We start from the raw sequence: 54,986 nt of genomic DNA, 5'->3' as shown, positions 1-54,986 counted from the left end.
ATGAAGAGGCTCATATTCATATCGATACGACAAATAAGTCTGTAAAGCAAATTATGAATGAATTAAAGGAAAAGATTAATGTATAAAAAAGTGGACATACTAATCAAGTAGAGGTGATGATAATATGTCTACTAATGATTATGTTCGCTTTGTGACGCAGCAGTTTGTGTCGTATATGGATGCTCCAAAAGAAGATCGAAAACAAAAGAAAGAACAACGCCGTGCTGAAAAAGAGCCATTTATGAATAAGTGGTTTGGTGTTATGCCGCTGAGTGCTGCTTTGTTTTATCGAAATGTAAAAAGTAAAAGAAAAAAATCAAGTTAAATTTTAGTCATATGTCTAGCAAAATAAAGATCCCCTAGTGTCGTAATACACTAGGGGATTTTTATTTACTGCACGGATTCTTGTTCTTCCGTAACGGCATGTATTTTATTGTTCACCCATACGAACCCTATTCCGATACAAATAGAAATGCCCCAGCCGACAGCGGTCATAATCGCTCTCATTTCACCGTAGCCATCTACACCAAAAACAGAGATGAAATAAATTTTTAAGAAGCTTTTTAATATGAATTGTAGGCCGAAAAATAACGTTAAGTATTGTAGTGCTGGATAGATACGACTATCACGATACAGTTCACGACTTTTATCGCGGTCATGTCCTTGCAGCGCTGCAATATCCGCAGCGAAATATAACATGAGTGGTTTTTTTATGAAAATTGTACAGATGACGATAATACCGAGTACGATGTGATAATATGCATCATTCCACAACATTCGTTCAGCTGACCCAGATAATAGATCTACCGTTGTATTAGAAATGAGTGTAATTAAAATAAAGAACCCTGTCACGTTAAACTGTTTTTCTTTTTTAAAGGTATACAGTGTATAAATAATCCCCGGAACAGAGGAAAGTAACATCGCGTAATAAGGATCGATATAAGGTTTTGCAAATTTCCAAATGAGGAATGGGATTACGAGATAAAAGACAAGATCTAATATAGCTTTTTTATTTTGATTCATACAAAGCCTCCTTAAGTCATACATATATTTTATAATATAATTTCTGAAAATTGTATAAGGTTTAATGGGAAAAGAAAAAATATATCAATTTTTGAGGGATTAGTAGATTGAAAAAAATTGCCCCTAGCGTAGTAAGTTTTTTTAGTATATAATAAAGGAAACGCTTTCATTTTTAGTTTGTTCACAAAATGGACGGAAAATCACATATTTACTATCGATATGTTGCTTTATAATGAAACTAATTAAATATACATGCATACAATATTGTGAAATAAATAACATAAATAATCTATATAAATGTAAACGTTATCAAAAGAGAGAGGTGGAGACAATGAGTAAATTTTTCTTCAATCATAATCCAGCAACAGTAGAGGATGGAAGGCTTGTTAAATATGCTGAAATTATTTATGGAGAAGGTGGCCGTTCTGTATTAGAAAATTTAATGGTGAAGGCATCTATCAGATTGCGTGATCGTTATCCGAATAAATCTGACGAGCAGATCTCGAACCTAGTAAATAAAGGCATCCATGATATGTTTCAAAAATATGTGAGCGAGTAAGAGTAGCCAATGGCTGCTCTTATTTTTTGTATAAGGATTGTAACTCTAGCTGAAAATAAACATGTATTTTGAAAAACGTAAAAAGGAGTGGGAAAGATGAGCAATGGAATTGGACGTTCGAAAGAAAATCTTCCAACTGATGCAAATCATGTGAGTGCAAAGGCTCGTGCACACCAGAAACGTATGGCACAGAAAAAGCAGCAAGAGCGTAGTGGCGATAGCGAGTAGGGTAGAAAATAGCTCAAAAGAGGCTCCTTCTAAAGCAGAAGGAGCTTCTTCAAGATAGAAAATGATTCGCGGTAACATAAAAAAGGCCACCGTTAATAATTTGCACTGTAATACGTGGTTCATACTGTTCTTGCAGAGCTTGTTTTTCAATTTCATAGCTCTCAGGAAGTTCGTCACTTTCTTCATAAAAACGGTTTAAAAGGTCTAGATCATGATTCCAACGCACTCTTGCTTCTTTTGCCCACGTATGGTCATCTTCTGCAATTATATTTTTTAAAGCGTCTTCTATGCGTTGTAAACCACTTTGAGGTTTAATGATGGGCGAGAGCGTAAAACAAAAATCAGGTATTTTTGGTGTAAGTTTAATGTTTGTTAATGTTTCATGAAAGTTTGCCATCATTGTTCCAGAAATGAGATGAATGCCAATCGAGTGAAGGATGTCTTTTTTTCGATCACATTGATAGGAAACTTTTATATTAATACCGAGCCAAGGGTGGAGCGGTGTATGTGTTGCCCCATTATGTCTTACATCCTCATATAAACGTATGTAAGAGCCTAATTCTTTTGTCGTTTGGAAAATTTGATGTAGACGTGGTGAACCGTAGTGAATAAGCTCACCATCATTTTCTTCATTTTCTGGATTTGTAATAAGAGTAAGGCGCATCGGATTCGGTACGCCTCCTGTTTTCTCAAGATAGTGCCAATAAAAAGGGCGATTCATTAATAATTTATCCATCTCAATTGTTAACTGTACATCTAATAAATGAGGAGAACGTTCTAAAATTTCACAGTTATTCGCCTCAAAGAAATTGTATAAGTAATTATGAATTTCATGTTGCTGCATAGCCTTGCACCTCAGCTTCATTTCGTTTCGCAAAGTCGATTATAGATGTTAAGTTTTCCATCTTAATTCTAATTTCACCTTCGCTTTTTGATTGCGCGAAAATTTCTTGAATGTGCGCGTCGATGTTTTTCATATTAATTCTCGTTAAAATTTCATCGAGTTCACCGATAACACGCTCGAATAAGTTGATTTTTTCATATAACAGTTTCAGAATATGTTCTTCAACAGTATGCTTTGTAGCTAAGTTATAAATATGAACATCATTCTTTTGACCGAGACGGTGAATACGTCCGATTCTTTGCTCAAGACGCATTGGATTCCATGGCAAATCATAATTGATCATATGGCTACAAAACTGTAAGTTAATGCCTTCTCCGCCAGCTTCCGTTGCAATTAACACTTGGGCACGATTTTGGAAAAGTTCCTTCATCCAATCTTTCTTCCCGCGTTTAAATCCGCCGCGGAATGGGACAGAAGAAATACCGTGTTGTTGTAAAAACCATTGTAAGTACATCTGTGATGCTCGGTATTCCGTGAAAATGACGACTTTATCGTCAATTTCTTTTATAAGCTCTAGAGCTTTAGTTGCTTTCGAGTTGAAAGGAATATGATTAATTTTGTCCATTAGCACATCGATATGTGGATCTTTTATATAATGTTCATTTTCTTTCTGTCTTTTTTCTACATGCTTTTTCAATGAATAGTAAACAGCCTCACGACTACTGCACGCTTCCCGTTTTAAAGTTAACGATGAGAAAGCAGATGTGAAGGCGTCTTGCCCTCGCCAATTTTCGATATCATTATATAGAGCTTGTTCTTGTTCATTAAACTCAACAAAAATTGTACGTACATGTCTCTTCGGCCAATCGATACCGGTATTATGTCGTCTATTTCGCACCATTACTTTGTTAATGAGAGCTTTTAAGTCTTCATCTGATTCGGCTGAACGATTTTTGGAAGCGTAATATTCTTCAAAGTTGGATTGATTGCCTAAATGTCCTGGCTTTAATAAAGAAACAAGGTTAAAAATTTCATCAATCTTATTTTGAACAGGAGTAGCGGTTAGTAATAAACAAAACTTCTTTTTTAATCGTTGTGCAAATTCATAGTTTTTTGTTTTATTATTTTTCAGTTTATGTGCTTCATCGATAATAATAAGGTCATATTCTAAGTTCAACACGATATCGCGATGTGGTGAACGTTTCGCAGTATCAATTGATGATACGATTACGTCAGCTTGTTCCCACGAGTAGCTTTTCTTTTGTGCTACAGCGGGAATGAAAAACTTTGTATTCAGCTCGTATGCCCATTGTGATACGAGAGAGGCTGGGACAAGTATAAGTACCTTTTTCACAAGCCCGCGGACCATGTATTCTTTCAAAATAAGTCCAGCTTCGATTGTTTTTCCAAGACCTACTTCATCTGCTAGAATCGCTTTACCATTCATTTGTTCAATCACATTTTGAGCGACTTCTAATTGATGCGGAAGCGGCGTGAAATGGGATAAATGTTTCGGTGCTTGTAGTCCATCAAAAGTAGGAACAAGTAACGATTTTTCTGTTTCATAAGCTAAGTGATATAAATCCCAGTTTGTCCAAGGACCATCTTCATCAATTCTATTTAAAAAATTGTTTTGCCACGTCCGATCTACGGAAATATCGACATTCATTACGACTCTCCCACCTTTTATAAACTAAAGTAATTATTTTTTAATGTATGATGATTTGCCTCAAAAGAAGGCATAATTATCGTTATTAAAGGCTATATGATAGACAATAATAAAGTATTAAATCTCAAAAGCTGTATTTATTGTGTTTTAAAATAAAAAATTCTAAATTATTTTTTATGCTAGAATATTGATGAAATATAGCGAATGATGTTAGGATAATGGTGTGAAATGTGTGGAATCTTTCGTATTTTATCCAAGAAAGTGATTTTTTATTTACGCTTTCATAAAAAAATATAATGAGATTCCGTATATCCTATCTTTTCAGAATGAAAATGTTTAGAAAAAGGAAGCAACTTTTATTGATTTGTCAAAGCATAAGGGGGAGAGAGCATGATTACATTACAACGTACACCGTTATTTGATGTATACGCGAAGTATGGTGGGAAAACAATCGACTTCGGTGGTTGGGAATTACCAGTTCAATTTTCAAGCATTAAAGAAGAACACGAAGCTGTACGTACAGCTGCAGGTTTGTTCGATGTGTCTCATATGGGAGAAGTTGAAGTAAAAGGTGTAGATAGTTTAGCATTTTTACAACGTGTTGTTACAAATGACGTATCTACCTTAAAGGTAGGGGGCGCACAATATACAGCTATGTGCTACGAAAATGGTGGTACAGTAGATGATTTATTAATCTACAAACGTGGTGAAGAAGACTATTTATTAGTAATCAATGCATCAAATATCGAGAAAGATTACGAATGGTTAGCAAGTCATGTAATTGGCGATGCGACAGTAGTCAATGTTTCTAGTGAAGTTGCACAGCTTGCAATTCAAGGACCAAAAGCAGAAGGCATTTTACAAAAAGTTGTGTCAGAAGATTTGAAAGAAATTAAGTTCTTTAAATTTAAAAACGATATTCTTGTAGATGGAATTCCAGCACTTGTATCTCGTACAGGTTATACAGGTGAAGATGGATTCGAAATTTACTGTAAGAGTGAAGATGCTGCAAAACTTTGGGAGAAACTTCTTGAAGTTGGAGCAGAAGAGGGCTTAAAAGCATGTGGTTTAGGTGCTCGTGATACACTTCGATTCGAAGCAACATTACCACTTTATGGACAAGAATTATCAAAAGATATTACACCGATTGAGGCTGGAATTGGCTTTGCGGTAAAAACAAATAAAGAAGCAGACTTCTTTGGAAAAGCAACGTTAAAAGAGCAAAAAGAAAACGGTGCGCCTCGTAAATTAGTCGGCATCGAAGTAATCGAACGTGGAATTCCTCGTACGCATTACCCTGTATTTATTGGTGAAGAAAAAATTGGGGAAGTAACGAGTGGTACACAATCTCCAACGTTAAAGAAAAGCATTGGTTTAGCACTAATTGATGTAAAATACGCAGCAGTTGATACAGAAGTAGAAATTGAAATTCGTAATAAACGCGTCAAAGCAGTAGTTGTTCCAACACCATTTTACAAACGTTCAAAGTAACGGGGAGAGGGGTAGATTTCATGTTGCATCGTTATCTTCCAATGACAGAAGAAGACAAAAAAGAAATGTTACAAACGATCGGCGTTCAAACGATCGATGAATTATTCTCTGATATTCCAGAGAGTGTTCGTTTTAAAGGGGATTTAAAAATTAAAGAAGCAAAATCAGAGCCAGAGCTTTTAAAAGAGCTATCTCAAATGGCTAGTAAAAATGCTAACTTAAAAGAATACGCTTCTTTCTTAGGAGCAGGCGTATACGATCATTATGCTCCAGTAATTGTAGATCATGTTATTTCTCGCTCAGAATTTTATACAGCTTACACACCATACCAACCGGAAATTTCACAAGGGGAATTACAAGCAATCTTTGAATTCCAAACAATGATTTGTGAATTAACAGGAATGGATGTAGCAAACTCTTCTATGTATGACGGGGGTACAGCTTTAGCTGAAGCGGCAATGTTAGCAGCTGGCCATACTCGCAAAAAGAAAATTCTTGTATCTAGCGCGGTTCATCCAGAATCAAGAGCAGTACTTGAAACGTATGCAAAAGGTCAAAATCTTGAAGTTGTTGAAATTAATCATAAAGATGGTGTAACAGATTTAGACGTATTACAAAGTGAAGTAGATGATACAGTTGCTTGTGTAATCGTTCAATATCCAAACTTCTTCGGACAAGTTGAAAAATTAGCTGATATTGAAAAAATCGTTCATCAACAAAGATCATTATTTATCGTTTCTTCAAATCCATTATCATTAGGCGCATTAACACCACCAGGGAAGTTTGGTGCTGATATTGTAATCGGTGATGCACAACCATTCGGTATTCCAACGCAGTTTGGTGGACCGCACTGTGGTTACTTTGCAACAACGAAAGCATTTATGCGTAAAATTCCAGGACGTCTTGTTGGACAAACTGTAGATTCAGATGGTAAACGTGGATTTGTATTAACGTTACAAGCACGTGAACAGCATATTCGCCGTGATAAAGCGACGTCTAATATTTGTTCAAACCAAGCGTTAAATGCATTAGCAGCTTCTGTTGCAATGACGGCACTTGGCAAACAAGGTGTGAAAGAAATGGCACGTCAAAACATTTCTAAAGCACAGTATGCAAAACGTCAATTTGAGGCGAAAGGCTTCACAGTAACATTTGCTGGGCCATTCTTCAATGAGTTTGTTGTAGATTGCAAACGTCCAGTGAAAGAAGTAAACGATGCATTATTACAAAAGAATATTATCGGTGGTTACGATCTAGGCCGTGATTATAAAGAGCATGAAAACCATATGCTTGTAGCAGTAACTGAGCTTCGTACAAAAGAGGAAATTGACACACTTGTAAACGAAATGGGGGCTATCCAATGAAGAACCAAGACCAAGCACTTATCTTTGAAGTGAGTAAAGAAGGACGCATAGGATATAGCTTACCCAAATTAGATGTAGAAGAAGTGAAACTAGAAGATGTGTTTGAGAGCGATTATATTCGAGTAGAAGATGCAGAGCTACCAGAAGTATCTGAACTTGATATTATGCGCCACTATACAGCACTTTCAAACCGTAACCACGGTGTTGATTCTGGATTCTATCCACTTGGATCTTGTACGATGAAATATAATCCGAAAATTAATGAGAGTGTAGCTCGTTTCGCAGGATTTGCAAATATTCATCCACTGCAAGATGAAAAGACAGTACAAGGTGCAATGGAATTAATGTATGACTTACAAGAGCATTTAATTGAAATTACAGGTATGGATACTGTTACTTTACAACCAGCAGCTGGTGCACACGGAGAATGGACAGGTTTAATGTTAATTCGTGCATACCATGAAGCGAATGGTGACTTTAACCGTACGAAAGTAATTGTACCTGACTCTGCTCACGGAACGAACCCGGCATCTGCAACTGTAGCTGGTTTTGAAACAATTACAGTAAAATCAAATGAAAATGGCCTTGTTGACTTAGAAGACTTAAAACGTGTTGTAAACGAAGAAACAGCAGCACTTATGTTAACAAATCCTAATACATTAGGTCTATTCGAAGAAAATATTTTAGAAATGGCAGAAATCGTCCATAATGCAGGCGGTAAGTTATACTATGATGGTGCAAACTTAAATGCGGTATTAAGCCAAGCACGCCCAGGAGATATGGGATTTGACGTTGTGCATTTAAACCTTCATAAAACATTTACAGGTCCTCACGGCGGTGGTGGCCCAGGTTCTGGTCCAGTAGGTGTGAAAGCTGATTTAATTCCGTACTTACCAAAACCGATTTTAGAAAAAACGGAAAATGGTTATCACTTCAACTACGACCGTCCAGAAGCAATTGGTCGTGTGAAGCCATTCTATGGTAACTTCGGAATTAACGTTCGTGCATACACGTATATTCGCTCTATGGGTCCAGATGGCTTGCGTGCAGTAACTGAGTATGCTGTATTAAATGCGAACTATATGATGAGAAGATTAGCGCCATTCTACGATCTTCCATTCGATAGACATTGTAAGCATGAATTTGTATTATCAGGTCGTCGTCAAAAGAAACTTGGCGTACGTACATTAGATATTGCAAAACGTCTGCTTGATTTCGGTTACCATCCACCAACAATTTACTTCCCATTAAATGTGGAAGAATGTATTATGATTGAGCCGACAGAAACAGAATCAAAAGAAACATTAGATGGTTTCATTGATAAGATGATTCAAATCGCTAAAGAAGTAGAAGAAAATCCAGAAGTTGTACAAGAAGCACCGCATACGACAGTCATTAAACGTTTAGACGAAACGATGGCTGCACGTAAACCAGTTTTACGTTATGCAAAGCCAGCTCCTGTACAAGTTTGATTAGAATAACAAAAGGAGAACTCGCTGCGGCGGGTTCTTTTTTTGTATGGAGAATTTGTGCAGAAATAGTGAAGAAAATGTTAAAAAATTATATTTTTTGTTTCCTAATGGTGTAAAGGTGTAGTTTTATAGGTAGTTTTGTTGAAAAAGTCGGTTTGATAAAAGTATTTATTTTTGTTAGAATTTTATTGAAATTAAGAAGATGTGATGAGGCAAAAATTACTCATTTTTATGTATATGTGAAAAAACGAGCAAGACGGGGGTGAAAGTGTGGGATATCGATGTTATAGAATGGTATACCATTTAGAAAATGGAGAAACAATTAAAGATGTAAAAGAATTTTGCTATCGAGACCAAGGGAAAGTGTTAGAAAGAGTAGCAAATCGTGTAATGGATAATAGAGAAGTGACGGCGATTGATAAACAAGGAACAATCATTTCAATAGCATGTGAGGACATTGTAAAGGTGGAACTTGATTACATAACAGAAAGTTAACCTTGAGTCATATCGAATTATTCGATAAAATAAACTGTTGAATGGTGAAGTGAGAAGAGAGGAGTTTATCATGGGTAGTACAAGACACTTTTATATGTTTATCTTAGCGTTTGTTCTTGTTGTGGCATTAACGATTTACTTAATCGTTGACAGCAGCTGGTACAACACGGTTCATCCGGCATTCCTTCTGTTTATGTATATAGGAATTGCAGTAGTAAGTTTCGGAATGAGAGACGAGATGTTAGATCGCTTTGAAAAGTGATACATATACGAAAGACCAACAGGAAAATGTTGGTCTTTTTTTTTTTTGCCAAAAATAGGATGCTGTGTATATACTGTATATATAAGGTATATACAGTATATACACACACTGGAGGAAAACATGAATATTATTATTTCGAATTCTTCCCAAGACCCTATTTATGTGCAAATAAGAAAACAATTAAGCCAGCTTATTTTAAATGGTGGTTTAAAGGGTGGAGACCAATTACCGTCTATTCGTAGCTTAGCGAAGGAATTGCAAATTAGTGTAATTACAACGAAGCGTGCGTACGAGGAGCTTGAAAAAGAAGGATATATAGAAACTGTTGCTGGGAAGGGGACTTATGTTTCACGTAAAAATAATGAACTATTAAAAGAACAGCGGCTACGTCTATTGGAAAGTAAGGCTGAAGAAATCGTAAAAGAAAGTAAAGTGTTGCAGCTTTCACTTGAAGAATTGCAGCAGATGATTGCGTTTTTATATAAGGGGGAATGAGAGAGATGTTAGAGTTAAAAAACGTTTGTAAAAGTTATGAAGATTTTGCAGTGAAAAATATAAGTTTTGCATTACCACGAGGATATATTATGGGGTTTGTCGGACCAAATGGTGCTGGGAAAAGTACAACGATCAAAATGATTATGAATTTAATTAGAAAAGATAGCGGCGATATAAAAATTTTTGGCAAAGACAATAAGAAAGCTGAAAAGGACATAAAACAAAATATTGGTTTTGTATATGATGAAAATCATTATTACGAAGATTTAACGTGTGAACAAATGAAACGTATTGTTGCACCGTTATATAAAAAGTGGGACGAAAATCAATACCAATCGTATATGCACAGATTGCAAGTTCCAAAGTATAAAAAAATTAAAGAGCTATCTAAAGGGATGAAAATGAAGTTTGCGATTGCCATCGCACTTTCACATCATGCAGAGTTTATCATTATGGATGAGCCGACAGCAGGATTAGATCCAGTTGTCCGAAGTGAATTACTTGATATGTTGCAAGAAATTGTAATGGAAGATGAAGTATCTGTATTATTCTCAACCCACATTACAACGGATTTAGAACGTATTGCAGATTATATTACGTTTATCAACGATGGAGAAATTATATTTACTGGTGAAAAAGATGAATTAATGGAGAACTACGTAATCGTTAAGGGAAGCAATGATTTATTAGATCGAGAAGGAAAAGAACTATTTGTTGGATTACGAAAAAATAAATTCGGTTTCGAAGGTTTAGCGAAGGATAAACAAGGAATTATCGATTGGTTTGGAAATGAGGTTGTACTAGAAAAGCCTACATTAGATGACATTATCGTTTACACTGCGAAAGGGAGAGGTGCCTATGCGTCAGCTAATCTATAAAGATTTGTTCTTTTTTCGGGTTATGTGGTTAGTGTATTTTATTATGCCTCTTGTTTTCTTTGGATTAGATCCAGATGGTGAATTGTTATTTCCAATGAGTTGCTTACTCATAACGATATCATCTTCTATGATACTAATAGCGATGGATGAAAAAAATAAAAGTGATGTTATTATAAATAGTTTACCTGTTGGACGAAAGGATATCATTATTGCTAGATATATTTCGGGTGTAATATTTATTGTAGGTGGCATGATTTCTACTACGCTAGTTGTTTTTCTTATAAGAGGTATCGCTGTCATTGGTGATATTGGAGCTTATCATCCCAATTTGTATATTGAAATTCCTTGGTATGTAGTAGTCAGAGGTGCTGTATATTCTTTAGTTTATATTACAGCATTATTCCCGAGTTATTATGGGACAAAATCAAAAGTAGTACGTGGAATATTTACAGGTGGAGCCGCTGGAATAGGTGTTATTGTTGGAATGTTTATTGGTGACGGAGAAAGTGCTACGGCATCATTCATTGATTGGATTATGAATCCATTACATTTTGGCATATTTATAGTTGGATTAATCACACTAGCTAGTGCCTATATCGCTTCTATGTTTCTTACAATTAAAATTTATGAAACGCGTGATTTATAGAGAGGAGAATTCATATGCAACAGTTGATTTTGAAGGAGTTTTTTTTACAGAAGAAGATGTTTCCTTCCTATTTTTTAATACCCATTTTATCTATTTTTAAGGATTCCGTCGAACCAATGGGGATTGCAATAGGAGTATTTATAACATGTAGTACGATTATATATATTTCTTTTTATTATGACGAGAAAAGTAAAGCAGAAAAAGTGTTAGTGAGTTTGCCTATAACGAGAAAAGAGATAATTATAGCTAAATATATTTCAAGCACATTATTTATTATGGCTGGTTTGAGTGTAACTTTTATAGTCGTAATATTAGGAAATATTTTATTGAACAGAGATATAGTTATGCCTGGGTATGCAATATTTTCAGCAATAGTAGCAACTTTGATTTATTGTGCAGTAACGATACCGACTAATTACATTGGGGGATATAAAGTTATTACTGTCTTGAATTTGATTATGCTTTTTCCTTTAATGGGTATGATTGGTCTTATGTGCAATATTTTTGGTGATAAAACAATTATGTTAAAAGTACTTCACTCTCAAGAGGCTACACTAGCAATGGGTGTTCTTAGTATTGGAGTGTTAGTAAGTATAGTCATATCAATGTTTCTCTCAATGAAAATGTTTCAGGAGGCAGAGTTATAGAAGGAGCATTTTCATATTAGGAGGGGTAATACATGATCAAGCAACTAATTTTAAAAGATTTCATTATTCAATGGAAATTTTTAATTTGGTACATACTGTATCCTGTTTTCTTTTATATGGCCTTAACAGATACGGAAAATTTATTCATCATTATGTCAGTAATTATTACAATTGGGGCAACAGTAAAAACGTTTGAAGCAGATAGTAAAAATGAGAGTGAAGTTATAGTAAATAGTTTACCAATATTGAGAAAACAAATTGTGTATGCGAAATATATAGTAGCAATTATTATTCTTTTTATAAGTGTAACGGTCGGTTGTTTCACGATGGGAATGAAGAGCGGGGTTAACTTATTTGAATTTATTGAAACGACAATAGTTGCTAGTATTAGCTTTATTTTAGTGTATTTAAGTTTGGTTTTACCGCTATCCTTTTGGCTAGGGTATAAGAAAACTATTTTTATTGCGATAGTAATATTCATGGCACCGATAATTGTTTTAGAAGCTTTGTTTCAAATCAACTTAGAACAAATTCAGCTATATAACAGCTTGTTATTCATTGGTTTAATATGCATGTTCATAGCATCTATCTTCGTTTCAGTAAAAATATATGAAAAAAGAGAATTTTAAAAGGTGCCTTAAAAAAGGCACCTTCTTCAATAACGACAATACGAGAGCAGTAGTTTATAAAAAGAAACGCTATTTGGTACATCTGTCGGAGTATGTAATATAAAGCTGAAAACGATGATGAGAATAAGAAATAGGAAAAATAAAAATAGGATTTGCTTATGTATAGAATTTTGCATATTATTCACTCCTTTTTTAGGTAGTATGTCCAAAAGAAAGGAGTGTATGAAAAATTTTAGGAGGGGAGAATGATGAACAAAAGAAAATGGTTATATAGAATAGGGGTACTTTTCGTTTCAATCGGTCTCATATTAGCAAATTTTTATTCAGACATACCATCACCGTTTCCTAATTTGCATAAAGGAATTGGTATAAGTATTGTCATAGTTGGTCTTCTTTGTCTTATTGCATCTAACTTTTATAGAAAATCTGAATGAATACAAAAAAGGACAGTTACTCTTTTTCAGAAGTACTGTCCTTTTTAAATAACTTATTCCATAGCTTGGCGATACTCCATATAATGACGATTGCAATGGAGGCAATAATTGACCAAGCAATAGATGCAATTTCAAGTGCCATGCTAGGAAGGAAGGTAAGAATGGATACTACTTTATGAAACAACCATTCTATTATATGAAAACTTATTTGTAATAGAATGACGATACCAAGTGTGATCCATGCTAATATTTTCTTTCCTTTTTCTTTCCACATGACATTCACCTCACGTTAGCTTAATAGTTTTAAGCCAACAGCGCCGCATAAAATGCAGCTTAAGAAAGCAAGACGACGCCAATCCGCTGATTCTCGGAAAATGAGAATGCCTAGAAGTGCACTTCCAGCAGTTCCGATTCCAGTCCAAATTGCGTAAGCAGTTCCCATCGGTAATGTGTTCATCGCAAGAGATAAGAAGAAGAAGCTTACGCCGAAGTTAGCGATTAAAATAACTTTTGGTGCCCAGCCTTTCTTTTCAGTGGCTACTTTCATAAAGAGTACACCAATAATTTCACAAATACCAGCTAGAATTAAAAATACCCAAGCCATTTTATGCGGCCTCCTTCGCTTCTTTTTCTTCTGTTACTCGTTTTAAACCAATTACTCCGAAGAAGATTAAACCGATTAATAAGACTTTTACGATAGAGAAAGGTTCTCCGAAGATGAAAATCTCTGTAAGAACGATTCCACCAGCTCCGATTCCAGTAAAGACTGCGTATACAGTGCCGACAGGTAAATCTTTATAAGCTCTAAATAATAAGACGAAACTAATTGTAATTAATAGAGCGACACCAGCCCATTCAAGTGGTGCCTCTGCTTTTTTTAGTCCAATCACCCAAAAGATTTCAATAATACCAGCGATGATTACATAAATCCATGCCATATGTCATTTCTCCTTCCTACCAGTCGTTAGGTAAAGGGCTTAAAAACGACGCATTGCAAAGGAGCAATCCGTCAGTTTGAAAGTCCGCGCCAAAATACTTTCCAAGAAGCTTCTAAACGTGTCTCAAAACGATTTAAACCTGCGTATAGTAGTTCAACCATAAGACCGTCGAGTAAGCATAGAAAAGCCTCTAAGGCGTCTTTTACTTCAATGTTATGCAGCTCATCTTGTTCGCTTGCTCTTTTAAATACAGGGAATAAAAGTTTTCCAACGTTTTCAATGTGTACATTTGCTTTATTAATAATTTGTTCGCGAAATGCATCAGGCGGAAAATAAGAAGTTCGTAACCAAAACATTGATTCTTCACTTTCACCAAAGCGTTTTGCATAGCCTTTTAATAATTTTAAAAGCAATTCTTCAGTAGACGAATTGGAAAAGCTTTCGATATCGCCTGTGAAGCTCTGCAAATCTTTTTGAAGAGCAGATTCTAAGCATATGAAATATAGCTCTTCTTTTCCTTTAAAGTGTGCGTAAATCGATGGTTTTTTAATCCCAACTTCTTGAGCAATATTTGCCAATGAAGTTCCTTCATAGCCGTAGCGTGCGAAATGAGAAAGTGCTACAGCTTTAATTCGGTTTGCTGTCATTTTCATCCCCTACCTACCGTTCGTTAGGTTCATTATATGAGATAAAAAATATAATGTCAATAGGTGAAGAGCTGAAAAAGAGCGTTATAGGTAACGCTCTTTTTAGACAGTCTCTCGCTCAATTAAATGGAATGAAAGTTCTTTTGCACTGCCGCCAATTTGCTCGCTTTGGATCTGCTTATAGAATAAAGAAAAAGCATGTGAGCCCATTGCGAGACCGGGATGTTCAATTGTGGAAATTTCTAATGCCTTTGAAATTTCATGATTATCAAATCCAAGGATAGCAAGGTCTTCAGGTACTCGAATACCATGTTTTCGAGCCTCTGTTAATAAACCAGCTGCAACTTGATCGTTCGCTGTAAAAATAGCAGTTGGACGATTTTTCATATTTAAAATACGATGGAGTATTTGTGCTCCGTCCTGCATTGTATAGCATTGGTGGAAAATCCATTCAGGATGCAACGTTTTCCCTTCGTTACGAAGGGTATCGGCGAACGCTTTTTCGCGCTCCATGGAATTTACACTTGTTTTTCTTGCTAAACAAATTCCGATTTTTTCATGGCCTTTACTTAGTAAATAGGCAGTACCGAGACGGAAACCTTCATAATGATCTACGTAGATGGATGAAATGAGGGGGTGCTTCATTTTTTCACATGAAATAATAGGGGCAAATTTTGCGAAAGGTTCGATTTGTTCCCAAGAGCTCGTTCGGGAGCAAATAATCATCCCATCAAATTGTTTCATTTTCATCATTTCAAGAACACGAATTTCTTCAAGGCTATCGTAATTTGTTTGGCATAAATTAATGTGATATCCAGCTAATAATGCTTCGTTACCGATTCCTTCAATAATGGTACTGAAGTAGGGGAGGTTAATGAAAGGAAGCATAACGCCAATAGTATATGTTTTCCCTCTTATTAAATGGACAGCATTTATATTTTTTGCGTAGTTTAATTCTTCAACAGCGTCTAGAACACGCTTACGCTTTTCTTCTTTTACGTAAGGGTGATTATTCAGAACACGAGAAACAGTTGATATCGATACACCAGCAGTTTTAGCAATTTGTTTTATATTGGCCATATGTATCACCTCTTTCCCTTATTATAAAGGGAAAATAATAAGAAAGAAAAAATCTTGACCTGAAAAGCTTTTCACAAACTATGGTATTAATAAGACTTCTTTTTATTCGCGTAACCTTTTCACTTGGGCGTAAGAATGATAGGGGTCTTTTTTGTTTGCAAAAAGTGTTGTCAAAATGTGTGAGAATAACGTGGAAAGTTTTCAAAGGTGGAGTTTGATGACAAAGCGAATATGAAGAGCATATCAACGCTTCGTTCGTTAAGAGAGCGGTATGAAAGGGCGGAAACAAATTGAAAAAAAGAATCATTTGTTTCGTGTTTTCTAGTTTTGTACTTAGTTCGTGTTCGTTTCAGCAAACGATGCAAGAAGAAAAACACTTTGTGGGAACAACAGGAGGAGCTATGGATCGTGTTACGGATCCTATTCCGCTAAAGGAACTTCCAAAATATTTTCCGGTGAAGTTTAAAGTTCCAACGTTTTTACCGTACGACATTACAAGTGATGTGAAGGGTGAAGTAAGAACGCTTGGGAAAAAGAACGCTGTCTTAACGATTAAATATAAACAGAAGGAGCCAGGTAGAAATGAGTATATTGAGTTAAATGTCGCGAACTTTCCTTATAGTTTTCCGGATCTTATGGAAGAGAGGCGATTTCAAGAACAAATGAAACTGAATAATGGAACGTCTGCTTATTTTAAAAATAAAGATGATTATGAACGTGGTGACGAATTTGCTACGCTTATATGGAAAGAGAAAGGAATTGAATATCAGCTGCTGTATCGGAATGTAGAAGAGAACGATGAAAAGGTAATCAAGCAGAATTTATTATACATTGCGAATAAGATGAAATGAAAAAACTAGCTGATTTATTCAGCTAGTTTTTTGTATGTTATTATTTCTTTTTAATTTTGCCTGTCCAAGATTTAAATCCACCTTGTAATTGGTAGAAATCTTTGTAGCCTTGTTTTTTTAAGTATTGCGCTGCACGACCTGTACGGAATCCGCTTTGGCAATATAAGTAAACAGGTTGATCTTGACGAAGTTCTTTATGGCGAAGGCGAATTTGTGATAACGGAATGTTACGTGCACCTAAAATATGCCCTGCGTTATATTCGTCTGCTTCACGAATATCGATAAGCTGTGCTTTACGGTAGCCAGCGCGAAATTCTTCTTCTGTAAGAGTTTTAATTAATTTTTTCTGATAGAAGTACATCCATACAGTGTAGCCGATAAATGCTACGATTACGGCTAATAAAATAATCCAAGTTGTTGACACGATTCTATCGCTCCCTTTTTTCTTATCCTACTTTCAATATTATAATGCCCATATGTATTTATGCAACAGATTCATTTGCATATAAGAAGAAATTTCGTATTCTTTCACAAATTTTGTCGAATTTGGTAGACTAGAGAATGTGAAAAATAATTGGTTATATGAGGTGCAGGATGGGAAAAGAAAAATGGTGTTATATTAACTCTGGTCAATGTTCACCGGCATTTAATATGGCGTTAGATGAATGTTTGTTAAATTGGCAAAGTGAAAAGAAAATGCCACCAACAATTCGTTTTTATGAATGGGAAGTACCAACATTAACAGTTGGATATTTTCAACGTGTTGAGAAAGATATTAATATGGATGTAGTTAACGAAAAAAAATATGGATTCGTTCGTCGTCAAACAGGCGGCAGGGGTGTACTACATGACAAAGAGTTAACGTATAGTGTTATTGTGTCTGAAGATCATCCGAATATGCCGAAAACAGTTACAGAAGCATATCGTGTTATTTCGCAAGGCTTATTAGATGGTTTTAAGGCATTAGGGTTAGAAGCATATTATGCAGTTCCAAAAACAGAAGCAGATCGTGAAAATTTGAAAAATCCACGTTCAGGTGTATGTTTTGATGCACCATCTTGGTATGAAATTGTAGTGGAAGGAAGAAAAATTGCTGGTAGTGCTCAAACACGTCAAAAAGGTGTTATTTTACAGCATGGATCGATTCCATTAGAAATTGATTTAGATGAACTATATGATCTATTTTTATTCCCAAATGAACGTGTGAAGGAACGTATGAAGAGTATGTTCTCTTCTAAAGCAGTAGCAATTAATGAATTAACAGACCGTACATTTACGATAGAACAGTTAATTAAAGCGTTTGAAGTTGGCTTTGAAAAAGGATTGGATGTAGAACTTGTTCCATATGAATTAACAGAAGAACAGTTACATGAAGTTCAAACGTTAGCGAAAGAAAAGTATGAAAGTAATGAGTGGAATTATAAAAAATAAGAGATGGCAATTGCCACCTCTTATTTTTTTATAGTAAATTAAGTACTTTTTCTACTTTGATTCCTTTATCTTGTAAAGAACGAAGGCGACTTACAACGTCCATAATTTCTTTGTCAAATGTAACGCTAATACCTTGGCTTTGTAGTTCTTCTTTTAAGCTTTCAATAGAATCATCTATGTCGATGCCAAGCTCGTAATCTTGACAAACTTCAATTGTCTTTTTCACGAGTTTCACATAATTTTCTTGTAGTTTTGAATTTGTTTCAGTCAAAGCAGGCTGCTTCGGTTTCGCAGGAGCAACCGGTGCTGTCTCTTGCTTTGTAACTGGAGTAGGGACTGCTTTTTTCACAGGCGCTGGAGTAGCTAGTTCTACAGCTGCTTCTACGCTTACTGGCTTAGGTGTCGGTACCGGAGTAGGCTTAGGTGCCATAGCAGGTGTTTCCACACGCGTAACAGGCTTAGGAGCAGGTGTAATTGCTTTTGGAGCTTCTACAACTACTTCTTTTTTTGGTGCTGCTTCTACCTGTGTTTCTTCTTGCTCGGCAGCTTCTTTATTTTCTTTACTCCACATAACGCGTTCAATTTCTAGAGAAACATTGTTTTTGTTCATCGCTGTTAATGTAACTTTACCAACTTCAGCGTTTCCAGTGAAATCAACAATTTTATAAATAACACTCTTGTTCCAATCCACGTTTCCGCTCAAAAATAATTCTTCGTTACATTTCGGCGTTAAGCCCTCGATTTTAATTTCTGCGTTTACACCGTTTTCACTATATACCATAATTAGCGAAGCATTTACATCTTCGTCTGCTAACATTAGTTCACGTACCATTTTGCCGGTGCGTACTTGCGTTTTCTTCTTAACTGACATCTAATTTCTCCTCTCAAAAATTCAGTAATAATAAAAAAATCGTATAACGAAAAATAATTGCTCACGAAGATTTATGATACCGATAATAAAAGCATCACGTCAACAATTAACTTTAATTATTTTGCATTTTTCTTATTTTCTTTATGAAATTTTTCAATTTGTAAAATTAGACAGAAGAAAAAACAGCCTTTTGAAGGGCTGTTAAAAATTTGATTTTCTATATAGTAATTTATATAAAATAAAAAATAAGATAGCAATTAAAGCATTTTGCCAAAAGTTTAGATGATAAATGAGATAAGGTTGCTTTTGGAAATAAATATTTAAGAATACAGCGGAACAAAATGGAGTAGCAAATGCGAATCCAAATAGAATTCTTCTTTTCCAATTCATTTTCTGATCAAAGGAGTAACGCTTTAATAAATATAAAATAAATAGTATACCTAGTATAATTATTGAAACAGACAAAGTAGTTCCAAGGATGCTAAAAGGCGGACTTGATAATATATTGTTTTTTTCAAAGAGAAACATAAAAAATGAAACAATTGCATTGATTCCAAACTGTATAGCAAGAAGTAAGCTAATAGAAAATCCAATTAAAGAAGTTTTTTCTAACTTTGTTTGGGTTGGTAAAGCTGATATAAGTTCATCGCAATAAGATTGTAAATCATTACCGAAAATGTCGTAAGCACTTTTATTTTCTGCTTGTGCTTCGATAAGATGATCTAATATTTCTAGTAAAAGCTCCTCCATTTGTTGCTGAGGTACGTTTGATATTCGAAGATATACTAACATATCACCATAAGCAGCTTCGTTTTCGGAAGTTAGAAGCTCACGTTTTGTATTATTCAATTCAACCATGTCTTGGGCATTCATCCCTATCACTCCCCCTGTAATAAGTTATTTACCGTAGTTGAAACCATTCCCCAGCTTTGTTTAAATTCTTCAAGCTGCTCTAATCCTTTATCGGTTACGTGATAATATTTTCGTTTTGGACCGAGTGAGGAGGCTTTTAATGTTCCTTCAATCAATTTTTCTTTTTGCATACGTAACAATAACGGATATATGCTTCCTTCGCTTACGAATGTAAATCCGTGTTTATTTAATTTTGTGCTCAGTTCATATCCGTACACTTCTTCTTGTGAAATGATGTATAGGATGCAACCTTCGAGCACACCTTTTAACATTTGGCTGTGCATGATTTCACCACCTTTTACTCAGGTAACTTGCGTTGCAAGGTAGCTGTTATCCAAATTATAACATTCAGTAACTTGCAACGCAAGTTACTGAAGTGGAAAACTTTAATGAGTGTTAACTTTTCAACGTTTCCCATACTAACGAGAGGGAAGCACATGAAACCATTTATGCCAAAACTCGTTTACTTTGAACCAAAGGCACTTGAATATCCGCTTGGAAAAGAGCTTTATGAGAAGTTTACGAAGATGGGATTAGAGATTCGTGAAACGACATCACATAATCAAATTAGAAATTTACCAGGAGAAAATGATTTGCAAAAGTATCGTAATGCAAAGGCTACACTTGTCGTTGGAGTGAGGAAGACGCTAAAGTTTGATACGTCAAAACCGTCAGTTGAATATGCAATTCCGCTCGCCACAGGGTGTATGGGACATTGTCATTATTGCTATTTGCAAACGACACTTGGGAGTAAGCCTTACGTTCGTGTGTATGTCAATCTTGATGAAATATTTGAGAAGGCAAAGCAATATATGGATGAAAGGGCACCTGAAATAACAAGATTTGAAGCGGCGTGTACATCAGACATTGTTGGGATTGATCATTTAACACATGCATTAAAGCGGGCGATTGAATTCATTGGAGAAAGTGAATATGGGCGTTTACGTTTCGTTACGAAATATTCGCATGTTGATCATTTATTAGATGCAAAGCATAATGGGAAAACTCGTTTCAGGTTTAGTATAAATTCACGATATGTAATTAAAAATTTTGAACCAGGGACATCGCCGTTTGAAGAGCGAATTGAGGCGGCTCGTAAAGTAGCAGGTGCAGGTTATCCACTTGGTTTTATAGTTGCACCACTTTATATGCATGAGGGATGGGAAGAAGGATACCGCGAATTATTTGAACGACTGTACAATGCGCTGAAAGATATGTCGATACCAAATTTAACGTTTGAATTGATTCAGCATCGTTTTACGAAACCAGCGAAAAAGGTTATTCAAGAGCGTTATCCAAATACGAAGCTTGAAATGGATGAAGAGAAGCGAAAGTATAAATGGGGACGATATGGAATTGGGAAATATGTATATAAAAAAGATGATGCAGAAGTATTGGAGGAAACGATTCGAGGATATATTCATCACTTTTTTCCTGACGCAGAAATTCAATATTTTACATGAAAGGAACTTGTATTTGAATACAGGTTCTTTTCACTTTTGTAGATTTAGGCTCGTTTCCACCTTGTCACGTTATTCTTTCTGGTGTATCATTTTATTGATTGCTTCGTACGGAATAAGCAAAATGAAATTGGATGGAGGAAACCGATGCCTACCCCTAGTATGGAAGATTATATTGAACAAATTTATTTGTTGATTGATGAAAAGGGTTATGCCCGTGTATCTGATATTGCTGAAGCGCTTAGTGTACATCCATCCTCTGTAACAAAAATGGTACAAAAATTAGACAAAGACGAATATCTAATTTATGAAAAATATAGAGGGCTTGTATTAACATCAAAAGGTAAAAAAATCGGAGAACGTCTCGTATATCGACATGAATTGTTAGAACAGTTTATGCGCATTATCGGTGTGGATGAAAGTAAAATTTATAATGATGTAGAAGGAATTGAACATCATTTAAGTTGGGAATCAATTGACCGTATCGGTGATTTAGTACAATACTTTGAACAAGATGAGGTTCGAGTGGAAACACTTCGTGGTGTTCAAAAAGCAAATGAAGAGAAAAGTAATTAAGGGGAACGGATGGCGTTTCCTTTTTTATTTCAATTCGAAAAGGATGGGAGAATTATGAAAGCAATTATTTTTGATTTTGATGGATTAATTGTGGACACAGAAACGATATGGTTTCACTCTTTCAGAGATGCTGTTCGTGAATACGGCGGAGAGCTACCTTTAGAGGAATTTGCGAAATGCATTGGAACAACAGATGAGGTGCTTTTTGCATATTTAAATGATCAATTAAAAGAGAAGTTTAACAAAAGTGTATTAAAAGAAAAAGTGGCAACTTTACATAAAGAGAAAATGAAAATACCAGAAGCTCGTGACGGGGTAAAAGAATATTTAGAAGAAGCGAAAGAAATGGGATTAAAAATCGCACTAGCTTCTAGTTCGTCTAGAGAATGGGTTATTCATTTTTTAGAAGAGCTACAGATTCGAGAATATTTTGAAGTAATTAAAACGAGAGAAGATGTTGAGAAGGTAAAACCAAATCCAGCTCTTTATCGAGTTGCAATAGAAGAATTAGGAATTAAGCCATCTGAAGCTGTTGTATTTGAAGATTCATTAAATGGATTGAGAGCAGCAGTTGCAGCGGGATTAACGTGCGTTGTTGTACCTAATGATGTGACACGGAATTTACCATTTAAAAATCATCATCTTCGAATTGAAAGTATGAGAGAGAAAAGTTTAAAAGAAGTGCTTCAAAGTATAAAAAAAGACCGTATTTCCTAAAAGGAAGCACGGTCTTTCTTTTTACTTTTTTTGCCTTCAATGACAGTTAAATGAGACTGTTTTCTTTTTCGTTTCAAAGTGGAAGAATTCCCTTTTTTACTTTTGTCATTAGAAGTATTTGACTTAAAGAAAGAATTGCCTAGGGGTGCTACATTTTGTTTCCCATGTTTGCGGTTCGATTGTTTTGCCGCACGCTTATATGAGCTTTGCGAATTTGCGGAACCACTGGAATTTGTAAACATCTTGTATAGCAAGTAAAAGATACCGACAACAAGTAACATGTACCCGATATTTCTTAATACACCCATGGGATTTGTAATAACAGATGAAACAAGGCCGAATATTGCCAATCCAATAATAAGCACAAATATAGCGAAAGTAAACGAACGACCGTTCATAAGGGACACCTCCTAAAAACGTATATTAAAATTAGTATATTAACGATGAGGAAAGGAGTTGAACACCATTTTTAAATAATTATTGTTTGTTCTCTAAACGTAATAATTCTTCAAACGATGCAATTGCTACTTCCACTTGGTCATCTGTTGGTTCTTTCGTTGTTAATAGTTGTAGCCATAACCCAGGATATCCAAGTACGCGTAATACGGGAATATCTCTTAATCGATTTGTAAATTGCAATACTTCAAAAGAAATACCAAGTACAACTGGAATTAATAAAATTCGGTTTATAACTCGTGCCCAAAGAGGATCTGTAGGGACTAGGAAATAAACGAACATTCCAATAATGACTGTAAATATAATAAAGCTACTGCCGCATCTATAATGGAGGCGAGTTTGCTTTTGAACGTTTTCTACAGTCAGAGGAAGGTTATTCTCATAAGCATTGATTACCTTATGCTCTGCACCGTGATACTGAAATACCCGCTTAATAAGTGGGGTTAAAGAAATAAAGTATATATAGCTCAATAATAGCATGAGCTTAATGACACTTTCGACAATGATTTGCCCAGTATGAGATGGGAAAATCGGTCTCGTTAATTCAGCTAATAGTGCAGGAACTGCTGTGAAGATGACTTTACCGAATATGAAAGATAAAACGCCAACAGTTGCAACTCCTAATACCATCGTTAATTTTGATTGTTCTTCTTTTTTATTTGCAATTTGTTCATCATCTTCTGGGTGGACGTCAAATCGTTCTGAAGCGAAGTTTAAATGCTTTGCTCCATTCGCACTTGCATCCACAATAGCGGCAATACCTCGTAAAAATGGAATTTTTTTTAGGATAGATAATACTTTATTACGAACGCGTGGTAATCGATAAAATTCAATCGATTTATCTTTACGACGAACCGCTGTAACAGTATATTCTCTACCGCCAAACATAACTCCTTCAATGACCGCTTGCCCGCCATATATTTGTTTTGACTCTTCTGCCATGTTAACACCAACCTGTATTTGTTTCTCTCTTATGTAGAAAAAGAGGCAATTGTCATACTGGGTTCTGTCGTTTTGAAATAAGACAATCACCGAGTTTCCTTTATTTTATCGGCAAATACAAGTAGATGACAAGGGAAAATGTTATGAGAGTCGGACATTTCTTATTCTTTTTATAGACAAATTTCGCAGGATTTAAACATGCTTCAAAATAGTTTCGGGCATACTATTGAGTGGAGGTGTCGATGTGAGTCAAGAACAATTAGGAACAAGGAATTTTGTACAAATCGGTTTGTTTGGTGGAATCTTTTGGGGCGGGATATGGTATTTCCTTCATATATTTTCATTCACGGAGGCGGGACCGAATTATTTCCTTTTACCATTTGCGTTTGGAAGTTGGAAAGAAGGTGTATGGGGGAATGTGTCAGGAATAGTTTGTATGGGACTTCTTTCAATTTTGATTGCCTTTTTGTATAAAGCATTTTTTGCGAAGTTTGAGGGGATTATTGCGGGAATTATTTATGGATTATTTTGGTGGGCATTACTGTTTTTGGGGATGGGTTTAATGGCTCCTGTTATTAAAAGTGCGCTCCATTTACCAAAAGAGACAATTGTAACGACAATATGTATTTTTATATTGTATGGTGTGTTTATAGCATATTCTGTTTCTTACGCAGTAAATAGCAATAAAGTAGAACAAGAAGGGCGAGAGAAGACGAACTATTCAAATAAGTAACTCCTATGTTAAAATATTGTATAGATATTTAATATTAAGGAGTTTTAAGAATATGAAAAAGTTACTCCTCGTAAACGGGCCTAACCTAAATCGCCTCGGTGTTCGTGAGGTAAATGTATATGGAAAGGGCACGCTAGCGACACTTGAAGCAGATATGAAGCAAGAAGCGGAAACAATGGGAGTGGAGTTAGAATGTTTCCAATCGAATCATGAAGGTGCCATTATCGACATTATTCATGAAGCGGAAGATATATATGAAGGGATCATTTTAAATCCGGGAGCATTTACGCATTATAGCTATGCGATTCGTGATGCCATTGCGAGCATTTCGATTCCTGTTATTGAAGTACATATTTCTAACATTCATCAGCGTGAATCGTTTCGTCACGAATCTGTGACGGCAGCTGTTTGTGCAGGACAAATTGTTGGATTTGGTTTTTATGGCTATAAGTTAGCGTTATTTGCATTAATGGAGAAATTGAGGGAGGCATAAAGTAATGGAGAAAATTGAAAGATTACGAAGTGCATTTGGTGAGGCTGGCATTGACGGTATTTTGTTAACAAATGAACATAGTCGTAGATATATGGCTAACTTCACAGGAACAGCAGGTGTAGTTCTTATTTCAAAAGATCGTGCTCAATTTATTACAGATTTCCGTTACGTCGAGCAGGCAAGTAAACAAGCGGTTGGATATGAGATTGTACAGCACGCAGGATTAATCATTGATGAAGTGGCAAAGCAAGTGAAAGAGCTTGGAATTCAAAAGCTTGGTTTTGAGCAAGATACTCTTACATATAGTTCTTATTCAGCGCATAAGGAAGCGATTGATGCTGAATTTATCCCAACTTCTGGACTTGTAGAAAAGTTACGCTTGATAAAGACTGATTCAGAGATTAAGATATTAAAGGAAGCTGCACAGATTGCAGATGCTGCCTTTGAGCATATTCTATCATTCATTCGCCCGGGAGTATCTGAAATTGAAGTGTCAAATGAACTTGAATTTTTCATGAGAAAACAAGGAGCAACATCTTCTTCGTTTGATATTATCGTTGCTTCAGGTCTTCGTTCGGCATTACCGCACGGCGTGGCATCTGAAAAAGTGATAGAAACAGGAGATTTCGTTACATTAGACTTCGGCGCTTATTACAAAGGGTATTGCTCTGATATTACTCGTACGATTGCAGTCGGTGAACCATCTGATAAATTAAAAGAAATTTATAATATCGTTTTAGAAGCACAACTACGTGGTGTGAACGGTATTAAAGCTGGTTTAACAGGTCGCGAGGCTGATGCGCTAACGCGTGATTACATAACGGAAAAAGGATATGGTGAATACTTTGGACACTCTACTGGTCATGGAATAGGTCTTGAAATCCATGAAGCGCCAGGTTTAGCGTTCCGTTCTGATACAGTACTTGAACCCGGTATGGCTGTAACAGTAGAACCAGGTATTTATATTCCAGGTATTGGCGGCGTACGTATTGAAGATGATATCATTGTGACAAGTGAAGGTAATGAAGTAATTACGAAATCACCAAAAGAACTTATTATTTTGTAATACACAGGAGGATTTTTTTACATGATTTCAGTAAACGATTTTCGTACAGGTTTAACAATTTCAGTGGACAATGCCCTTTGGCAAGTACTTGATTTCCAACACGTAAAGCCAGGTAAAGGTGCTGCATTCGTTCGTTCTAAACTACGTAACATTCGCACAGGATCTGTTCAGGAGAAAACATTCCGTGCAGGTGAGAAAGTAGAAAAAGCACACATCGAAAACCGTCGTATGCAATATTTATACGCAAGTGGTGAGGCTCACGTATTTATGGATAACGGAACTTATGAGCAAATCGAGCTTGGTGAAAAACAAATCGAGCGCGAGCTTAAATTCCTAAAAGAAAACATGGAAGTAGCAATCATGACTTACCAAGGCGAAGTACTTGGTGTTGAACTTCCAAACACAGTTGAATTACAAGTTACAGAAACAGAGCCTGGTATTAAAGGTGATACTGCTTCTAACGTAACAAAACCAGCTACATTAGAAACTGGTCTTGTTGTACAAGTACCAATCTTCATTAACGAAGGCGAAATGCTTATCATCAACACTGGTGAAGGTAAATACGTTTCTCGTGCATAGTAGAAAAGCACTCGTGATAATTCACGAGTGCTTTTTTTATAGGAAATAGGGTAGATAGTAAATAGCTGTTACAATAAAACTGAAAGCTGTAAGACTAGCAGCACCTACTGTGTAAGGGCTCCATGTCATACGAAAAGGTTTTACTTCACCTGTTTTATATATAGTGTGATCAATGTTGGCATTTTGGTTTATATTTAAAGCAATGAGCCAAATTGTACCAAATATCCCTAAACTACCAAGGAAAAAGGTCTCTATAAATGACCAACCGACCAACAATGAAAAAAGATAAATAAGAGCTAATTCTACTACAACGGTTAAACTAATTTTCAATGCCTTCATATTTTTCCTCCTCACTCTGTAATTCCAACCAGTTTAAAAAATTTTCACGTGACACGACATGCAGAGAGCAAGGTGACTTTACTTCTTTCTCTAGTGCAGCGTGTTCGTCTGGAAACTTGTTTTCCACATGCAATGAAATATAAGGTAGTTTTTCTTGTGCTTTTAACGAGCGGATATTATTCATTTTAGCACCAGCAAATACGTAGGAAAGTTGTAAGTCTAAAAAAGCGATTTTAAAGATTTCTTTTTTAGCAGCCTCGTTATAGCCTTTTCCCCAGTACGGATAGCCGAGCCAACTACCAATGTGAGATTGCTTCTTCTCATTATTAATATGTTTAAGTGTGGTGAGGCCAATTATTTCATTCTCTTCATTTACAATCATTCTCGATAATGATTTCTTTTGATGTTCTTCTTCTATTGCGAAAAGAAGAAATGTTTTCGTGTCTTTGATGTTTTCTACCGTTAGCCCTAATGCATTTTTTATATGTGGATCACTTGATAGCTCGAAAATCACATTTGTATAGCATAAATCGAGTGGTAATAAAGTGACGTGCTGCATGGCTTATACCCCTTTTAAACTAAATATACCATAATATACCACGTAAAAATATGAATATTCAGATTAGAATGCGGGCTTTAGAGAAAAGTTATGTTTTTGCTTCTGAAATAGACAACCTCTGCATATGGTTGTACAAATATATTTTTTTTTAGAATATGAAGTTAGTAACTGTTACGGGAGAAGGTGGAAGAATGAAACAGTGGCTAGCGGCAATGGAAACATCCGTGCTTGTTATGGGAGCACTTCGATTATTTTCAGGTAGTGCGGAGATATTTGCTGCTTTGCTTATGCTTTATGTGAATGATGCGAAGAAAGCGTTGTTTATAAATGGTATGTTAGCGTTTGTTGGACCTACCGTATTAATTTTAACAATGACAATTGGGATAGCGAGTGTAGCAAGTGAAATTTCTTTCTTGAAGCTCTTTTTTCTAGCGCTTGGAATTTGCTGTATTTTTATCGCATTACTGAAATAGTAAGTCGAGTATAGTGGGGAGAAGCCGATGAAAGAGGTATTAGAAGTTTTACCAAAAACGATGAAGTATTTAATTGAAGAATGTAAGCAATACGATGCTTTAGAGGAAATTCGTGTTCGAATTGGAAGACCGCTAGAGTGTATTGCACACGGAAAGGTGTTTTTTTATGACTATATCACTACTGCAGAGGATGCTATTTACTTACTGAATAAGTTAAGTCAATTCTCAATTTATACGATGGAAGAGGAATTAAAACGTGGGTATGTGACACTTCGCGGGGGGCATAGAATCGGATTAGCGGGAAAAGTCATTACAGAAAAAAGCGCAGTGAAAATGATTCGTGATGTCTCTTCCTTTAATATTCGTATTGCTCGTCAAAAAATAGGGATTGCTGAACCGCTTTTGCCATATTTGTATGAAAAAAGATGGTTAAACACGATGGTAATTGGCCCTCCGCAAACGGGAAAAACGACACTTTTAAGAGATGTAGCTCGTTGCATGAGTCAAGGAGTAAGTGCTTCGGAAATTCCTTCTTGTAAAGTGGGGATCGTTGATGAACGGTCAGAAATTGCTGGCTGTGTGAAAGGGATCCCGCAATATGATTTTGGTACCCGAGTCGATGTGTTAGACGCGTGTCCAAAGGCGGAAGGAATGATGATGATGATTCGTTCTATGAGTCCTGATATTTTGATCGTAGATGAAATTGGCCGTAAAGAAGATAGTGAAGCAATTATGGAGGCAGTGCATGCAGGTGTTCAGCTTTTTATAAGTGCACACGGATTTTCCTATGAGGATGTTGTGAGACGTCCATCGCTAAAGGCAGTGCTAGAGCTTGGTATATTTGATAGGTTTGTGGAGTTGTCAAAAGCGAGGGGTCCAGGAACGGTTATGCAGGTGAAAGATAAATATGGAAAACCAGTGCTATCAAGTAGAAAGGCTGAGGGCGTATGGTGAAAATATTCGGTGCAGTGTTAATCGTTGCGGTCAGCACCTTTTTCGGGTTTTCATACGCTAAAAGATATAGTGAGAGGCCGAGGCAACTTAGATTATTAAAATCAGCACTTCAATCATTAGAAGCAGAAATTATGTATGGACACACACCTTTATCTGAGGCTGCCGAGCGATTAGTTAAACAAATGCCAAAGCCATTAAATTGGATATTTCAAAGTTTCGCCAGAAGACTACAAAGCGGGGAACATACAGTAAGAGAAGCGTGGATAGATAGTTTGAAAGAGAACTGGAAGTTAACCGCATTTCAACAAACTGAGTATGAAATACTGCAGCAATTTGGTGAAACGCTCGGGCAACATGATCGTGAATCACAACAAAAACATATTCGCTTATGTATTACACATTTGGAGAGAGAAGAAGGAGAAGCGAAAGCGCTACAACTGCAATACGAAAAAATGATTAAGAGCTTAGGGGTACTAGCAGGGCTACTTATTGTAATTTTACTGCTATAGGGGGGAGAAAGGCGATGTCCATTGATGTTGGATTAATATTTCAAATCGCCGGAATCGGCATTGTTTTAGCTTTCATTCATACTGTACTAAAAGAATTAAAGCGGGAGGATATTGCAAATTGGGTTATCCTTGTCGGTTTTGTCGTCATTTTATTTCATGTTGCATTTTTAATTAACACGCTATTTGACAAGATTAAAAGTGTCTTTCTCTTCCAGTAAAGGAGGCGGTTCGAATCGAAATTATACAAATTGTCGGATTAGGCCTCGTTGCTACGTTTTTAGCTGCTGTTTTGAATCAGCATAAATCTAGTATTACATCTTTATTTATTGTGTTCGTAGGTAGCGTGATGTTTCTTATTTTAATCGATCAAATTCATTCTATTTTACAAATGATTGAGAGAGTAGCAAGTGAAGCGAAAGTTAGTAACGTCTACGTGGAAACGTTACTAAAGATTATTGGAATTGCTTATATTGCTGAGTTTGGAGCCCAAATTACAAAAGATGCTGGTCAAGGTGCCATCGCTTCGAAAATTGAACTTGCTGGGAAAATCTTAATTCTCGTTATGGCGATTCCTATTTTGACGGTTGTAATTGAAACTATTCTCGGATTTTTACCGACGGGATAAGGGGGAGTGAATGTTGAGGAGGTTTGGAGCTAAGCTGCTATTTGCTTGCTTCCTTTTCTTTTCTTTACCGGTTGTTGTACAAGCTTCTCCTGTAGAAACAAACGTCGTTGATCAACAATTGGATAAGCTCGGAATTGAAGATGTGAAGCAATTTTGGGACGGGCTTGTTACAAAATATGGTGGCTATTTGCCAGAGAGTCAAAAAGGGAGCTTTATGGAGTTTGTAAAGGGAGAAAAAGAATTCTCTCTAAAAGAGTGGATGATAGGGTTATTAAAATATTTATTTCATGAGCTTGCTGCTAATGGAAAACTGCTTGGCACACTTATTATGCTCACAATCTTTAGTGCATTGTTGCAATCACTGCAATCCGCTTTTTCAAAAAGTAGCGTAAGTAAAATTGCTGATGCTGTTGTGTATATGGTACTTATTATTTTTGCTTTAAATAGTTTTTATGTCGTTATGACATATGCAAGAGAAACGATACAAACAATGGTAGATTTCATATTAGCGTTATTGCCAATTTTGCTGGCGCTTATAGCAACTGGGGGCGGGGTTGTATCTGTATCATTTTTTCATCCGGTTATCATTTTCTTAATGAATACGAGTGGGCTTCTTATGAATTATATCGTTCTACCACTTTTATTACTGGCAACGATATTAAGTATTGTAAGTACAATGAGTGATCAATATAAAGTGACGAAATTATCCAAGCTTCTGCAAAACGTTAGCGTAGGGATTATCGGTGTCTTTTTAACAATTTTTTTAGGAGTATTATCTGTACAAGGGACAGCAACAGCTGTTGCTGATGGAATAGCTGTGAAAACTGCTAAATTTGTAACAGGAAACTTCATTCCAGTAGTTGGAAGGATGTTTACAGAAGCGGCAGATACTGTTATTAGCGCATCAGGATTATTGAAAAACACAGTCGGAATTATTGGGCTCGTCATTTTATGCTTAATTGTTGCTTTTCCAGCGATTCAAATTTTCTGTATTGCATTTATTTATAAATTCGCAGCAGCAGTATTGCAACCGGTTGGCGGCGGAGCAATTATTCAATGTTTAGACATTATTGGACGAAGCATCATTTACGTATTTGCTTGCTTAGCTATCGTATCATTTATGTTCTTTTTAAGTATTACAATTATTATTGCTGCGGGGAATATTACACTTATGATGCGGTAGGAGGTGAAGAGTATGCAATTTGTTACAGAGTGGATCAGAAATATTATCGTTTTTTTGCTCTTAGCAACAATGCTTCATCTTATTCTTCCAAATTCGAATTTGCAAAAATACGTTAAATTCGTTGTAAGTCTTTTGTTAGTCGTATTAATTTTAACGCCCCTTTTTAAACTATTGCAGACAGATGTAAATGAAGTAATTGCAAATTTTAATGAAGAAAAGTACGTAGCAGAAGGATCTGTAAAAAATTCAATAGATTCGAAGAAAAAAGAAATACAAGCTCTAACACGTGCATATAGTTTAGAAGAGATGGCTACCAAAATGAAAAAAGAAGTAGGAAAAGAGTTTGAGAAAAAGTATGGTATGACTGTCTCTGAAATACAAATAGTCGCAGCAGAAAATACAGAAGAAGTAAAGTCAGCGAAAGATATTCAATCTGTTGTTGTGACGTTGAAAGAAAAAGAACGTAGTAAAAATGATGCAATCGAAACAGTAAAGCCAATTGAAATTAACACGAAAGAGCCTCCAAAAAAAGTGGAAGAAACGAATGTAGAAATGAAAGATTTCTTTTCAAGCAGGTGGCAACTAGAGGGTAAACAAATCCAAGTTCAAATGGAAGGGAGGACAGGTAGAGTAAATGGACAATAAAGATAAAAATTCGAAGTTCTCATTTTTTCGAAACTTATTGAATGGGGATCAAAAAGAAAGCAACGAGAAGGGTAAAAAGGTAACACCTAAGTTTTTACTTGTCCTACTCATACTTGGAATTTTGCTTATGTTTTCTAGTAGTCTCTTTTCAAGTAAAAAAGAAGAAGTACCTGTATTTAAAGAACAAAAAACTCAAAATCAAGAAAAAGACGTACCAACTTTCGGACAAAAAAGTAATGATAGTATGTCAAATGTAGAAAAATATGAAAAAGCGTATGAACAAGAATTAAAAACTGCTTTAGAAGAAATAGCAGGAGTAAAAGACGTAACGATTAAAGTGAATTTAGATTCATCTGAAGAAAAAATTTTAGAAAAAAATACAGTGAAACGCTCACAAACAACAGGTGAAACAGATAAAACAGGCGGTAAGAGAGAAGTAGAGGACGAGTCTCTTGATGAAAAGACTGTCATTATACGTGAAGGGGATAAAGAAACTCCTGTTGTTTTACGAACAGAGAAGCCGAAAGTACGTGGTGTTCTTGTCGTAGCAAAGGGAGTGGATAATATACAAGTTAAAGCAATGGTAAAAGAAGCTGTGATAAGGCTGCTAGATGTACCGGCCCATCGCGTTTCAGTTTCACCGAAAAATTGATAGGGAGGAAATAAAGTGTTAAAAAAACAAACAGTTTGGTTATTAACGATGTTAAGTTTAGTTGTTGTACTATCTGTGTATTACGTGACAACTCCTGACAAAATGAATACAGCATCGCCGGCAACAGGTGAAAAGATTGGACAAGAAAAACAAGGTACTGATAAAGCAGTAACAAACGAAGCGCCTAAAGAAACTCCGAAAAAAGAAAATACAAGCAAGGAAACAACAAATAAAGAAACAGACAAAAAAGAAAATGCAAAAAAAGAAACAAGTAAAAAAGAGGGCAATGTATCAGTTCAATCAAGTGATGAGAATTTCACAGCTTTACGTATGCAAATGGAAGATCAACGTAGTGAAGCGAAAGCAAAATTACAAGAAGTGATGAGTTCAACAAAAGCTTCAGCAACAGAAAAGAATAAAGCAAAAGAAAATTTTGATGCCATTACGACAATGGAAACGAAGCAAGAATTACTTGAGACAGTAATTAAATCTCAAGGAGGATATCCAGATGCTCTTGTAAGAGCTGATGGTACTGACATTAGAGTAACGGTTAAAGCGGCAAAACATTCACAGAAAGAAGCAAATAAAATTATTCAACTTGTAAGAAGTGAAGGCGGATCAAAAGATGTAGGTGTGAAATTTGATCCACCAGCGAAATAAGTGAAACTTTAATCCGCAGGGATTTCCCTGCGGATTATTATCTTTTACTAAGCAAAGGGTATGCAAATAGTAAAATAGAGTATGTAAGTAAACGTGTGAATAGAAAAAAGCTATCATTTTCGATAGCTTTTTTCTATTTCGTCTTTGTAGTTATTTTTACTATGTTCAACTCGGAATGGAGAAACACGTTGCGAGTAAAAGATTAATGGTTCATGGTACTGATGATTACTTTTTCCGGATTTGACGTGGATGCAAAGAACACATGCCCAAACGATTACGGCAGGTAAAAAGAGAATGAGCCATATCATATTTCCACACCTCGACACAATATATTTTCTACACTTTGAACATACTATTCTTATATGAAGGAATGATGAACGGCGTGTAAACAAAAAAATAATATTTGGTAAAAATATGTTATTGACTATAGGTGTGGTGAAGAGTGGAGAGGGAATGGCATGTTTGCTGTGTAACGTTTTGCTAAAGTAGTGAATGTTTTTTAAGAAGTGGTCTTGCCAATTTCATGTGAAACTTGGTATTATTACTAGGTATTAAATTTTTATTGGAATAATATTTTTACAGGAGTTTCGATTTATTATAAAGAAATATAAATTGGAATGTTTAAAAAATTTATCGTAAGATGGAAATAGTAAATATTTCTATTAGTTAATGAAATATATTTTCTAATAGAATACATCGTATTTTTACAGTCAATCTAGTTTTCGTGACGAGAATCTGTAAAAACGGGACAAACAAGAGTATGGGAGTGGATTTTACATGTTTAAAATTCAAGAAGTTCGTGAATTAATTAAATTAATTGATAGCTCTAATATTGATGAATTTGAATACAAAAAAGACGGTACAACAATCAAAATGAAAAAGCGTGGTAATGAAGTTGTTGCTGTGCAAGCACCTGCAGCAAAACAAGCTATGCAACCAGTAGCGCCTGTTGAAGTTGAAACGACAGTAGCAGCAGCGCAAGCAGAAGCGCCAAAACAAGAAGAGAAGAAAACTGTTCAAGATGAAAACCTACATAAGATCACCTCACCAATGGTAGGTACATTCTATTCTTCTTCTTCACCTGATACACCTCCATATGTAAGTGTTGGGGATAGAGTATCGAAAGATTCTATCGTATGTATTGTCGAGGCTATGAAGTTATTTAACGAAATTGATGCTGATGTAGAGGGCGAAATTGTTGAAATTCTTGTTAATAACGGACAGCTTGTTGAGTATGGACAACCGCTATTTCTTGTAAAAGCGTAATAAGGGAGTCTTTGTGATGATAAAAAAAGTATTAATAGCCAATCGTGGGGAAATTGCTGTACGAATTATTCGTGCTTGTAAAGAAATGGATATTGAAACAGTTGCAATTTATTCAGAAGCAGATAAAGAGTCACTTCACGTACAGATTGCAGACGAGGCGTATTGTGTAGGACCAACGATTTCGAAAGAAAGCTATTTAAATTTGACGAACATTATTAGCGTTGCGAAGTTAACAGGCTGCGATGCTATTCATCCGGGATACGGATTTTTAGCAGAGAATGCAGATTTCGCAGAGTTATGCCGTGAATGTAACTTGATTTTTATCGGTCCAAGTCCAGAAGCTATTTCAAAGATGGGCACAAAAGACGTTGCTCGTGATACAATGAAAGAAGCAGGGGTTCCGATTGTACCAGGTTCACAAGGGATTATTAAAAATACCGAAGAAGCGATCGAGCTTGCTAATCAAATTGGATATCCAGTTATTATTAAAGCGACTGCAGGTGGTGGCGGAAAAGGTATTCGTGTTGCACGCCATGAAGAAGAGCTTATAAAAGGAATTCAAATTACACAGCAAGAAGCTAGTACCGCTTTTGGGAACCCTGGTGTATACTTAGAAAAGTACGTTGAAGATTTCCGCCATGTTGAGATTCAAATAATGGCAGATACACACGGAAATGCCATTCATTTAGGAGAGCGTGATTGTACAATTCAGCGCCGTTTGCAAAAACTATTAGAAGAAAGTCCATCACCTGCACTTGATGAAGATATTCGCAAGCAGATGGGTGAAGCGGCAGTTAAAGCGGCGGTAGCGGTTGATTATACAGGTGCTGGTACGGTTGAGTTTATTTATGAATATAAAACGAAAACCTTTTATTTCATGGAGATGAATACGAGAATTCAGGTTGAGCATCCGGTTACTGAAATGGTAACGGGAATGGACTTAATTAAAGAACAAATTCTTGTTGCTTCAGGAGAAAAGTTATCGTTACAGCAAGAAGAAGTACAATTTAATGGTTGGGCAATTGAATGTCGAATTAATGCGGAAAACCCTGCCAAAAAATTTATGCCATCTCCAGGTAAAGTAGAAATGTACTTACCACCAGGAGGATTTGGTATTCGCGTCGATTCAGCTGTATATCCGGGATATTCAATCCCACCTTTCTATGATTCGATGGTTGCTAAATTAATTGTTCACGGAAAAACACGTGAAGAGGCAATTGCAAAAATGAAGCGCGCACTTAGTGAATTTGTCATTGAAGGCGTACATACAACAATCCCGTTCCATTTGCAATTGCTAGATCATCCTGATTTTGTAAAAGGTGAGTTTAATACGAAATTTTTGGAAGAGCATGAACTTGTGACGCAGTGATACATTAAAGGAGGTTTTTTTCATGGCTGAACATATGTTAGATATGGGTCAAGATACAACTCTTGGTAAAGTAGAAATTGCACCAGAAGTAATTGAAGTAATTGCAGGTATTGCAGCTGCTGAAGTAGAAGGTGTAGCGGCAATGCGCGGTAATTTTGCTACAGATGTTGTTGAGAAGTTAGGTAAGAAAAATCATGGTAAAGGTGTAAAGGTTGAATTAGCAAACGAAGATATTATCGTTGACCTTTATGTTGTAATGTATTTTGGTGTAGCAATTCCAGTTGTTGCACAAAAGATTCAAGACAATATTCGCCAAGCACTCTTTACGATGACAGGACTTGAGCCAAAAGAAGTGAATGTTCACATCGTTGGCGTAACATTCGAAACACAAAAAACAGAAATCGAACCAGTGTAAGAATGAAAAGGTGCCTAGTAACATAGGCATCTTTTTTATCGTTTCATTTCTTCACAAATTACAACCCTCTAATTATTATACTATTTCAAAAAATAAGAAATAAACAAGAAAATGTGTCGTTTTTCCAAAAAACGTACATTGTGATAAGATATGGAACTTGAAGTTAATCTTTTTATTATTTTTCAGCCTTGTAACCCGTGTGTGAAACGATAAATTGTGTTATTATCATTGTATTATAAGGTTGGAAAATCAATGAAAACTGTAAGAGTAAGTGAATTGACGGCTTATAAATTATAATAATATAACAAAGTATAAGGAAAGACTTGAAGCATAAAGGAGAGTTACAATGAAACGTAGGACGGCTAGAGAAAGAGCAATGCAAGCATTATACCAAATGGATATTACAGGTGAATTAGAACCGAAAGTAGCAGTGGAAAACACGCTAGATGAAGGCGAAGAAACAAATGAGTTTCTAGAGTCACTTGTAGTAGGTTTTGTAGAAAATAAAGAAGCAATCGATGAAGCGATTCGTCAAAACTTAAAAAAGTGGAAGCTTGAGCGTATTAGCATTGTTGATCGCAGTATTTTACGTGTAGCTGTGTATGAAATGAAATACATGGAAGAAATTCCACACAACGTAACAATTAACGAAGCAATTGAAATTGCTAAAACATTTGGGGATGAGGAATCTCGTCGTTTTATTAACGGCGTTTTATCTAATATAAAAGATACACTGTAAATTCTTTAAGGGGGAATCTTAAAATGGTAGCAGTAATCATCAAAGGAAATGAAGTTGCGGAGAAAAAACGAGCACAATTAACAGAAGAAGTTGTGAAGTTGAAAGAGCAAGGTATTGTACCAGGGTTAGCAGTTATTTTAGTTGGAGAAGATCCAGCATCTCGTTCTTATGTGAAAGGAAAAGAAAAAGGCTGTGAACAAGTAGGGATTTACTCAGAGCTAATTGAACTTCCTGAAACAATTACTGAGGAACGTTTGCTTGCTGAAATCGATCGCTTAAATGGCGATGACCGTATTAATGGCATATTGGTGCAATTACCTTTACCAAAACATATTGAAGAAAAAGCTATCATTGAAAGAATTTCACCAGAAAAGGATGTAGACGGATTTCACCCAATCAGCGTGGGACGTATGATGACGGGACAAGATACATTCCTTCCATGTACACCGCATGGTATTGTAGAATTAGTAAAAGAAACAAATCTTGATATTTCTGGAAAACATGTAGTAGTAATTGGAAGAAGTAATATTGTCGGTAAACCAGTGGGGCAATTGTTTTTAAATGAAAATGCCACTGTCACATATTGTCATTCTAAGACGCAAAATATGAAAGAGTTATCGAAGTTAGCTGATATTTTAATCGTAGCTGTTGGACGACCTAAAATGATAACAGCGGATTATATTAAAGAAGGAGCGGTTGTAATTGACGTTGGTGTTAACCGTTTAGAAACAGGAAAACTTTGTGGTGATGTTGACTTTGACAACGTGTTAGATGTTGCGGGTTACATTACACCTGTGCCAAAGGGTGTTGGTCCAATGACAATCACAATGCTTCTTCATAATACTGTTGAATCTGCCAAACGTGCAGGTGTCGTTTGTAAATAATTTGAGTCGGCTATGAGGAGAGAGAAATGGAGAAGCAATATTTAACCGTTACAGCGTTAACACGCTATATAAAAACAAAAATAGAATATGATCCGCATTTGCAGTCTGTTTGGTTAAAAGGTGAAATTTCCAACTTTAAAAATCATAGCCGTGGCCACATGTATTTTACATTGAAAGATGAAAATGCAAGAATCGCAGCGGTTATGTTTGCGGGTCATAATCGTAATATTAAATTCAAACCTGAAAATGGGATGAAGGTACTCGTGAAAGGGAAAATCTCTGTTTACGAGGCGAGTGGTTCTTATCAAATTTATATTCAAGACATGCAGCCTGACGGAGTCGGAAATTTACATTTAGCGTACGAACAGTTAAAAGTTCGCTTAGAAGAAGAAGGACTTTTTTCTCAAGTTTATAAAAAAGCAATTCCTCCTTACGCTAAAACAATAGGTGTGATTACGTCGCCAACAGGAGCAGCGATTCGTGATATTATAACAACGATTAAACGTCGTTATCCAATTGGGAATGTTATTGTATTTCCGGTACTTGTACAAGGGGAGTCAGCGGCTCCCTCGATTGTACAAGCGATTCGTACAGCGAATGAAATGGGAGAGATAGATGTACTAATCGTTGGTCGTGGTGGAGGTTCTATTGAGGAATTATGGGCTTTCAATGAGGAAATGGTTGCAAGAGCAATCTTTAAGAGTGAAATTCCTATTATTTCGGCAGTAGGCCATGAAACGGATTTTACAATCGCAGATTTTGTTGCAGATTTACGCGCGCCAACACCGACTGCAGCAGCTGAGCTAGCAGCACCTAATATTATAGAGTTACAAGAAAAGGTATTACAAAGAACTCTGAGATTGCAAAGAGCAATGAAAGAGTTAGTACATAAAAAAGAAGAAAAACTACAAGTGTTGCAAAAATCGTATGCGTTCCGTTATCCAAGACAAGTATATGAGCAAAAGGAAGAGCAATTAGATAGAGCGCTAGAACAGCTTGTTTTAGCGAACGAGCGCTATATTGATAAAAAGGTGAATCAGTTAAAGCAACTTTCATTTTATTTAGAGAAGCACCACCCATCTCAAAAAATTATTCAAACGAAGGTAGCTGTTGAAACGTTGCAAAAGCAATTACAACGTGAAATGCAAACGTTACTTCAAACGAAAGAATTTGCCTTTGTAAGAGCTGCTCAAAAACTTGAAGCGTTAAGTCCGCTTAAAGTAATGATGAGAGGGTACGGGCTTGTATATGATGAAGAGAAGCAAGTGTTAAAAAGTGTGAAAGATGTAAGCCTTGGAGATGCTGTTTCAGTTCAATTACAAGATGGAATACTAGATTGTAGCGTATCAGGCATAGAGGAGCGTGAATTGAATAATGGAAAATAAATTAAGCTTTGAAGAGGCAATTTCGCAACTTGAGCATCTTGTTTCTAAGCTAGAACAAGGTGACGTACCTTTAGAAGAAGCGATTTCTTATTTTAAAGAGGGTATGGAATTATCTAAGCTTTGTGATGAGAAGTTGAAGAATGTACAAGAACAAATGGCAGTTATTCTTGGGGAAGATGGAGAGCTTGAACCGTTTACTGCTTTAGGAGATGAAGCATAGTGACGATTGCTTTTGATACTTTTTTGAAGGAAAGTAAAACTTTCGTAGAAGAGAAACTTGTAAGCTATGCAAATGAATTACAATGTCCAAATGTACTTCGTGAAGCGATGGCATATTCTTTAGAAGCGGGTGGAAAACGTCTCCGCCCGTTACTTTTGTTTGCAACATTACAAGCGTTTGGGAAAGAAAGAAATCTTGGAGTAGGTGCAGCTTGTGCTCTTGAAATGATTCATACATATTCGTTAGTTCATGACGATTTACCTTGTATGGATGATGATGATTTAAGAAGAGGAAAGCCCACAAATCACAAAGTATTTGGTGAAGCGATGGCAGTTTTAGCAGGAGATGGCTTATTGACGTATGCTTTTCAAGTTATTATGGCATATGAGCAAAAAGAAATTTCTGCAGAAAAAAAAGTAAGACTTGTACTTGAACTTGCAAAAGCAGCAGGACCAGAAGGAATGGTTGGCGGACAAGTGGCAGATATGGAAGCTGAAGGGAAACGCCTTACGATTGATGAATTGGAGTACATCCATAAACATAAGACCGGAAAACTGCTTGAATTTGCTGTACTTGCGGGTGCGATACTTTCTGATGCGACAGAAGAGCAAGAAGAAAAGTTGCTTACGTTTGCTAAATATATCGGTCTAGCTTTCCAAATTCGAGACGATATTTTAGATGTCGAAGGCACCGAAGAAGAGATTGGAAAACCGATTGGTAGCGATCTTTCTAATGAAAAGAGCACATATACGACGTTGTTTACTGTAGATAGAGCAAAGGATATTTTAGAAGAAACAATTGCAGAAGCAAAAGGTGCAATTAGCTCCTTGCAATTACAAGATGAATATTTACTATCTATTTGCGATTTGATTGCAAAACGTAATAACTAATATAACAGCGTTTTCATTTGTTGAGTCATTCATCATTTTATGATATAAATGTAGGAAAAGGTTTTTCTTTTCTTGTTATTGGCAAAAATATATGTAGATTACATTGCCGTTATCACTTCGTGTTAGCGGCTATTTTTTTCATCGCCTAAAGAAATATGGTTTATAATAGGATTAAGGCGCAATAGACTGGTTAATAGCGGGACAAGACGAAAAGTAGAAAAGAGAATTTCTTGTTTTGTGTAAATGTTTTTTATAATATTTGACATGTTGACAGATTATGAAATGAAAGTGAGTGATCCATGTGGATCTAACGCAAATTCAAAACCCTAGTTTTTTGAAAGATATGTCTATCAGTGAACTAGAGGGATTGAGTGAGGATATTCGTAAGTTTTTAATTGAAGAGCTCTCTCAAACAGGTGGACATATTGCACCTAATTTAGGTGTAGTAGAACTCACAATTGCTCTGCACAAATTATTTGATAGCCCGCAAGATAAATTTTTATGGGATGTAGGACATCAATCCTATGTACATAAAATTTTAACTGGACGCGCGAAAGAGTTTGGTACATTAAGGCAATATCAAGGTCTATGTGGTTTCCCGAAACGTTGCGAGAGTGAGCATGATGTATGGGAAACTGGTCATAGCTCGACTTCGTTATCGGCTGCAATGGGAATGGCTCTGGCACGTGATTTAAAGAAAACGAAAGAATATGTTATACCAATTATTGGAGATGGTGCTTTAACAGGTGGAATGGCCTTAGAGGCATTGAACCATATTGGACATGAAAAAACAGACATGATTGTTATTTTGAATGATAATGAAATGTCAATTGCACCAAACGTTGGTGCGCTTCATAATGTACTCGGTCGTTTACGTACCGCAGGAAAATATCACTGGGTAAAAGATGAATTAGAGTATATATTAAAGAAAATCCCAGCAGTTGGCGGGAAAGTGGCTGCGACAGCAGAGAAAATAAAAGATAGTCTTAAATATTTACTAGTATCTGGTGTCTTTTTCGAAGAGTTAGGCTTTACATATTTAGGTCCAGTCGATGGGCATGATTATGAAAAGTTATTCGAAACGTTGCAATATGCAAAGAAAACAAAAGGCCCAGTACTTGTTCACGTTATTACGAAAAAAGGAAAAGGTTATAAACCGGCTGAGAGTGACGTTATTGGAACTTGGCATGGAACAGGACCTTATAAAATTGAATCAGGTGACTTCGTTAAGCCAAAAGAAGTTGCACCAGCATGGAGTGCTGTCGTTAGTGAAACAGTACTTAAGCTGGCGAGAGCGGATGAGCGTATCGTAGCAATTACACCTGCAATGCCTGTTGGATCAAAACTTGAGAAATTCCAAAAAGAATTCCCAGATCGTATGATTGATGTAGGTATTGCAGAACAGCACGCTACAACAATGGCAGCAGGTATGGCAACGCAAGGAATGAAGCCATTCTTAGCAATTTATTCGACATTTTTACAAAGAGCATATGACCAAGTTGTTCATGATATATGCCGCCAAAATTTAAATGTTTTCATCGGAATAGATCGCTCGGGATTAGTAGGAGCAGATGGTGAAACGCATCAAGGCGTATTTGATATCTCATTCTTACGTCACTTGCCGAATATGGTGCTTATGATGCCGAAAGATGAAAATGAAGGGCAACATTTAGTTTATACGGCGATGCAATATGAAGATGGACCAATCGCATTGCGTTATGCTCGTGGTAATGGACTTGGCGTTCATATGGATGAAGAATTAAAGGCGATTCCAATCGGTACGTGGGAGACGTTAAAAGAGGGTACACAAGCAGCTATTTTAACGTTTGGTACGACAATACCAATGGCAATGGAAGCAGCTGAGCGTCTTGAAAAAGCTGGGGTTTCAGTGAAAGTAGTGAATGCTCGCTTTATTAAACCAATGGATGAAGCATATTTACATGATCTTCTAGGGAAGAATATACCGATTTTAACGATTGAAGAAGCTTGTTTAATCGGTGGTTTTGGAACAGGAGTAGTTGAATTTGCATCTGAAAATGGTTACCATAGTGCATTAGTTGAACGAATGGGTATTCCAGACCGCTTCATAGAGCACGGAAGTGTAACAAAATTATTAGAAGAAATTGGTTTAACGACAGATGCTGTTGTAGACCGTATTCATACAATGATTCCATCAAAACAAAAAAGGGCGTAACAAATGAGCGTAAAAAAAGAAAGAGTAGATGTACTATTAGTAGAGCGAGGACTTATAGAAACGCGTGAGAAAGCAAAGCGCGCCATTATGGCCGGACTCGTATATGCAAATGAGATGAGACTTGATAAGCCAGGAGAGAAAATCTCGCAAGATACTGAGATTACGGTGAAGGGACAAGTTATGCCGTATGTAAGTCGTGGTGGTTATAAACTTGAAAAGGCATTAGAGACATTTCATCTTGATTTACAAGATAAAGTTATGATAGATATTGGTTCATCAACTGGTGGCTTTACAGATTGCGCACTTCAAAATGGAGCGAAATTATCTTATGCATTAGATGTAGGATACAATCAACTAGCGTGGAAATTACGTCAGGATGAGCGTGTTGTTGTAATGGAACGAACAAACTTCCGTTACGTGACACCAGCAGACTTAGAACGTGGTTTACCTCAATTTGCAAGTATTGATGTTTCATTTATATCATTAAAGCTTATACTGCCAGTTTTAAAAACAATGCTTATGCCTAACGGAGATGTAGCAGCGTTAATTAAACCGCAGTTTGAAGCTGGAAGAGAGCAAGTTGGGAAAAAAGGTATCGTTCGTGATAGAAAAGTACATGAAGCTGTTGTAGAAATGATTGTCGATTTTGCTTTAAAAGAGGGCTATGATGTGGAAGGTTTAACATTCTCACCAATTACGGGTGGGGATGGTAATATTGAATTTTTAATTCATCTGAAATGGCATGGTGAACGTGAGAATGGCGAAAATCATTCTCCGATTTCTATAGAGCAAGTTGTTACAGAAGCACATGACGTTCTAAAACAAAAAGGGAAAGGGGAATAACATATGTTGTTCCTCTTTTTGCTGTAATTGTATAATGATTGTAAAAACAATTGTGTACAAGAAACGAATTATAAGTTAACATAAATAAGTGAAGTATACCAATGTTTAAACTATGGTAAGAGATAGTGTGAGGTGCAAATGTATGAATAAAGGTCAGCGCCATATTAAAATCAGGGAAATTATTGCAAACAAAGAAATTGAAACACAAGATGAATTAGTTGATATTTTACGTAATGAGGGATTTAATGTAACGCAAGCAACAGTATCGCGCGATATTAAAGAACTGCACTTAGTGAAGGTGCCATTACATGATGGGCGCTATAAATATAGCTTGCCAGCAGATCAACGATTTAACCCGTTACAAAAATTAAAACGAAATCTAGTGGATTCATTTGTAAAATTAGACACGGCAGGACATATGCTTGTGCTAAAAACATTGCCTGGTAACGCTCATTCACTTGGAGCACTTATTGATCATTTAGAGTGGGATGAGATCATCGGAACCATCTGTGGTGATGATACTTGCTTAATTATTTGCCGTACACCTGACGATACAGGTGTTGTCTCTGATCGTTTCTTAAATATGTTGTAACAAAAAATCTTGTTTGCTTTCCATCGTAAAGTGGGAAGTGAACAAGATATTTTTATTGGTCAAAAATATGATTTTTCAATTGTAATATAATATTTTATTTGCATAAAGTTAGAAAATAGATGGATTGACCCGTAAAACAAATGTTTGGTACAATGAAGCGGGTTAGAAGAGTATATACATACAAATATATAGCATGATTATTTGAATGAAGAAATGAGAAAATCCTTTAGTAAGGGATTATTTTATAACGAGGTGAATGGGGCATTGTTATCGGAATTATCGATTAGAAACTTTGCTATTATTGAAGCATTAAATATTTCTTTTCAAAAAGGTTTAACGGTTTTAAGCGGTGAAACAGGGGCCGGAAAATCGATTATTATTGATGCGATTAGTTTACTTGTAGGTGGCCGTGGGTCAGCAGAATTTGTTCGATATGGAACAGAAAAGGCTGAGATTGAAGGGCTGTTTTATGTTGAAGATGATAAGCATCCATGTATTGAAAAGGCAGAAGAGTTAGATATAGAAATAGAAGATGGCATGATTATTTTAAAGCGTGATATTGCTGCGAACGGGAAGAGTGTATGTCGTGTAAATGGGAAGCTTGTTACACTTAGCATATTAAAAGAAATTGGGAAAACACTTGTTGATATTCATGGACAGCATGAAACGCAAGATTTAATGAATGAAGAACGACATCTGTTTATGCTTGATCACTTTGATGGGGATCGAATCGTTAAACAACTAGACATATATCAAAACGTATACGCTGACTATGAAAAATTAAAAAAACAATTGAAATCGTTAAGTGAAAATGAACAACAGATGGCACATCGCTTAGATTTAATTCAATTTCAGCATGAAGAAATTCGCAAAGCTGATTTAAAGATGGATGAAGAAAATGAATTAACTGAGGAACGATTGCAAATTTCTAATTTTGAAAAGATTTATAAAGCATTAGGTGATGCATATCGTTCATTGAGTGCTGACGGACAAGGATTAGATAATGTAAGAAGCGCAATGGGACAAATGGAAAGTATTACACATTTAGATGAAATGTATCAAGAGAATCATGATTCAATTGCAAATAGTTATTACTTATTAGAAGAGGTTGCATATCAACTGAGAGAAAAGCTCGATATGATGGAATATGATCCAAATCGTTTAGATGAAATCGAAACACGTTTGAATGAAATTCGTATGCTAAAGAGAAAATATGGAAATACTGTAGAAGAGATTTTAGCGTATGCAGATAAAATTGAACAAGAAATATTTACAATTGAAAATAAAGACGTTCATATTGAAACGACGAAGAAACAGTTGAAGGAATTAGAAAGTGTTATTCTGAAAGAAGCAACGTTGTTAAGTAATATGCGTCATGAGCTTGCAGAACACCTTACAAATGCAATTCATCAGGAATTAAAAGAATTATATATGGAAAAAACGAAATTTGAAGTGAGAATTATGAAGAGAGAAGGAAATGCAGAAGAGCCCCTTGTGGAAGGTGCACCGGTAAGACTTACGGCAGATGGTTACGATCATGTGGAATTTTATATTTCGACCAACCCAGGAGAGCCGCTAAAACCACTTTCAAAGGTTGCTTCTGGCGGAGAGTTATCTCGTATCATTTTAGCTTTAAAAAGCATTTTTTCTAAGCATCAAGGGGTTGCATCTGTTATTTTTGATGAAGTGGATACGGGTGTAAGTGGCCGGGTCGCACAGGCTATTGCTGAAAAAATTTATCGAGTATCAGTAAACTCGCAAGTACTTTGTATTACGCACTTACCTCAAGTAGCTTCAATGGCAGATTCGCATTTATTTATTCGAAAACAAGTAGCGAATGATCGGACAATTACATCAGTTACTGTTTTAACTATGGAGGATAAAGTAACAGAAATAGCTCGAATGATTTCTGGTGTGGAAATCACAGATTTAACGACGGAGCATGCGAAAGAATTACTTACGCAAGCGCATCATTTTAAACAGACAGCAGAGGCTATCCAGTAATGGATAGCTTTTTTTCTCAAATGACGATTTCTTAATTCTTCCGGTTATAAATAAAGCATTGCAAGGAGAGATTAAAAAGTGAAGCCAAGAGGCTGAATGTGGGGTAGGAGCGAGGAGAGTGAACAAGTTGAAATTAGAAAAATTTCGAAAAATAATAGGTCTTTGTCTCCTTGTTTCTTTAGTTTTTATTGGATGTTTTAAACCGCTTCGAACGTTTATTTCATCACCGAAACAACTTGTTGTTTTTGAAGGACAACAATCAGAAATATCATCATTACCAGTTTTCAAAGCTTCATCCACAAATCGTCATGTATTTACAGTGAGTTTGAATGAACAAAAACAAGGACTTATGGTAAATTCTCATCAAAATGGTGAAGCTGATATGGTATTTCAGCTTGCGGGCTTTCCAGTGAAAAAAGTAAATGTGAAAGTGTTAAAAGATTTTAAAGTGATTCCAGGTGGACAATCAATTGGTGTGAAATTAAATACAAAAGGTGTACTTGTTGTAGGCCATCATTTAATTCAAACTGAAAAAGGTAAAATATCTCCTGGTGAAACAGCAGGTGTACAAATTGGAGATATGATTACTGAAATTAATGGTAAAACCATTGAAAGAATGAGTGATGTAGCACCGTTTATTCATAATAGTGGAGAAACAGGTGAACCGCTTAATCTTGTATTGTTAAGAGATGGAAAATATATTCGCACGAAGCTAACGCCACAAAAAGACAATGGTGAATCGTCTTATCGAATTGGCTTGTATATCCGCGATTCGGCAGCTGGAATTGGAACGATGACATTTGTTCATCCAGATTCTATGAAATATGGGGCACTTGGTCATGTTATTTCTGATAATGATACGAAAAAGCCGATTCAAGTCGAAGATGGACAAATTATGCGCTCGACAGTTACATCAATTGAAAGAGGCAGTCATGGGAATCCAGGCGAGAAATTAGCAAGATTTTCACCAGATCGTGAAGTGATTGGCAATATTACAATTAATAGTCCATATGGTATTTTTGGAAAATTAAATACGAATATGAAAAACGGTATAATGGATAAAGCAATGCCTATCGCATTATCTCATCAAGTAAAAGAAGGACCGGCAAAAATATTAACAGTTATTGATCAAGATAAAGTAGAAGCGTTTGATATTGAAGTTGTTAGTACAGTGCAGCAAAAATTCCCAGCTACAAAGGGTATGGTAATAAAGGTAACAGATAAACGTCTATTAGCGAAAACGGGCGGTATCGTACAAGGAATGAGTGGAAGTCCAATTGTACAAAATGGAAAAGTAATTGGTGCTGTTACACATGTATTTGTAAATGATCCAACATCCGGATATGGTGTTCATATTGAATGGATGTTACATCAAGCTGGAATTAATATTTATGATCAAGAGAAAAAAGCGAGCTAATACATATTAGCTCGCTTTTTCTGTTGAAAAATTCGTTGAAATTTTGTAAAAGCTCCGCAAGAGGTGTTTTTTGTTGTAAAATAAAAGAAAAGGGTTGAACGTTTCGTTGTATTTCTATGATGGAATGTGTTGCGAAAGGGAATAAATGAACGATAAACATATTTTTTTGTGATTTTATCGGAAAGTAAGAAACTTTAAAAGGGAATTTTCACACAATTGTCGAACAATTCATGTAGCCTAGAAGGATACACATGTCGGAGAATCGATTCGGTAAGGGAGGAAAAGCTGTGGAGAAAATTAAAGTATGTCTTGTGGATGATAATAAAGAACTAGTATCAATGTTAGAGAGCTATGTAGCTGCTCAAGATGATATGGAAGTAATCGGTACTGCTTATAATGGTCAAGAGTGTTTAAACTTATTAACAGATAAGCAACCTGATGTACTCGTTTTAGACATTATTATGCCACACTTAGATGGTTTAGCTGTATTGGAAAAAATGCGACATATTGAAAGGTTAAAACAGCCTAGCGTAATTATGTTGACAGCATTCGGGCAAGAAGATGTGACGAAAAAAGCAGTTGACTTAGGTGCCTCATATTTCATATTAAAACCATTTGATATGGAGAATTTAACGAGTCATATTCGTCAAGTGAGTGGTAAAGCAAATGCTATGATTAAACGTCCACTACCATCATTCCGATCAGCAACAACAGTAGATGGAAAACCGAAAAATTTAGATGCGAGTATTACGAGTATCATTCATGAAATTGGTGTACCCGCTCATATTAAAGGATATATGTATTTACGAGAAGCAATCTCCATGGTATACAACGATATCGAATTATTAGGATCGATTACGAAAGTATTGTATCCAGATATCGCAAAGAAATATAATACCACAGCAAGCCGTGTGGAGCGAGCAATTCGTCACGCGATTGAAGTAGCTTGGAGCCGTGGGAATATTGATTCTATTTCGTCCTTATTCGGTTATACAGTATCCATGTCAAAAGCAAAACCTACGAACTCTGAGTTTATCGCAATGGTTGCGGATAAGCTGAGACTTGAACATAAGGCTTCGTAAACGCTGTAGTATCAAGGTGTTAAGCGTATTTCATAATAAAATTTAATAACCAACGAATTACGTATGTAGGCAATAAAGTACATAGGTAATTGGCGGTTAATTTAAAAACCTTCTATTTATTGGATTGAAATTTTGATTCCAATAGCTAGGAGGTTTTTTGTTGTATGAATAACTTTCAAATGAATGTAGAAAACTTTTTACTTCATTGCGATGCAAAGCATCTAAATAGAAGAAAATGATGAACTCTTATTAAGTTGACCTATCAATTTGAGGATGGGCACCAATAAATAGAATCATTTAATGATAGTTATGAAATATACAATGCCTTGATATAGCGATGGTTATACAGTATCCATGTCAAAAGCAAACCTACGAATTCTGAATTTATCGCAATGGTTGCGGATAAGCTGAGAGTAGGAACAGTAAGGGATTTAAGTTATAGTAAAGCTTAATAATTCTTGCAATTTATACTCGATAGTAAATTTAAAATCAATGAGTTTTTTATTTACCTCGATTTAAGGATTTTGAAGGAATACATATTTATATAGAAAAATGCAGTGAAAATACGGATATGTACAGAAAATAAGTGGATTTGACATCATAATCTCTATAACGTATCATTGATTTGGAAAAGTTAGAGATATAGGAGAATGGATGAATGACTTTAAAAAAAATAGTAAATCGAGCGTACCCAATCATTGTCATGACGGTGTTTTTATCTATATTTTCAATGATAGTAAGTAAATTTTTTATCCCAAAAACAATTTTGATGAGTGGTGAATTTCCTTATCCGACTGAGGAGTATACTCCCAAAAAAGTCGCTGCTGTTATAGCGTTGACGTTGCTTTTATTTGTGCTCTTCTTTATGTATTATAAATTGGTTATTAATAAAATGAAAAGAACGTATACAAATATTATGATTGCTTTAGGTATCATAATCATTTTGACGATGGAAATAATTATTACTTCCATAGCATTTAACCCTGTTGTTGGGGATTATGCTATCCTTAAACAAGGAATTGTCTCTGTGTTTAATGGAGATAATCAATTTTTAGAAATGGGACAGCTTTTATTTTATCCATATAATACACATGTTGTATTAATAGGAGGATATTTTGCTAAATTGATAGGGAGCGTAGATTTAGCGATAAAAATATTACCAATAGCTTGTATAACAGGCAGTATTATTTTAAATGTATTGATTGTAAGGAAAATTACAAACTTTAAAGTTGCTCACATATCGATTGTGTTATCTGTGCTAAATATTTTTATATATTGGCAGGCACCAGTTTTCTATACTCATACATTGGTAATATTTTTTATTTCAGCAACAATGTATACATATTTGTGCTTGAAAACGGCGGAAACAAAAAGAATGAAGATTATTTTATGGATTTTATTAGGGGTTTTCGCAGCTTGTACTTATATTATAAGACCGACAGCATTAACCGTAGCGTTAGCGATTTTAATTGAAAATATTTTTAAGTTTCGTAAGGAATACTCTGTAAAGGTGTTAAGTAGTGTTTTATTTTGTTTAATCCTTATTGTAAGTTTTAAAGGTATAACGACAAAGCTAAATCTCAGTACCGATAATGAAATTGAAAAAATTCCATTCACTCATTGGGTGAAAATGGGCCTGAACAAAGATACGTATGGTGTGTGGAATCAGGCAGATGCAGATTATATTGATGATGAAAACATAAAGAATACGAAAGATTTGAATGAGCACAATCAAGAAGTTATAGTGCAACGTTTCAGTGAACTTGGTGTAATGGGTTATGTGCAACATTTAAATGAAAAAATAACTAGAGAATGGGTATCAAGTCAGTTCTCCATGTACCGTATTGGGCAATGGTTTGAACAGAAGAATGACATGGTAACTAATTACGTATCGAATTATAGTACAACGAAGTATAAAATCGTTACTATATATTCGTATATTATCAAATTATTTGTTTATATAGCTGTTTTGGCGGCTGTTATTCTTTATAAAAAGAAAGATGAAAATGAATCGGAAGTTATACGAATTGCGATGATTAGTGCATTAGGGGTATTTACTTTCTTGTTACTATGGGAAACAGCTCCTCATTATACGTATGAAGCATTTGCATTTATGAATATTCCAGCTTCTTTAGGATTGTATAAAGTGTTTATGATTTTTAACAAAGAAAAGAAAAACGCATAATTTGAGTAACTAAAACGAGTAATGAGAAGCCCCCTCTTTTGTTAAAAGAGGGGGCTTCATTTAAATGTTTGAAGAAAAGATTAAATGGGATCATAGTATATCCGGTAAGGGATTTTAGCAAGGAAGTCATCCGTGATATAATAGAAAATATAAAAAGCCCTGCAAAACAGGACTGTATTACTCTTCGTCTTTATTTTGTTTTTCTAATTCAACTAGCTTTTGAATTAAAATGTGCTGCGGCATATGCATGAGTTGTTCAAGTGGAACACCTAGTGCTTTTGATAAGCGGACTGCAGTATCTGGAGAAATTTGTAATGGTCTCATAGAAGTACCTCCTTTTTCGTATAGTATAGCATAAGATTGGGGGAGTGAGGATGACTCTTATATTTGCACATCGTGGTGCGGCTGGAACGTACCCAGAAAATACAATGATTTCATTTGAAGCGGCTGAGTCTTTTAGAGCGGATGGAATTGAACTTGATGTTCAATTAACGAAAGATGGAAAAGTTGTCGTCATTCATGATGAAACGGTGGACCGAACAACAAATGGAAAAGGTGCGGTTCGGAATTATGTATATGAGGATTTATGCAAGTTAGATGCAAGTTATAAATTTGGTGATAAAGTAGGGTTTTGTAAAATACCACTTTTAGAAGAGGTATTAGAATGGCTTGAACAAACGAGTTTGCTACTTAATATTGAACTTAAAAATAATAAAATTCCATACAGAGGTTTAGAGGAAGAAGTTATAACGCTTGTACGGAAATTTAGTTTAGAGGATCGTGTTATATTTTCTTCGTTTAATCACTACAGCATGAAACGGTGTCATATGATGGCTCCTGATATTCAAACAGCAATTTTATATCGCGAAGGTTTGCATAGTCCGTGGGCATACGCGAAAAAAATGGGGGCTACAGCAGTACATCCGAATTATCGTTACCTTCAAGATGCTATTGCTGAACTAACGATGGAAAGTGGTGTAGAGGTTCGCCCTTATACAATTAATGAAGAAACGCTTATGCGTAAATATTTTGATATGAATATATCGGCGATTATTACTGATTACCCTGAAACGGCAAGAACGTTGTTGCCAATAAAAAAATGAGACCGCGTGTAACGGTCTCATTTTTTTATTTATAAATAGTGGGGCCTTCCTATCTTCTAAAGCGAGCCTGTACTTTATTTCGTTTACGGTCTCGGTGCAAGACGAAGCCACCGAAGATATAAAACCCGAGCCCGAAGCAGAGAGCACCGATTAAAAATTGTAACCACAGTATAGAGATTGGTGGAAATAGAATCCCGAATACAGTATCTCTCATTAACTTTATACCAAACACAGCTAATGAAATAGGGATGAGTGCTAATAGTAGAGCAACGTAACGCTGCATACATAACTCTCCTTTTCAGATTATTTCGTATATTTTAATGATGTTATACGGAAAGGGGGTTTGTCAAGAGGGTGCTGAACGAGTAAGATAAGGGTGTGAAAAAATTTGCAGAGTTACTTCGAGAGGAAGTGTAATATATGAAACAAAAAGTATTAATTGTTGGTGCAGGTGAAGGCGGGAGCGCACTGCTGAATCTGTTACATAGTTCGAATATATTTCAAATTATAGGGATTATTGATATAAATCCGTTGGCAAAAGGATTACAAATTGCTAAGGAATATGGAATTGCAATTGGAGAAAGTGTAACTCCATTTCTTTCTATGCATATCGATGTAATATTTGATATGACAGGTGAAGATGATGTACATAAAGTTTTATTGAAAAAAAAGAAAAAAGACACTCTTCTTATACCAGGTGATATTGCAAAAATTGTTACAGGATTAGCGCATGAGAAGGAAGGGTTAATTGGGCGGTTAGAGGAACAAACGCAACAAGGAGAATTAATTTTAAATTCTACGCATGACGGCATGATCGTAATTGATCGAGAGGGACAAGTTCGTCTTTTTAATAAAAGTGCGGAGCGTATTATCGGATATAAAAAAGAAGAGGCGATAGGAAAATATATTTTAGAAGTCATTCCCACTAGTAAATTACTTCGCATTATACGTACGAAACAAATAGAAGTAAATTATGAACTAACATTAGAGAATGGAAAGAAAATTATTACAACGCGTATACCGATATTAAAAGAAGGCGGAGAGGTACAAGGGGCATTTGCAATTTTTAAAGATATAACAGAAGTTGTAGATTTAGCGGAAGAAGTTACAGACTTAAAAGAAATTCAAACACTATTAGAGGCAATTATCAACTCATCTGAAGAAGCGATTTCGGTTGTGGATGAAAAAGGAAGAGGTTTAGTCATTAACCCGGCATATACGAAATTAACGGGTCTAACAGAAGAAGATATTATTGGGAAGCCTGCTACAACTGATATTGTAGAAGGCGAAAGTATGCATATGAAAGTACTTCGAACGCGTCGTGCGGTGCGCGGAATACATATGAAGATTGGGCAAAAAAAGCGCGATGTAATTGTAAACGTAGCGCCAGTTATTGTGGATGGAATATTGAAAGGAAGCGTTGGCGTTATCCGTGACGTGTCGGAAATTCAAAAGTTAACAAATGAATTGAATAGAGCAAGGCAAATTATTCGCACATTAGAAGCAAAATATTCATTTGATGATATTGTCGGAAATTCAGATGAAACAACGGCAGCTATCGAACAGGCGAAGCTAGGAGCGAATACACCAGCAACGGTACTGTTACGCGGTGAATCTGGGACTGGTAAAGAATTGTTTGCACATGCAATCCATAATGGAAGTAATCGAAAATACAATAAATTCGTCCGTGTAAACTGTGCGGCTATTTCGGAGACGTTGTTAGAAAGTGAATTATTTGGTTATGAGGAAGGGGCGTTTTCTGGAGCGAAAAGAGGCGGGAAACGTGGGTTCTTTGAGGAAGCGAATAACGGTAGTATTTTTTTAGATGAAATAGGGGAGTTATCTGCAAATACACAAGCGAAACTCCTTCGTGTATTGCAGGAAAAAGAAATTGTAAAAGTTGGTGGGACGAAAGCGATACCCATTAATGTTCGAGTAATTGCAGCGACACATGTGAATTTAGAAAAGGCTATTCTAGAAGGGAAGTTTAGGGAGGATTTATATTATCGATTAAATAAAATTCCAATTCAAATTCCATCTCTTCGTCAACGTAAAGGAGATATACCGAAAATTGCGGACAGGTTGATTCAAAAAATTAATCAAGATTATGGTCGTAATGTAGAAGGGCTCACTGATTCAGCTATTTTATATTTACAATCATACGAATGGCCAGGAAATGTGAGAGAACTTGAAAATATTTTAGGACGAGCGATTATTTTTATGAATTATAACGAGATCTATATTGATGTACAACATTTACCACCATTACATAATGAAGAGCAGGTGGAGTCAAAGCAATCTCATTTATTACCTGAATTAGAAGAAAAGCCACTTGAACATTTAGTAACAGAGTTTGAAGGGAATATTATTCATGAATATTTGGAGAGATTTGATGGGAATAAAACACAAACTGCAAAAGCGTTAGGAATTTCCGTTCGAAATTTATATTATAAGCTAGAAAAGTATGACCATGCAAAAAATAGCATGCAATAAATTGCGTACCGTGCAATTTATTGCATGGTATACAAAAAGCGACAAAATAAGACAGAATCTTTTGTTATTTTCCAAAGTATTGATTTTACTGCATTTTGAATGCGTTTTCATTATTGGTAAGACCACTTTTAAAAGTTGGCACGGTATTTGCTTTATAAATAGACGAGGGACGACGGAAAGGGTTGATTACAAAATATGAAGTTAGAATACTTAATTGATCAAGCAGCGGGACAGCCTAAAAAAACTGTAGCTGTAGCAGTAGCTGAAGATCATGAAGTAATTGAAGCTGTAGCGAAAGCAATTAAATTACAGCTAGCTCAATTTCGTCTATATGGAAATCAAGAAAAAATAATGGGGATGCTACAAGAACATGGTTTACAAACTTCAGAACATGTTGAAGTGATTGCAGCAATGTCTA

71 protein-coding genes and 1 pseudogene (2 of these 72 only partly in view) are annotated in these 54,986 nt (G+C 35.8%); 52 read left to right on the top strand and 20 right to left on the bottom strand.

Features of this window, described 5'->3' with window-relative positions:
• Both MHH27_RS21800 and MHH27_RS21795 read left to right on the top strand, forming a co-directional pair.
• A protein-coding gene (locus MHH27_RS21800) for a shikimate kinase (protein ID WP_000836660.1) crosses the window boundary here: on the top strand, positions 1–86 show its final stretch. Its footprint begins 412 nt before the window's first position; the window shows 86 of its 498 coding nt (coding positions 413–498); its start codon lies beyond the left edge, outside the window; it ends in the stop codon at positions 84–86.
• Between the two features lie 38 nt (positions 87–124).
• Positions 125–325 carry a YqzE family protein gene (locus MHH27_RS21795; RefSeq protein WP_000106083.1) on the top strand — a complete coding sequence of 67 codons (201 nt, stop codon included), beginning with the start codon at positions 125–127 and terminating at the stop codon, positions 323–325.
• Between the two features lie 65 nt (positions 326–390).
• Here MHH27_RS21795 and MHH27_RS21790 read toward each other — a convergent pair whose 3' ends face one another.
• A complete protein-coding gene (locus MHH27_RS21790) occupies positions 391–1,023 on the bottom strand; it encodes a VC0807 family protein (RefSeq protein ID WP_001073111.1) in 633 nt (210 codons plus the stop codon).
• Positions 1,024–1,164: 141 nt separating this feature from the next.
• On the bottom strand, positions 1,165–1,281 hold the full coding sequence (locus MHH27_RS21785) for a hypothetical protein (protein WP_003279814.1): 117 nt from the start codon (positions 1,279–1,281) through the stop codon (positions 1,165–1,167).
• 73 nt (positions 1,282–1,354) lie between these two features.
• On the opposite strand from MHH27_RS21785, the gene MHH27_RS21780 reads away from it, so the two are divergent.
• On the top strand, positions 1,355–1,582 hold the full coding sequence (locus MHH27_RS21780) for a hypothetical protein (RefSeq protein WP_000032702.1): 228 nt from the start codon (positions 1,355–1,357) through the stop codon (positions 1,580–1,582).
• Between the two features lie 96 nt (positions 1,583–1,678).
• Positions 1,679–1,810 carry a hypothetical protein gene (locus MHH27_RS21775; protein WP_098566546.1) on the top strand — a complete coding sequence of 44 codons (132 nt, stop codon included), beginning with the start codon at positions 1,679–1,681 and terminating at the stop codon, positions 1,808–1,810.
• Positions 1,811–1,859: 49 nt separating this feature from the next.
• On the opposite strand, the gene MHH27_RS21770 is transcribed toward MHH27_RS21775, so the two are convergent.
• The gene (locus tag MHH27_RS21770) at positions 1,860–2,654 is read right to left on the bottom strand and encodes a YqhG family protein (RefSeq protein WP_001183963.1); all 795 of its coding nucleotides are present in this window, start codon (positions 2,652–2,654) and stop codon (positions 1,860–1,862) included.
• The gene (locus MHH27_RS21765) at positions 2,641–4,323 is read right to left on the bottom strand and encodes a DEAD/DEAH box helicase (RefSeq protein ID WP_001100040.1); all 1,683 of its coding nucleotides are present in this window, start codon (positions 4,321–4,323) and stop codon (positions 2,641–2,643) included. The genes MHH27_RS21770 and MHH27_RS21765 overlap by 14 nt, the downstream gene beginning before the upstream one ends.
• Before the next feature lie 390 nt (positions 4,324–4,713).
• Here MHH27_RS21765 and gcvT point away from each other — a divergent pair, with 390 nt between their 5' ends.
• The 11 genes from gcvT (at position 4,714) to MHH27_RS21710 (ending at position 13,136) form a co-directional block, all read left to right on the top strand.
• Positions 4,714–5,814 carry a glycine cleavage system aminomethyltransferase GcvT gene (gcvT, locus tag MHH27_RS21760; protein WP_000631769.1) on the top strand — a complete coding sequence of 367 codons (1,101 nt, stop codon included), beginning with the start codon at positions 4,714–4,716 and terminating at the stop codon, positions 5,812–5,814.
• Positions 5,815–5,834: 20 nt separating this feature from the next.
• Positions 5,835–7,178, top strand: a complete 1,344-nt coding sequence (gene gcvPA, locus MHH27_RS21755; RefSeq protein ID WP_340944045.1) for an aminomethyl-transferring glycine dehydrogenase subunit 1 — start codon at positions 5,835–5,837, stop codon at positions 7,176–7,178.
• Positions 7,175–8,650 carry an aminomethyl-transferring glycine dehydrogenase subunit 2 gene (gene gcvPB, locus MHH27_RS21750; protein WP_000795702.1) on the top strand — a complete coding sequence of 492 codons (1,476 nt, stop codon included), beginning with the start codon at positions 7,175–7,177 and terminating at the stop codon, positions 8,648–8,650. Before gcvPA ends, gcvPB begins: the two co-directional genes overlap by 4 nt.
• 291 nt (positions 8,651–8,941) lie before the next feature.
• Positions 8,942–9,145 (top strand): DUF3929 family protein, encoded by a 204-nt coding sequence (locus tag MHH27_RS21745; RefSeq protein WP_000262496.1) that lies wholly within the window; start codon positions 8,942–8,944, stop codon positions 9,143–9,145.
• Between the two features lie 70 nt (positions 9,146–9,215).
• The gene (locus MHH27_RS21740) at positions 9,216–9,407 is read left to right on the top strand and encodes a hypothetical protein (protein WP_000535933.1); all 192 of its coding nucleotides are present in this window, start codon (positions 9,216–9,218) and stop codon (positions 9,405–9,407) included.
• 120 nt (positions 9,408–9,527) lie between these two features.
• The gene (locus MHH27_RS21735; protein ID WP_001021350.1) at positions 9,528–9,902 is read left to right on the top strand and encodes a GntR family transcriptional regulator; all 375 of its coding nucleotides are present in this window, start codon (positions 9,528–9,530) and stop codon (positions 9,900–9,902) included.
• A gap of 5 nt (positions 9,903–9,907) precedes the next feature.
• The gene (locus tag MHH27_RS21730) at positions 9,908–10,780 is read left to right on the top strand and encodes an ABC transporter ATP-binding protein (protein ID WP_090977074.1); all 873 of its coding nucleotides are present in this window, start codon (positions 9,908–9,910) and stop codon (positions 10,778–10,780) included.
• The gene (locus tag MHH27_RS21725; protein ID WP_078400978.1) at positions 10,761–11,426 is read left to right on the top strand and encodes an ABC-2 transporter permease; all 666 of its coding nucleotides are present in this window, start codon (positions 10,761–10,763) and stop codon (positions 11,424–11,426) included. The genes MHH27_RS21730 and MHH27_RS21725 overlap by 20 nt, the downstream gene beginning before the upstream one ends.
• 14 nt (positions 11,427–11,440) lie before the next feature.
• Positions 11,441–12,073 (top strand): ABC-2 transporter permease, encoded by a 633-nt coding sequence (locus tag MHH27_RS21720; protein WP_098566548.1) that lies wholly within the window; start codon positions 11,441–11,443, stop codon positions 12,071–12,073.
• Between the two features lie 35 nt (positions 12,074–12,108).
• Positions 12,109–12,702 (top strand): ABC-2 transporter permease, encoded by a 594-nt coding sequence (locus MHH27_RS21715; RefSeq protein WP_340944874.1) that lies wholly within the window; start codon positions 12,109–12,111, stop codon positions 12,700–12,702.
• A 248-nt stretch (positions 12,703–12,950) separates the two neighbouring features.
• Positions 12,951–13,136 (top strand): hypothetical protein, encoded by a 186-nt coding sequence (locus MHH27_RS21710; protein ID WP_042969072.1) that lies wholly within the window; start codon positions 12,951–12,953, stop codon positions 13,134–13,136.
• Positions 13,137–13,152: 16 nt separating this feature from the next.
• Here the strand turns inward: MHH27_RS21710 and MHH27_RS21705 are convergent, their stop codons facing one another.
• The 5 genes from MHH27_RS21705 to MHH27_RS21685 all read right to left on the bottom strand — a co-directional run bounded on the left by MHH27_RS21705 (position 13,153) and on the right by MHH27_RS21685 (position 15,801).
• A complete protein-coding gene (locus MHH27_RS21705) occupies positions 13,153–13,410 on the bottom strand; it encodes a DUF3975 family protein (protein WP_000265371.1) in 258 nt (85 codons plus the stop codon).
• Positions 13,411–13,425: 15 nt separating this feature from the next.
• Entirely contained in the window at positions 13,426–13,740 is a 315-nt protein-coding gene (locus tag MHH27_RS21700) for a DMT family transporter (protein ID WP_000312623.1), read from the bottom strand.
• Position 13,741: 1 nt separating this feature from the next.
• Complete coding sequence (locus MHH27_RS21695) at positions 13,742–14,074, bottom strand: DMT family transporter (protein ID WP_000312339.1); 333 nt, start codon at positions 14,072–14,074, stop codon at positions 13,742–13,744.
• A 71-nt stretch (positions 14,075–14,145) separates the two neighbouring features.
• On the bottom strand, positions 14,146–14,727 hold the full coding sequence (locus tag MHH27_RS21690) for a TetR/AcrR family transcriptional regulator (protein WP_139213259.1): 582 nt from the start codon (positions 14,725–14,727) through the stop codon (positions 14,146–14,148).
• Between the two features lie 96 nt (positions 14,728–14,823).
• A complete protein-coding gene (locus MHH27_RS21685) occupies positions 14,824–15,801 on the bottom strand; it encodes a LacI family DNA-binding transcriptional regulator (RefSeq protein WP_001273987.1) in 978 nt (325 codons plus the stop codon).
• A gap of 314 nt (positions 15,802–16,115) precedes the next feature.
• Here MHH27_RS21685 and MHH27_RS21680 point away from each other — a divergent pair, with 314 nt between their 5' ends.
• Complete coding sequence (locus MHH27_RS21680; RefSeq protein WP_033689861.1) at positions 16,116–16,652, top strand: hypothetical protein; 537 nt, start codon at positions 16,116–16,118, stop codon at positions 16,650–16,652.
• A gap of 40 nt (positions 16,653–16,692) precedes the next feature.
• On the opposite strand, the gene MHH27_RS21675 is transcribed toward MHH27_RS21680, so the two are convergent.
• Positions 16,693–17,076, bottom strand: coding sequence for a rhodanese-like domain-containing protein (locus tag MHH27_RS21675; RefSeq protein ID WP_000108653.1), 384 nt, complete (start codon positions 17,074–17,076; stop codon positions 16,693–16,695).
• A 170-nt stretch (positions 17,077–17,246) separates the two neighbouring features.
• On the opposite strand from MHH27_RS21675, the gene MHH27_RS21670 reads away from it, so the two are divergent.
• Positions 17,247–18,083 carry a lipoate--protein ligase family protein gene (locus MHH27_RS21670; RefSeq protein WP_000514081.1) on the top strand — a complete coding sequence of 279 codons (837 nt, stop codon included), beginning with the start codon at positions 17,247–17,249 and terminating at the stop codon, positions 18,081–18,083.
• A 28-nt stretch (positions 18,084–18,111) separates the two neighbouring features.
• On the opposite strand, the gene MHH27_RS21665 is transcribed toward MHH27_RS21670, so the two are convergent.
• The 3 genes from MHH27_RS21665 to MHH27_RS21655 form a co-directional block, all read right to left on the bottom strand.
• A complete protein-coding gene (locus MHH27_RS21665) occupies positions 18,112–18,954 on the bottom strand; it encodes a hypothetical protein (protein WP_000111895.1) in 843 nt (280 codons plus the stop codon).
• Between the two features lie 201 nt (positions 18,955–19,155).
• Complete coding sequence (locus MHH27_RS21660) at positions 19,156–19,827, bottom strand: DUF1129 family protein (protein WP_141541667.1); 672 nt, start codon at positions 19,825–19,827, stop codon at positions 19,156–19,158.
• A gap of 5 nt (positions 19,828–19,832) precedes the next feature.
• The gene (locus MHH27_RS21655) at positions 19,833–20,150 is read right to left on the bottom strand and encodes a PadR family transcriptional regulator (protein ID WP_000556083.1); all 318 of its coding nucleotides are present in this window, start codon (positions 20,148–20,150) and stop codon (positions 19,833–19,835) included.
• 153 nt (positions 20,151–20,303) lie between these two features.
• On the opposite strand from MHH27_RS21655, the gene splB reads away from it, so the two are divergent.
• From splB to MHH27_RS21640, 3 genes are all read left to right on the top strand, one after another.
• Entirely contained in the window at positions 20,304–21,329 is a 1,026-nt protein-coding gene (gene splB / locus MHH27_RS21650; protein ID WP_000802128.1) for a spore photoproduct lyase, read from the top strand.
• A gap of 144 nt (positions 21,330–21,473) precedes the next feature.
• Entirely contained in the window at positions 21,474–21,902 is a 429-nt protein-coding gene (mntR, locus tag MHH27_RS21645) for a transcriptional regulator MntR (protein ID WP_001143080.1), read from the top strand.
• A 54-nt stretch (positions 21,903–21,956) separates the two neighbouring features.
• Positions 21,957–22,619, top strand: coding sequence for an HAD family hydrolase (locus MHH27_RS21640; protein ID WP_141541668.1), 663 nt, complete (start codon positions 21,957–21,959; stop codon positions 22,617–22,619).
• Here the strand turns inward: MHH27_RS21640 and MHH27_RS21635 are convergent.
• Both MHH27_RS21635 and MHH27_RS21630 read right to left on the bottom strand, forming a co-directional pair.
• Entirely contained in the window at positions 22,616–23,017 is a 402-nt protein-coding gene (locus tag MHH27_RS21635; RefSeq protein ID WP_001014463.1) for an SA1362 family protein, read from the bottom strand. The genes MHH27_RS21640 and MHH27_RS21635 overlap by 4 nt on opposite strands.
• 79 nt (positions 23,018–23,096) lie before the next feature.
• A complete protein-coding gene (locus MHH27_RS21630) occupies positions 23,097–24,017 on the bottom strand; it encodes a DUF1385 domain-containing protein (RefSeq protein ID WP_340944035.1) in 921 nt (306 codons plus the stop codon).
• Between the two features lie 244 nt (positions 24,018–24,261).
• On the opposite strand from MHH27_RS21630, the gene MHH27_RS21625 reads away from it, so the two are divergent.
• The 4 genes from MHH27_RS21625 to efp are packed head-to-tail and all read left to right on the top strand — an operon-like array spanning position 24,262 to position 26,888.
• Positions 24,262–24,750: a YqhR family membrane protein gene (locus tag MHH27_RS21625; RefSeq protein ID WP_000076886.1), complete on the top strand. Its 489-nt coding sequence runs from the start codon at positions 24,262–24,264 to the stop codon at positions 24,748–24,750.
• Between the two features lie 52 nt (positions 24,751–24,802).
• Positions 24,803–25,243, top strand: a complete 441-nt coding sequence (gene aroQ / locus MHH27_RS21620; protein WP_000735140.1) for a type II 3-dehydroquinate dehydratase — start codon at positions 24,803–24,805, stop codon at positions 25,241–25,243.
• A gap of 4 nt (positions 25,244–25,247) precedes the next feature.
• Positions 25,248–26,309, top strand: coding sequence for a Xaa-Pro dipeptidase (pepQ, locus tag MHH27_RS21615; RefSeq protein ID WP_000411057.1), 1,062 nt, complete (start codon positions 25,248–25,250; stop codon positions 26,307–26,309).
• Positions 26,310–26,330: 21 nt separating this feature from the next.
• A complete protein-coding gene (efp, locus tag MHH27_RS21610; RefSeq protein ID WP_000626513.1) occupies positions 26,331–26,888 on the top strand; it encodes an elongation factor P in 558 nt (185 codons plus the stop codon).
• A gap of 36 nt (positions 26,889–26,924) precedes the next feature.
• Here the strand turns inward: efp and MHH27_RS21605 are convergent, their stop codons facing one another.
• Complete coding sequence (locus tag MHH27_RS21605; protein ID WP_000645574.1) at positions 26,925–27,227, bottom strand: hypothetical protein; 303 nt, start codon at positions 27,225–27,227, stop codon at positions 26,925–26,927.
• Positions 27,208–27,786, bottom strand: a complete 579-nt coding sequence (locus tag MHH27_RS21600) for a GNAT family N-acetyltransferase (protein WP_340944029.1) — start codon at positions 27,784–27,786, stop codon at positions 27,208–27,210. The genes MHH27_RS21605 and MHH27_RS21600 overlap by 20 nt, the downstream gene beginning before the upstream one ends.
• A gap of 191 nt (positions 27,787–27,977) precedes the next feature.
• Between MHH27_RS21600 and MHH27_RS21595 the strand changes: the two genes are divergently transcribed.
• Genes MHH27_RS21595 through MHH27_RS21555 form a run of 9 tightly spaced genes read left to right on the top strand, consistent with a single transcriptional unit; the run spans position 27,978 to position 33,487 of the window.
• The gene (locus tag MHH27_RS21595; RefSeq protein WP_000816050.1) at positions 27,978–28,259 is read left to right on the top strand and encodes a YqhV family protein; all 282 of its coding nucleotides are present in this window, start codon (positions 27,978–27,980) and stop codon (positions 28,257–28,259) included.
• A gap of 27 nt (positions 28,260–28,286) precedes the next feature.
• Positions 28,287–29,213 (top strand): stage III sporulation protein AA, encoded by a 927-nt coding sequence (spoIIIAA, locus tag MHH27_RS21590; protein WP_000665907.1) that lies wholly within the window; start codon positions 28,287–28,289, stop codon positions 29,211–29,213.
• Positions 29,207–29,722 (top strand): stage III sporulation protein SpoIIIAB, encoded by a 516-nt coding sequence (spoIIIAB, locus tag MHH27_RS21585; RefSeq protein WP_097925426.1) that lies wholly within the window; start codon positions 29,207–29,209, stop codon positions 29,720–29,722. Before spoIIIAA ends, spoIIIAB begins: the two co-directional genes overlap by 7 nt.
• A gap of 14 nt (positions 29,723–29,736) precedes the next feature.
• On the top strand, positions 29,737–29,940 hold the full coding sequence (gene spoIIIAC, locus MHH27_RS21580) for a stage III sporulation protein AC (RefSeq protein ID WP_000020914.1): 204 nt from the start codon (positions 29,737–29,739) through the stop codon (positions 29,938–29,940).
• A gap of 23 nt (positions 29,941–29,963) precedes the next feature.
• Entirely contained in the window at positions 29,964–30,347 is a 384-nt protein-coding gene (gene spoIIIAD / locus MHH27_RS21575) for a stage III sporulation protein AD (RefSeq protein WP_077393170.1), read from the top strand.
• A 10-nt stretch (positions 30,348–30,357) separates the two neighbouring features.
• Positions 30,358–31,530 carry a stage III sporulation protein AE gene (gene spoIIIAE, locus MHH27_RS21570; RefSeq protein WP_000946113.1) on the top strand — a complete coding sequence of 391 codons (1,173 nt, stop codon included), beginning with the start codon at positions 30,358–30,360 and terminating at the stop codon, positions 31,528–31,530.
• A 12-nt stretch (positions 31,531–31,542) separates the two neighbouring features.
• Positions 31,543–32,175, top strand: a complete 633-nt coding sequence (spoIIIAF, locus tag MHH27_RS21565) for a stage III sporulation protein AF (protein ID WP_001161037.1) — start codon at positions 31,543–31,545, stop codon at positions 32,173–32,175.
• Positions 32,165–32,827 carry a stage III sporulation protein AG gene (gene spoIIIAG, locus MHH27_RS21560; protein ID WP_000368890.1) on the top strand — a complete coding sequence of 221 codons (663 nt, stop codon included), beginning with the start codon at positions 32,165–32,167 and terminating at the stop codon, positions 32,825–32,827. Before spoIIIAF ends, spoIIIAG begins: the two co-directional genes overlap by 11 nt.
• A 15-nt stretch (positions 32,828–32,842) precedes the next feature.
• Positions 32,843–33,487: a SpoIIIAH-like family protein gene (locus MHH27_RS21555; protein WP_065485172.1), complete on the top strand. Its 645-nt coding sequence runs from the start codon at positions 32,843–32,845 to the stop codon at positions 33,485–33,487.
• Positions 33,488–33,600: 113 nt separating this feature from the next.
• Here MHH27_RS21555 and MHH27_RS21550 read toward each other — a convergent pair whose 3' ends face one another.
• Entirely contained in the window at positions 33,601–33,795 is a 195-nt protein-coding gene (locus tag MHH27_RS21550; RefSeq protein WP_002000935.1) for a hypothetical protein, read from the bottom strand.
• A gap of 469 nt (positions 33,796–34,264) precedes the next feature.
• Here MHH27_RS21550 and accB point away from each other — a divergent pair, with 469 nt between their 5' ends.
• The 16 genes and pseudogenes from accB (at position 34,265) to MHH27_RS21475 (ending at position 50,972) form a co-directional block, all read left to right on the top strand.
• Entirely contained in the window at positions 34,265–34,753 is a 489-nt protein-coding gene (gene accB, locus MHH27_RS21545) for an acetyl-CoA carboxylase biotin carboxyl carrier protein (RefSeq protein ID WP_000472863.1), read from the top strand.
• 16 nt (positions 34,754–34,769) lie between these two features.
• The gene (gene accC / locus MHH27_RS21540; RefSeq protein ID WP_000592870.1) at positions 34,770–36,122 is read left to right on the top strand and encodes an acetyl-CoA carboxylase biotin carboxylase subunit; all 1,353 of its coding nucleotides are present in this window, start codon (positions 34,770–34,772) and stop codon (positions 36,120–36,122) included.
• 22 nt (positions 36,123–36,144) lie between these two features.
• Positions 36,145–36,537 (top strand): Asp23/Gls24 family envelope stress response protein, encoded by a 393-nt coding sequence (locus MHH27_RS21535; RefSeq protein WP_000807630.1) that lies wholly within the window; start codon positions 36,145–36,147, stop codon positions 36,535–36,537.
• A 346-nt stretch (positions 36,538–36,883) separates the two neighbouring features.
• The gene (gene nusB, locus MHH27_RS21530; RefSeq protein ID WP_000830247.1) at positions 36,884–37,276 is read left to right on the top strand and encodes a N utilization substance protein NusB; all 393 of its coding nucleotides are present in this window, start codon (positions 36,884–36,886) and stop codon (positions 37,274–37,276) included.
• Positions 37,277–37,299: 23 nt separating this feature from the next.
• Positions 37,300–38,160 carry a bifunctional methylenetetrahydrofolate dehydrogenase/methenyltetrahydrofolate cyclohydrolase FolD gene (folD, locus tag MHH27_RS21525; RefSeq protein WP_000226732.1) on the top strand — a complete coding sequence of 287 codons (861 nt, stop codon included), beginning with the start codon at positions 37,300–37,302 and terminating at the stop codon, positions 38,158–38,160.
• A gap of 26 nt (positions 38,161–38,186) precedes the next feature.
• Entirely contained in the window at positions 38,187–39,545 is a 1,359-nt protein-coding gene (xseA, locus tag MHH27_RS21520) for an exodeoxyribonuclease VII large subunit (protein WP_098360870.1), read from the top strand.
• Entirely contained in the window at positions 39,535–39,765 is a 231-nt protein-coding gene (gene xseB, locus MHH27_RS21515; RefSeq protein WP_000428423.1) for an exodeoxyribonuclease VII small subunit, read from the top strand. Before xseA ends, xseB begins: the two co-directional genes overlap by 11 nt.
• Positions 39,765–40,655, top strand: a complete 891-nt coding sequence (gene ispA, locus MHH27_RS21510; protein ID WP_000150374.1) for a (2E,6E)-farnesyl diphosphate synthase — start codon at positions 39,765–39,767, stop codon at positions 40,653–40,655. Before xseB ends, ispA begins: the two co-directional genes overlap by 1 nt.
• 301 nt (positions 40,656–40,956) lie before the next feature.
• Complete coding sequence (dxs, locus tag MHH27_RS21505) at positions 40,957–42,849, top strand: 1-deoxy-D-xylulose-5-phosphate synthase (protein ID WP_000366452.1); 1,893 nt, start codon at positions 40,957–40,959, stop codon at positions 42,847–42,849.
• Positions 42,850–42,852: 3 nt separating this feature from the next.
• Positions 42,853–43,692: a TlyA family RNA methyltransferase gene (locus MHH27_RS21500; RefSeq protein ID WP_000111872.1), complete on the top strand. Its 840-nt coding sequence runs from the start codon at positions 42,853–42,855 to the stop codon at positions 43,690–43,692.
• A gap of 142 nt (positions 43,693–43,834) precedes the next feature.
• Positions 43,835–44,284 carry an arginine repressor ArgR gene (argR, locus tag MHH27_RS21495; RefSeq protein WP_001032580.1) on the top strand — a complete coding sequence of 150 codons (450 nt, stop codon included), beginning with the start codon at positions 43,835–43,837 and terminating at the stop codon, positions 44,282–44,284.
• Positions 44,285–44,548: 264 nt separating this feature from the next.
• Positions 44,549–46,288 (top strand): DNA repair protein RecN, encoded by a 1,740-nt coding sequence (gene recN / locus MHH27_RS21490; RefSeq protein WP_000947734.1) that lies wholly within the window; start codon positions 44,549–44,551, stop codon positions 46,286–46,288.
• A 118-nt stretch (positions 46,289–46,406) separates the two neighbouring features.
• Positions 46,407–47,705 carry a SpoIVB peptidase gene (spoIVB, locus tag MHH27_RS21485; RefSeq protein ID WP_340944021.1) on the top strand — a complete coding sequence of 433 codons (1,299 nt, stop codon included), beginning with the start codon at positions 46,407–46,409 and terminating at the stop codon, positions 47,703–47,705.
• A gap of 287 nt (positions 47,706–47,992) precedes the next feature.
• Positions 47,993–48,787 carry a sporulation transcription factor Spo0A gene (gene spo0A / locus MHH27_RS21480; RefSeq protein ID WP_011110369.1) on the top strand — a complete coding sequence of 265 codons (795 nt, stop codon included), beginning with the start codon at positions 47,993–47,995 and terminating at the stop codon, positions 48,785–48,787.
• Positions 48,788–49,126: 339 nt separating this feature from the next.
• Positions 49,127–49,239, top strand: a pseudogene (locus MHH27_RS32065) (hypothetical protein); the annotation flags it as partial.
• Positions 49,240–49,445: 206 nt separating this feature from the next.
• A complete protein-coding gene (locus MHH27_RS21475; RefSeq protein ID WP_090977093.1) occupies positions 49,446–50,972 on the top strand; it encodes a glycosyltransferase family 39 protein in 1,527 nt (508 codons plus the stop codon).
• A gap of 177 nt (positions 50,973–51,149) precedes the next feature.
• Here MHH27_RS21475 and MHH27_RS21470 read toward each other — a convergent pair whose 3' ends face one another.
• Positions 51,150–51,296, bottom strand: coding sequence for a YycC family protein (locus MHH27_RS21470; protein ID WP_001247671.1), 147 nt, complete (start codon positions 51,294–51,296; stop codon positions 51,150–51,152).
• Between the two features lie 50 nt (positions 51,297–51,346).
• On the opposite strand from MHH27_RS21470, the gene MHH27_RS21465 reads away from it, so the two are divergent.
• A complete protein-coding gene (locus MHH27_RS21465; protein ID WP_000172580.1) occupies positions 51,347–52,075 on the top strand; it encodes a glycerophosphodiester phosphodiesterase in 729 nt (242 codons plus the stop codon).
• Between the two features lie 49 nt (positions 52,076–52,124).
• Here the strand turns inward: MHH27_RS21465 and MHH27_RS21460 are convergent, their stop codons facing one another.
• Positions 52,125–52,358 (bottom strand): DUF2627 domain-containing protein, encoded by a 234-nt coding sequence (locus MHH27_RS21460; protein WP_001190211.1) that lies wholly within the window; start codon positions 52,356–52,358, stop codon positions 52,125–52,127.
• Positions 52,359–52,495: 137 nt separating this feature from the next.
• Between MHH27_RS21460 and MHH27_RS21455 the strand changes: the two genes are divergently transcribed.
• Together MHH27_RS21455 and yqiS are read left to right on the top strand one after the other, a co-directional pair.
• The gene (locus MHH27_RS21455) at positions 52,496–54,568 is read left to right on the top strand and encodes a sigma-54 interaction domain-containing protein (protein ID WP_090977095.1); all 2,073 of its coding nucleotides are present in this window, start codon (positions 52,496–52,498) and stop codon (positions 54,566–54,568) included.
• A 195-nt stretch (positions 54,569–54,763) separates the two neighbouring features.
• Positions 54,764–54,986, top strand: the 5' end (the start) of a protein-coding gene (yqiS, locus tag MHH27_RS21450) for a phosphate butyryltransferase (protein ID WP_340944018.1). Its footprint extends 677 nt past the window's final position; 223 of the gene's 900 nt are visible here — the first part of the coding sequence; it begins with the start codon at positions 54,764–54,766; its stop codon lies off the right edge, out of view.

This window comes from Bacillus sp. FSL L8-0152 (genome assembly GCF_038006365.1).
GTDB lineage: Bacteria > Bacillota > Bacilli > Bacillales > Bacillaceae_G > Bacillus_A > Bacillus_A cereus.
Note: the sequence above shows the minus strand (reverse complement) of the source record. Positions and strands in the feature narration are given on the sequence as shown.

Coding starts and splice junctions, on each gene's coding strand:
- MHH27_RS21665 (WP_000111895.1), bottom strand. CDS start 18,954: ATGTCAGTTAAGAAGAAAACGCAAGTACGCACCGGCAAAATGGTACGT.
- MHH27_RS21550 (WP_002000935.1), bottom strand. CDS start 33,795: ATGATATGGCTCATTCTCTTTTTACCTGCCGTAATCGTTTGGGCATGT.
- MHH27_RS21685 (WP_001273987.1), bottom strand. CDS start 15,801: ATGGCCAATATAAAACAAATTGCTAAAACTGCTGGTGTATCGATATCA.
- pepQ (WP_000411057.1), top strand. CDS start 25,248: ATGGAGAAAATTGAAAGATTACGAAGTGCATTTGGTGAGGCTGGCATT.
- efp (WP_000626513.1), top strand. CDS start 26,331: ATGATTTCAGTAAACGATTTTCGTACAGGTTTAACAATTTCAGTGGAC.
- MHH27_RS21470 (WP_001247671.1), bottom strand. CDS start 51,296: ATGAGACCATTACAAATTTCTCCAGATACTGCAGTCCGCTTATCAAAA.
- xseA (WP_098360870.1), top strand. CDS start 38,187: ATGGAGAAGCAATATTTAACCGTTACAGCGTTAACACGCTATATAAAA.
- MHH27_RS21780 (WP_000032702.1), top strand. CDS start 1,355: ATGAGTAAATTTTTCTTCAATCATAATCCAGCAACAGTAGAGGATGGA.
- aroQ (WP_000735140.1), top strand. CDS start 24,803: ATGAAAAAGTTACTCCTCGTAAACGGGCCTAACCTAAATCGCCTCGGT.
- MHH27_RS21770 (WP_001183963.1), bottom strand. CDS start 2,654: ATGCAGCAACATGAAATTCATAATTACTTATACAATTTCTTTGAGGCG.
- spoIIIAB (WP_097925426.1), top strand. CDS start 29,207: ATGGTGAAAATATTCGGTGCAGTGTTAATCGTTGCGGTCAGCACCTTT.
- splB (WP_000802128.1), top strand. CDS start 20,304: ATGAAACCATTTATGCCAAAACTCGTTTACTTTGAACCAAAGGCACTT.
- xseB (WP_000428423.1), top strand. CDS start 39,535: ATGGAAAATAAATTAAGCTTTGAAGAGGCAATTTCGCAACTTGAGCAT.
- MHH27_RS21630 (WP_340944035.1), bottom strand. CDS start 24,017: ATGGCAGAAGAGTCAAAACAAATATATGGCGGGCAAGCGGTCATTGAA.
- MHH27_RS21455 (WP_090977095.1), top strand. CDS start 52,496: ATGAAACAAAAAGTATTAATTGTTGGTGCAGGTGAAGGCGGGAGCGCA.
- accB (WP_000472863.1), top strand. CDS start 34,265: ATGTTTAAAATTCAAGAAGTTCGTGAATTAATTAAATTAATTGATAGC.
- MHH27_RS21720 (WP_098566548.1), top strand. CDS start 11,441: ATGCAACAGTTGATTTTGAAGGAGTTTTTTTTACAGAAGAAGATGTTT.
- MHH27_RS21730 (WP_090977074.1), top strand. CDS start 9,908: ATGTTAGAGTTAAAAAACGTTTGTAAAAGTTATGAAGATTTTGCAGTG.
- MHH27_RS21535 (WP_000807630.1), top strand. CDS start 36,145: ATGGCTGAACATATGTTAGATATGGGTCAAGATACAACTCTTGGTAAA.
- MHH27_RS21605 (WP_000645574.1), bottom strand. CDS start 27,227: ATGAAGGCATTGAAAATTAGTTTAACCGTTGTAGTAGAATTAGCTCTT.
- MHH27_RS21745 (WP_000262496.1), top strand. CDS start 8,942: ATGGTATACCATTTAGAAAATGGAGAAACAATTAAAGATGTAAAAGAA.
- MHH27_RS21765 (WP_001100040.1), bottom strand. CDS start 4,323: ATGAATGTCGATATTTCCGTAGATCGGACGTGGCAAAACAATTTTTTA.
- MHH27_RS21705 (WP_000265371.1), bottom strand. CDS start 13,410: ATGTGGAAAGAAAAAGGAAAGAAAATATTAGCATGGATCACACTTGGT.
- spoIIIAE (WP_000946113.1), top strand. CDS start 30,358: ATGTTGAGGAGGTTTGGAGCTAAGCTGCTATTTGCTTGCTTCCTTTTC.
- MHH27_RS21795 (WP_000106083.1), top strand. CDS start 125: ATGTCTACTAATGATTATGTTCGCTTTGTGACGCAGCAGTTTGTGTCG.
- MHH27_RS21460 (WP_001190211.1), bottom strand. CDS start 52,358: ATGCAGCGTTACGTTGCTCTACTATTAGCACTCATCCCTATTTCATTA.
- MHH27_RS21465 (WP_000172580.1), top strand. CDS start 51,347: ATGACTCTTATATTTGCACATCGTGGTGCGGCTGGAACGTACCCAGAA.
- MHH27_RS21670 (WP_000514081.1), top strand. CDS start 17,247: ATGGGAAAAGAAAAATGGTGTTATATTAACTCTGGTCAATGTTCACCG.
- MHH27_RS21785 (WP_003279814.1), bottom strand. CDS start 1,281: ATGCATGTATATTTAATTAGTTTCATTATAAAGCAACATATCGATAGT.
- gcvPB (WP_000795702.1), top strand. CDS start 7,175: ATGAAGAACCAAGACCAAGCACTTATCTTTGAAGTGAGTAAAGAAGGA.
- argR (WP_001032580.1), top strand. CDS start 43,835: ATGAATAAAGGTCAGCGCCATATTAAAATCAGGGAAATTATTGCAAAC.
- MHH27_RS21790 (WP_001073111.1), bottom strand. CDS start 1,023: ATGAATCAAAATAAAAAAGCTATATTAGATCTTGTCTTTTATCTCGTA.
- MHH27_RS21775 (WP_098566546.1), top strand. CDS start 1,679: ATGAGCAATGGAATTGGACGTTCGAAAGAAAATCTTCCAACTGATGCA.
- spoIIIAF (WP_001161037.1), top strand. CDS start 31,543: ATGCAATTTGTTACAGAGTGGATCAGAAATATTATCGTTTTTTTGCTC.
- MHH27_RS21500 (WP_000111872.1), top strand. CDS start 42,853: ATGAGCGTAAAAAAAGAAAGAGTAGATGTACTATTAGTAGAGCGAGGA.
- MHH27_RS21660 (WP_141541667.1), bottom strand. CDS start 19,827: ATGAATGCCCAAGACATGGTTGAATTGAATAATACAAAACGTGAGCTT.
- MHH27_RS21640 (WP_141541668.1), top strand. CDS start 21,957: ATGAAAGCAATTATTTTTGATTTTGATGGATTAATTGTGGACACAGAA.
- spoIIIAG (WP_000368890.1), top strand. CDS start 32,165: ATGGACAATAAAGATAAAAATTCGAAGTTCTCATTTTTTCGAAACTTA.
- spoIIIAC (WP_000020914.1), top strand. CDS start 29,737: ATGTCCATTGATGTTGGATTAATATTTCAAATCGCCGGAATCGGCATT.
- MHH27_RS21700 (WP_000312623.1), bottom strand. CDS start 13,740: ATGGCTTGGGTATTTTTAATTCTAGCTGGTATTTGTGAAATTATTGGT.
- spoIIIAA (WP_000665907.1), top strand. CDS start 28,287: ATGAAAGAGGTATTAGAAGTTTTACCAAAAACGATGAAGTATTTAATT.
- MHH27_RS21475 (WP_090977093.1), top strand. CDS start 49,446: ATGACTTTAAAAAAAATAGTAAATCGAGCGTACCCAATCATTGTCATG.
- MHH27_RS21655 (WP_000556083.1), bottom strand. CDS start 20,150: ATGCACAGCCAAATGTTAAAAGGTGTGCTCGAAGGTTGCATCCTATAC.
- MHH27_RS21725 (WP_078400978.1), top strand. CDS start 10,761: ATGCGTCAGCTAATCTATAAAGATTTGTTCTTTTTTCGGGTTATGTGG.
- MHH27_RS21740 (WP_000535933.1), top strand. CDS start 9,216: ATGGGTAGTACAAGACACTTTTATATGTTTATCTTAGCGTTTGTTCTT.
- MHH27_RS21690 (WP_139213259.1), bottom strand. CDS start 14,727: ATGAAAATGACAGCAAACCGAATTAAAGCTGTAGCACTTTCTCATTTC.
- MHH27_RS21595 (WP_000816050.1), top strand. CDS start 27,978: ATGAAACAGTGGCTAGCGGCAATGGAAACATCCGTGCTTGTTATGGGA.
- MHH27_RS21710 (WP_042969072.1), top strand. CDS start 12,951: ATGAACAAAAGAAAATGGTTATATAGAATAGGGGTACTTTTCGTTTCA.
- mntR (WP_001143080.1), top strand. CDS start 21,474: ATGCCTACCCCTAGTATGGAAGATTATATTGAACAAATTTATTTGTTG.
- MHH27_RS21695 (WP_000312339.1), bottom strand. CDS start 14,074: ATGGCATGGATTTATGTAATCATCGCTGGTATTATTGAAATCTTTTGG.
- nusB (WP_000830247.1), top strand. CDS start 36,884: ATGAAACGTAGGACGGCTAGAGAAAGAGCAATGCAAGCATTATACCAA.
- accC (WP_000592870.1), top strand. CDS start 34,770: ATGATAAAAAAAGTATTAATAGCCAATCGTGGGGAAATTGCTGTACGA.
- gcvT (WP_000631769.1), top strand. CDS start 4,714: ATGATTACATTACAACGTACACCGTTATTTGATGTATACGCGAAGTAT.
- MHH27_RS21735 (WP_001021350.1), top strand. CDS start 9,528: ATGAATATTATTATTTCGAATTCTTCCCAAGACCCTATTTATGTGCAA.
- MHH27_RS21635 (WP_001014463.1), bottom strand. CDS start 23,017: ATGAACGGTCGTTCGTTTACTTTCGCTATATTTGTGCTTATTATTGGA.
- gcvPA (WP_340944045.1), top strand. CDS start 5,835: ATGTTGCATCGTTATCTTCCAATGACAGAAGAAGACAAAAAAGAAATG.
- folD (WP_000226732.1), top strand. CDS start 37,300: ATGGTAGCAGTAATCATCAAAGGAAATGAAGTTGCGGAGAAAAAACGA.
- MHH27_RS21600 (WP_340944029.1), bottom strand. CDS start 27,786: ATGCAGCACGTCACTTTATTACCACTCGATTTATGCTATACAAATGTG.